Raw genomic sequence first — 57,671 nt, forward strand, 5'->3', positions numbered from 1 at the left:
TGACAATATTTGAGTCTTCTGCATTTCTTTTTTAGAACAAATGAAAGGAAGCAAACTGTTATTTGCCGAGGTAAGTTCTCCTTTAGAAATTCCCCACCTTTTTTATTTATGTGGGGAATTTTCCCCCTAATAGAGGGGAATAATCCCCATTGCAATGGGGAAAAACACCCACTCTTATGGGGAGAATGTTATAGTTCAGCTATTTCTATTGGCATAGATGATTGATAATTTTAAATCAAACACACTTCTTCTAACAAGCAAATCATTTATCTTTGTGCAACTTATTATAAAGAAAAGAGAGTTATGAAGAAAAGTTTTTTGTATTTGTTTACCGTGCTTTGTACGTTAAATATGTTTACCGCTTGTAGCGATGATGATGATTCGAAAGATCCGAATGGCTTGGAAGTAAATGCCACTTACTCCGGTGAAAATCTAGATTTGAAGTATAGCAATGTCGCTTTGTTGGGCAAGGAAATTTCTTTTGAGACAAAAGACGGTAAGACGGCTACACTCACGATGAAAGGTACTTTTGACATGAGTGTCATTAACGGACTTATCAATGGCGGATCGAAATCCGCATTAATTCCTAATCTGGTTCCCGGCGTAATTCCGGGAGAAATTACTACGACGATATCGAATGTACCCCTGACTTTATCCGGAGAAAAATATACGTTTGAAGGAACAGATTCAGGCAACGGACGTGAAGTAAAATACACCGGCAGTGTGGAAAAAGACAAGCTGGTCCTCTCCCTGAACGTAACCATGCCGAAGAATGACCTGACTGGTAACTGGAAACTGGCGGCACAGCCGTTGAACCTTGTCTGGTCGGCAGGTGACGCAACGATCGACCTGAGTGGTTTAGGTATCTCCGGAATCTCCGGCCCGATTCCTGTATCGATGGCCGCTCCTATGATTGGACAATTTGTAGGCCCTATGCTGCCTCAAGTACTTGAAAGCATTTCATACGGAGAAGACGGAAACATTACTGCCCGTTATATGAAAAAAGGAGCATCCGACTGGCAGTCTTCCCCGCTTAACCTGGCACAGTATTACATCAAAAATAATAAATTATATGTGCAATTAAATATTGCCCAGATCCTGGCAACTGTAGAGGCTAACAAGTCTAAAGCGGATATAGGTAGCAGTGAAATCTTGAAATTCCTGGAAGCGATTAAGCTGATCGCTCCTTACCTTTCGGACGGTGTTCCTTTGAGTTACAGCGTTTCCAACGGAACGGCGCAAGTCACTCTCGGATATGACGTATTGGGAAAACTGTTTGCTTTGCTGACCGATGAAGATTTGTCCGGTTTGATTTTGGGTAAATTACCTGATAATATCAAGGCTGTTATGGCACAAATTCCGGGTATCCTCGAAAAGACGGATGATGTACATGTCACTTTGATCCTGCAAAAGTAATGATAGCATCACGATTTTTTGAATGAAAAAAGGCAGTTGGTTTATTCCAGCTGCCTTTTCTTACTCAATCTCCGATCAATCGCAGCCACCTTCTTCAAGATATATGGCAGGTTTGTTGGTTAGTTTGACTTTCACTTTCTTGCCTACGCAGGGACATAGTGTTAAAAATCAATAGTGATTTCCTAAGTATGAATGGCATAATTATTATTACAGACCTTAACTTTGAAAAGGAATAATAACTATCTTTGCACCCAATTAATATTAAACTTAAAAAAATAATGAAGAAAAATTTATTGTACTTGTTTGCTCTGATCTGCTCTGTGAGCCTGTTTACGGCTTGTAGTGATGATGATGAAAAAACAGATGACAGTTGGAAAGCTGTTTCTGCTACATATTCTGCAGAGACACTTAAGTTAAGCTTGGATGGCACTGAAGTTTCAGATCAATCTGTAAAAGTAACTGCTAATTCTGCAGAGTCAGCAAGTGTCGTTTTAACAAAACTTATTCCAGGCGAAGCTGAAATTACAGTGGATGCTAAAATGCTTAAAACAGGAGAAAACTATGCTTTAGAAGGTGAAAATAAGACAGATTTACGTACTGTATCTGTGAAGGGGTCGGTAGAATCTGGAATTTTGACACTGGATGTTAAATTGAAAATAACAGCACCTATTGCTGGAACATGGAAATTAGCAGAAATAAAGAAAGACGAAAATGATAGTTTTGTTTCTGGGCCGCTATTCATGACTTGGGAAGCCGAGGATGGGACTTTGTTAGGAGGCTTTTTGCCGATAGAATCAATACCGGCTTTTGCTGGTCCTTTAGGAAGTTTAGTTTTAGGACAAGTACTTCAAAATGTTACATTTCAGGATAACGGACAAATTGTAGCATCTTATTCTAAAAGTGGAATTAGTCTGGATAAACCAGTGACTCCGTCTTGGGAGACTTCAGAAGAAGGTTACGCAGCTTATAATGTAACTGAGACTCAGATTCTCGTCTTTTTGAATTTGGAAAAGATCATAGCAGGATCAAAATCAGAACAATCATCATTTGATCCATTAATAGAATTAGTTAAGAATGGAATACCTGTAAATTATGAAATGGCTTCTGATGGAAATTCGGCAAGAGTATATATCGACAAAGAGCTTGTTGATAAAATCGTACCGTTGCTTCCAATGCTATCCGGTATGATTGAAGATAATGCTTTAGGTGGAATGGGAGCTTTTGTAAAAGGACTCTTGGATTCATTCCCCGAAGCAATGAATAAAACAACTAAATTAGAAATTGGTTTGAATTTAGTGAAATAAGTTTGAACTAAAATCCGATATAACTATAAGATCTCTATCAGGTTGTTGCAACTAGTTGCAGCAACCTGATATTTTTTTTAGCTATAAATAGCATTTTTGTGATTCTACACTACTTTATGGGAGATGTTATTAATAAAGAATGTTCTATTTTTAAGGACTTTTCAGGAGAGGTATGTTTACAAAAAAAATGTTCTTATCTTCGCACCCTATTAACATTAATAATAATATTAAACGTATTTACTATGAGTAAAAAATTAGTCTATTTATTTGCATTGATTTGTTCTATCGGCTTATTTACAGGATGTAGTGACGATGAGGAAGAAAAAGTTGACAACAGCTGGGAAGAGTTGGTAGGTGATTACAGTGGAGAAAATTTAGTGCTTTCATATGGTGATATGGCTCTGACCGGAAAGAAAGTTTCTTTCTCGGCTACCAGTGGTAACAATGGGAAACTTTTACTGAATAATATAATCCCGGGAGAAAATGAAACTACAATCTCTAATGTCGAGGTTAAAAACAGCGAATTTTCAGGAACAGCTACTACTACTTATGCTAATGTGGAGTATGCCGGTTCTGTAAAAGAGAAAGTAATGACATTGAAACTGACTGTCGTGATGAATGACCCGAACGGATGGGCGAAAACTTATAGTCTGGCAGATTATACAACCGGACCACTCGAATATAACGGATATGAGAATCCGAACGCTGTACTTGCGGGTGCTGGTTACGTCAACTATGTTTGTGTTACATCTTCTTCTGATTACGGTACATCTTACGGAGCCATATTCAGAGGTCTTTTCGGGATACTTCTTCCACAAGTATTAAATTCGGTAACTTTAGGTACAGATGGTACAATCACAGCTAGATATATAAAAGAGGGAAAAATTGAATTCGATACAAATTGGATTTTCCAGGCACCGGCAAAAGAGGTTGTAGAAGCACTTATCCCAACTTCCGATTGGTTAGATGCTCCTAAACACCTGGCCTATTGGTTCCATAAAGATGGTAAACTATATATGAAACTCGATTTAGGCAATATTATCGGGCAAGCGATGGGTAGCAATGCTGATGGAATGTCTGAGATCATAACAACAGTATTGACAAGTGAACCTGCCCAATTAAAACAGTTATTGGCTGGTCTACTCAAAGTAAGTGAAATTCCGGTTAGTGATGAAACGATTGCTTTATTACAGGATTGGGCTGTTAATGGAATACCCATGAGTACAAAAACAGAGAATGGACATACTTATATTTACCTTGACAAGAATGCATTCGACCCGATCATGAAAATGCGTGACGATTCTTCTGATTTCCTGAATCTATGGAATATGTTGAGTACAGCAGGTATTATTCCTCCAGATGCCGCCATGGCAGGTATGTTGTTACCAGCTATCAGTAATAATTGGGATGCTACAGAAGCGTTCGATTTAGGTTTAGATTTAAAAGCTAACTAATAAGCAAGAATAGTCATATTGTTTGAGAAAAGAGGATGCGTCAATGATGCATCCTCTTTTTGTCATATATTATTTCTTCTCTATCACAAACACCTCATGACTGGCGGTATTATTGGGGTTTGATATCTCCCAATCAATTTATCCGTCAATGCCTTTCCAGAACAAAACGTTTTATAAAAAATTATCCTTATCTTCGTACCGCTAAAAAACTTTATTTTACTAATTAAAAAGGTATTAGTTTACTAACAGATTTATGAAAACAAAATTAATGTATTTCTTCGGCCTGCTTTGCATGCTAGGCCTGTTTTCGGCTTGTAGTGATGACGATAAGGTAGAACCTATCGGAACAGAATTTGACGGTGTATACAAAGGAACACTGGACGTAGACCTGGACGGAACTAAAGTAGGTGCTGATCTTCCCCAAAAGGTGTATGTAACAAAGGTTGGCGACAACCAGATCAAGATGGAACTGAAGAACTTCAGCTTCGGTGCGATGGCGCTCGGAAACATTTCCGTAGACAAATGTAATGTAGAAAAACAGGGTGACAATGCTTGTAAGTTTGATGGCGAACAAAAACTGTCCTTGCCTGTAGTCGGCGATTGTGACGTGGTGATGAGCGGTACGATCACAGGTGAAAAGCTGGAAATGGTTATCAATGTAAAGGCAACTCAGGAAGGTGCTGCGATCAATGTGAAGGTAGACTTTACAGGAACGAAATTAGCAGCCGACCAGAGTTCGGAAGCTAAGATTACGGAGTTTACTTTTGATAGTAAAGAAGTGGTTTCACAGCCAGTTATTGATGGAACAAGCATTACTTTTATGGTAACAGATACGATCAAAGCGGAAGAATTGGCTGCTTTGGTTCCTACCATCAAGATTTCAGATAAAGCAACGATTACTCCGGCAAGCGGGGTAGCTCAAGATTTTTCTAAGCCGGTCACTTATACCGTCACTTCGGAAGATGGAATTGTAACAACGACTTATACGGTTGCTGTTGCTGGTAAGGTATTACAATATTCGTTAGACGAATGGCTGGATAAAGGTACCGGTAAAGCTGCATATAAGACTCCGTCTCCTGATGATAAATGGGCAACAAGTACTGCCGGAGCTAGCCTGTTGGCACTCTTAGGTTATACCGGTGAATTCCCGGTTGTTCCGACTGATGATGCAGTAAAAGGGACAGCTGCAAAACTGATAACAGTTTATACAGCTGATGTATCTATGGCACCAGCTCTTACTTCTGGTTCTTTATATACCGGACGTTTTGCAATTGATTTCTCAAATCAGTTAAACAGTACGAAGTTCGGAATCATGTGTGATAAAAAACCGTTATTTTTTAATGGATATTATAAATATACTCCAGGTGAATTGTTCTTGGATGGTTCTGTAAAAGATAAAATTGTAGAACATCCTGAGTTGACAGACGAATGTAGTATAAAAGGAGTTTTATATGAAGTTTCGAGCGAAAGTGAAACTTTGACAGGGGTGGATATCAGTGGTTCTAAAAAGATCGTTGCCATAGCACAATTGGCTGACGGATCAGCTAAATCGGAATATACTCCTTTTAGTCTTGAATTTAAGTATTTGGAAGGTAAAACATATGATGCTACAAAACTGTATAAGTTAGCTTTGATTTGTTCTTCCAGTGCAAAAGGAGATACATTTAATGGTGCTGCAGGAAGTACTTTATTTGTAGATGAACTCGAAGTCGTTTTTGAATAATAGAATATTCACAAGATTTATAGAAAGATGCTATCTGTTTTAGGTAGCATCTTTTGTTATATATTATATTTACTTTTCCGCCACCACAAACATCTCATGATTTGACGTGAAATTATTTGTATCCAGCATATTTTTATATACCGCGCAACTTTTAAATCCTACATTTTTCAATAATGTACAGATTTCCTCTTCATTATAATAACGGTCCCATACGATGAAATGCTTTATTTCATCATCTGTCAGCAGATTGTATTGGTACGTGAAGCACTTCTCTTTCGGATGATGGAATGTCTGGCTTAACAGAAGGTATTTGCTGTCATTCCAAAAGCCGCCGGATGGACTGCATTCCCAATTTCTTTCTTCCCGTTTGTCTTTGATAAGCTCTTCGGTAAAAACATCGAAGATAAGTTTCCCACCTTCGGTCAGTGAGTCGAAGATGTGGCGGAGCAACGTATCGCGTTCCTGGTCGGAATGGGTACCCATATCACAATAAATCATCATGACCGCATCATAATTACCCGCCGGATAATGGAGAATATAATCATCCTGGATATACCGGATATCTTTCCTTCGTTGGGAGGCGTAATCGATAGAGGCTTTGTTGAAGTCGATGCCTGTTATTTCGTGACCTTGGTAACGAAATAACTCAGCATATAATCCCGGTCCGCACCCGAGGTCAAGTATATGGGAGGTCGGCCGGATATGGCTATTTATGAAATCAACAATTTTCAGGATAGATGCCCAATTGCGGCTGGCACCGTCCGTTTCTGGATTCAGATGTTCCTGTAACATTTGCTTTTGTATGTAAGGATCAGTCCAAATGTTACAGGATGACCGCTGAAACGGCTTGGGTTTTGTATCTATTATTTTCATTTTAGTTTGAGATCCCGTATTACCTCGGTGCCTTCTGATATAGATAAATGGCGATAAACGTATAAAGGATATTGGGAATCCAGGCTGCCACCATCGGACTCACATATCCGTTGATTGCAAAGGTCGATGTCACCGTCGTAAACAGGATATAGGAGAAACTCAGCGCCAGTCCGATACCGATATTCAATCCCATTCCCCCTTTAATTTTGCGCGAAGAAAGAGACGCCCCGATGGAGGTCAGGATAAATGCCGCCATGATGGAGGCAAAGCGCTTATGATATTCTATCTGGAATGTCTGGATATTACCGATACCACGCGTTTTTTGACGTTCGATATAGGTTGCCAACTCCGGTGAAGTCATCGTTTCGCAGTCGGTGACGGAAATCAGGAAGTCGGAAGGAATAATCGTCAGCGTAGTGTCCTTGCGGGAACCTTCGGTGATATGTTCGCGCATTCCGTCGAAATCACGTATCATATAATCAATGACAGTCCATTTGTACAGAGAGTCGTATTTGATGGAGTTGGCAGTCAGTTTGGATACCAGCTTCTTGTTTTCGAAATGCTCCAGAGAGAAACGGTAACCCATATTCGGACGCGCATCGTAGCGGTCGAAATAGGCAATCACGCCCGGTTCCACTTCAATCTGGATATTGCGGGCATATTCTACCTTTTTATTTCGGATATACTTATTCTGGAAGTCAATACGTGTAATATTGGCGGGAGGGATAATGAACGCGCTCAATATAAAACTGGCTATCGCAATAATCCCCGCCGAAATAGCATACGGCAACATAAGCCGCCGGAAACTCATGCCGCTGGCAAGCATCGCAATAATCTCCGAATTGTCTGCCAGCTTGGAGGTGAAGAAGATAACCGCAATAAACGTGAACAGCGGACTGAACAGGTTGGCAAAGTACGGGATAAAGTTCATGTAATAATCCAGGATAATGGCCTGCAAGGGCACGTCCGGCTTCAGGAACTTGTCAATCTTCTCGTTTATATCGAAAACTACCGAGATAGAGATAATCAGTATAATCGCGAAAACATACGTCCCGAGAAATTGCTTGATGATATACCAGTCTATCCGTCTTAATTTGAATTTCATATAGATCGTTAATTAATTACGGCTGTTGTAAAAGACTGCGTGCCATCTACAGTCTTTTGTCAACAATCCCATTATAACCGATTATTTAGTTGTTGCACCATGCCGCTTTTCCAGGTAGAGAAATCGCCGGCAATGATGTGCCTGCGTGCTTCCTTCACCAGCCAAAGGTAAAAGGCGAGGTTATGGATGGAGGCGATTTGTAAGCCCAACAGTTCGTTTACTTTGACCAGATGATGCAGGTAGGCTTTGCTGTAAAGCGTATCCACATATGAGTTTCCGTCGGAGTCGATGGGAGAGAAGTCGTCTTCCCATTTCTTGTTACGGATATTGATGGTGCCGAAACGGGTGAAAAGCTGCCCGTTGCGTCCGTTGCGGGTCGGCATGATGCAGTCGAACATATCCACGCCGCGTTCGATAGCTTCCAGCAGGTTTATCGGCGTACCGACACCCATCAGGTAACGGGGCTTGTCTTTCGGCAATATTTCATTTACAACCTCGATCATTTCATACATCTTCTCGGTCGGTTCGCCGACAGCCAGTCCGCCGATGGCATTCCCGTCAGCTCCCTTCCTGGCAACGTTTTCAGCGGCGTGACGGCGCAGGTCCGGATATACGCAACCCTGTACAATCGGGAAAAGGCATTGCTGATATCCGTATTTCGGTTCCGTAGTGTTGAAACGGTCGAAACAACGGTCCAGCCAGCGTTCGGTCAGTCCCAGTGATTTCTTGGCATAGTCGTAATCGGCATCACCCGGACAGCATTCGTCGAAAGCCATAATGATATCGGCTCCGATGATACGTTGGATATCCATTACTTTCTCCGGTGTGAAGAGATGCTTCGAACCGTCGATATGCGAGCGGAATTCGGCACCTTCCTCATGTAGTTTACGGTTGTCGGAAAGCGAGAACACCTGGAATCCGCCGCTGTCGGTCAGGATAGGACGGTCCCATGTATTGAACTTATGAAGTCCGCCGGCCTTTTCCAGTATTTCAAGACCCGGCCGAAGATAAAGATGATAGGTGTTACCCAGGATAATCTGGGCGTCGATATCTTCTTTCAACTCGGTCATGTGGACTCCTTTCACTGTGCCTTGTGTTCCGACAGGCATAAAAATGGGCGTCTCGATTACCCCGTGGTCGGTTGTAATCAAGCCCGCCCTTGCATTTGTTTTAGTATCGTTGTGTTGTAATTCGAATTTCATTCTGCAAAATTTGCTTGCAAAGGTAGCATTTTTCCGTTAGAATCCGAAGTCATCGACTTCTACGTTTTTAACTTCTTCCTCTTCCGGCAAAACAATGGTCTGATGCACCGTATTTGCTTTTACAATAATGGCACGCATCGGACGTACCGGACAGATGGATTCGCAGCCGCCGCAACCGACACACAGGTCCGGATTTACTTCGGGAATAGTCAGCGTCCCTTCATAAGGAACCATATGTACCGCTTGTGTCGGACAGTGTTCGGAACAAGCACCGCAATCGGTCCCTTCCGTCTTCACTATACAACGGTTGATAAAGAAGGTGGCAATGCCGACTTGCAACGATTTCTTTTCTTCTACGGAAATCGGTTTGAGAGCCTCGGCCGGACAGACTTCCGAGCAAATGGTACATTCATAGTTACAATAACTGCTGATATAAGCCATGCGTGGTTTCAATAGATAGTCGAAACCATATTCAAGCCCTGCCGGACGTAATACCTGACTGGGACATTTCACGACACAGATATGGCATCCCGTACATTTGTCTTTAAACCGTTCCAGGTTCAGGGAACCGGGAGGGGTGATGGGCGGCCATTTCTTCCGGCCTTTTTTCTTTCCGTGACCGTTGCCTTGACCATGTCCTTTGGCTTGTCCGACGCCGTCTGCTATAGCCGAAACAACGGGCAATGTTGCAGCAACCGTTATTCCGGTTGCCAGGAAAGTACGGCGGCTGTTAGAAGCACTTACCTGTTCCCGTGTTTGATACGGGATCGCATTGGAACTGTCCGTATCGGCATTCTCTTTACGGAAAGCCGGTTTGAAACGGTATTGCAATCCGCCTTTGGAGCAGGAAGAAACGCAATTGAAGCAATCCACGCAACGCGAAGAGTCGACCGTCATCTCTTTTGCATTAATAGCTTCCGCCTTGCAGGTTCGTTCGCAGTTGCCGCAATGGTTGCAGGCTTCCTTGTCAAACGAGATACGCATTTGTGAATAACGTGATACCAGGCTGAGTAAAGCACCAACCGGACATAATGTATTGCAAAACAAACGCCCCCGGAAAATGACCATTACAATAAATACGACCAGTGCAACAATGGCAGATATTAATCCGGCAATACTAACCGTACTGATTGTAACATGGAATAAAGAATAGTTATCCATCTTCATCAGCCAGTCGGCTAATACATTATTTCCCCACATCACAGCAGGACGAAACAGATTTGCCGCTATACGACCGAAATTGCTATAAGGGTCGAGCAATAAGCATAACCCGGAAAATCCCAATGCGGTAGTCACCACTGTTAGGGCCAGTATTGAATACCGTAGCCAGTTCATTGGCTTATGATAACTGAAACGGCGAACACCTTTTTTCTTCTTTTTACCAATACAAAACAAACGGTTGATGATATCTTGCAGAATCCCGGCCGGACAAATGGCTGAACAGTATATACGTCCAAAAAGGTATGTCATAATAAGTAATATTGCAACAATACCAAACATACCGCCTAATACTGCGGGTAATAATTGGATATGCAGAAACTTATGTACATCCACCGGCATCTTGTTGGTGAAATCAAGAAAAAACAAGAGTATGGGTACAAAAAACAGGAGTGCGAGAAGTACTCTCACTCCTTTCTGATAATTTAATCGCTTCATTAAATCTTAATACGTTTGATATTGACTTTCTTCAAATCCGTTGTTCCCAGTTTCAATTCTTCGCCTTTGCTGATATGGCTTACGGCCTCCATATCCAGTTTCTTTACCTGGTTGAACAAAGCCAGGGCAGCCGTGTCGATAGCAATGATATTCGGGGAAACAATCATGGATTTCAATGTAGCTACGTCGGCAGCGCTTTTACCCTGCGGTCCGTTCTGATGCATCATACGGTAAGCATCCACAATGTTCAATACCGGTTTCTTCTGCCAGGTACAGATGTCGGCGATACATTGTTGCAGGTCGTTCTGATGGAAGAAACGGCGGTCCCACACGATACCCATATAGTTCTTCATGGCACACGACAGTTTCGCTCCGCCATGGTTCTTCAGGATAGGTACGTTAATCCACGCATCCGCTTCAATCAACGCTTCATGTATCTTTGCGGACTTTACTTTTACTCCGTTGGGGATGGATACTTCTTTGAAATACTTCTCATCGTTGGCAGGCATGATGATACCCCCGGCTTCTTTGACAGCAGCGGCGATGCCACTGCTTTCGTAACATTTCTGCCAGTTGTCGCAGGTATGGTCGAAAATAGTCACTTTTTCAGCTCCGGCTTCCAGACACTTCTTAACCAATGCCTTGATTAGTTCCGGATTGGTGTTTCCAGCCAGTTCCGGTGTACGGTCCCAGCCGATGTTCGGTTTGATAACGACTTTTTGCCCTTTCTTGATGTATTTACCGATTCCCCCCAGGGTCTCCAATGCTTTGTCAAGCATGACTTCGGGCTCGCCACCCATTACAGCGACCATTTCGGGAGCCTGTTCCACTGCCATCGTATTGCTGGATAACGCAGCTTGCAACCCGGTAAAGTCTATTGAGAGAGCGGCACCAGCTACTACACTGGTCTTTAAGAAATCACGACGTTTCATCTTCTTGTAATTGGTTATTAGAATTGTTTATAGTTGAAACAAAGGTAGTAATTCTCTGAATTATAGTGTATCTTTGCCCACAAAAAATATTAAATTAATGGAATTATCAGGCTATATATCATTGCAATCGTTCGTTGAAGGATGCACCGGACCGGCCGGTGAACCGGCACTTATTTTACAGGCTGAGAATTTATTATATACGGTTCCTGAAGAAGAATATCAATATGGATTATCACTGCTCCGGAAGGCTATCGGAGAATATGAGGTACAAAAAGGTATCCCTTTGGAAAGCAGTAAACAGGCTATTCCTTTTTTTCGTGAAAAGCGCCGGATGCTGATCGGGCCGGAGATGGAACTTTATAAGTTCTCCTTCTATGAGAATGAAACCGTTCTGCCTGAAAAGGTGTGGTCAACCCGACAGCCTTATCTGCGGTTATCCTTTGACTATGAGCAATTAGCCGAACATTGTCTTTTTGAAAACATATTCCTGGTACGTTGTAAATACGACGAAAAACAGATACTCGATAATTTCATTACTCAGATGGACCGCGAGTACGATAAATTCTTTTTCGATGAAGAACACAGCGGCTTTACTGCCGATTCGCGTTTCTTTTCCCTTTTATGCAATGCCTGCCTGGAAGTAGAGGAACCATTATCTGCTTCGGAAAAAGAATGGCGGCTGGCAGTCCTCCGCAGTCCGTCTGAAGCCGGTTACCGGTATGATAATGGACAATTGCTGCCTTCCGTTCCCATTTCTTTGCCGTTAAGTGTGATTCGCCGGGTTGCTTTGCTTAACAGTGAGAAAGAAGAATTGAATTTTAGTGCTCTTGCCGGATTCATGCAGCGCATCGGATTACCGCCCGAACGTTATCTGGAAGGTATGTTGGAACAATAAACAACAAACTATTGACGGAATTGATTTAGTTCAAAGGTTCTTATCTACAATATCTACAACTCCTGTTGTAATTTATTGTTTATTAGCGGACTATAATATGAATGTAGATATAAATGTATCTACAATAGTAGGGATATATCTACCATTATTGTTACTTTTCAAATACAACATGTAACCATCTTACACTTGTGGGGTATTACATTTATCTCTATGTCCATAATTGCTGTCAGGTATAGTTTATTTGTTTTTCTGCTGTCTAAACTTTTGTTTTGTGCTGAGAAAACAAAAGTTTCCACCGCACAAAACTTTTATTTCCTCCACAAGAAACTTTTATTCATCCCTCCTCCTTTCTCCATCGAAAAGCAAGATAGTGCATAAAGTGGTAGATAAAGGATGGTAGTTGTAGATATAAAATCATCTACAACTATTACATAAGATGTTTATTTATAAAAGATTTAAGATATAATTGTAGATGTTGTAGATGCTATTAACTATTTAAATTATCATCTAAGAAACTGTTTTTATTTTATGATATGAGTCACTATTTATCAAACTTGAATGTAGCGTCGTTGGTAGGGGGCGGTTCGCGAACCGCCCTTACGGTGTCAATGTAAGCCTGTAAGGCTTTAACAAACCAGCCCAGGATTAGAACCCTGGGTTTATGAAAACTCGCTTCTGCCTTTCCACCCTGTAAGGGCGTGACAAGCTAAATATCAACCCTTTTCGTCTTGTCGCACCCCTACAGGGTGCCTCAGAAAGAGAAGGATTCAAGGGAACCCAGGGTTCTAACCCTGGGCTAGTTTGTTACAGGCTTACAGCCTGAAGGCACCGTCACTAATTGGTTCATCCCATAATTAGCAGATAACTCAATTATTTCTAAAGATTGAACGTCTCTGAATCCGGATAACAAGTTAAATCATACGATAATTGGCGTGTCAGGGAGGTATATATAATGTATCAGTTGGGATGCCTGTATTCGTTGGGTGAACATCCGGCTATTTTGGTAAATAACCGGGTAAAATACTGGACTGAAGAATAGCCTAGTTCGTCAGCAATCTGGTTGACGGTTTTGTCGGTTGTCTGAAGCCGTTGCCGGGCGATTTCGATACGTTTGAACTGTATGTGTTCCTTTATGTTTTTCCCCGTTTCATATTTCAGCAAATCCGTGAAGTAGGAAGGTGACAGCTGAAGTAAATCCGCACAATATTCAGCCGAAGGCAAACCATTGCGTTTCACCCGGTCTGCTTCGAAATATTCATTCAGTATCTTCTCAAATTTGGTGAGAAGTTTCTTGTTGGCTTCGCAACGGGTGATAAACTGGCGTTCGTTGAAACGTGTACAATAATCCAGCAGCAACTCGATATATTTTGTTATCAGCGTTTTGCTGTGGCAATCTATGGCATGCTGTAACTCTTCACGGATATTATCGAAACATTCCGATACTTTCTGTTTCTCACGTGCCGAGATATGGAGGGCTTCATTTTTGTGATAAGAAAAGAATGAGTAATCCTGTATATTCTGTCCCAACGAAGTGCAACCGATAAGGTCCGGATGAAATGCCAGCATCCTGCCTTTCTGCGGTAATAAGCAGTTATCCATTGCAATGGTCTCTCCCGGTGTGAGGAACAGGAGCGTACCGTCAGAATAGTCATAATATTGACGTCCGTACAGGAAATCCCCGCACCGGCATTCCCTTAACAGGACGGCATAAAAGCCTAACTTGATGTTTTGCTGCGTCAGGTTGCTGTCGGATAAGTCGATGACGCTGACCAGAGGATGCAATGTCTTGCTGCCCATGTAGCAGTTACATTGGTGAACCGTTCCTATTTTTATCGTTTTACTTTCCAAAGTCGTAAGTATTTGAACAGTAACAAAGATACAAAGAGATTTATATCTAAAAACAGGGACATGTAATTAGGGTAACAATATCCGTAATATTGGTACAACTTTCATTCTGACGGCAAGTTTAGCTTAGTTTCCTGTTAATGCATATAACTTGTTTATCTCATTTTCTTCCCATAAATTGAATGGTTCGAAATTGCCGTCGGGATATACTAATAGGGTATGTGGAATGTGAGGTACATAATATTTGCCACGTACTCCGGCTATATCCTGGTAGGCTAGCAGGCTTCTCCAGGGTAATTCCTCTTTCTTCACAAATTCCTGCCATTGTTTGATTGTTTTCTTTTCATCTATAGATATGGTTACGAAATCTACTTTATCTTTCAATTTCTGATAAATTTCTTTCTGGACAGGAAGTTGCTTATGGCAAGGTTGGCACCAGGAAGCAGAAAAGATGATGACCGTACATCGTGTAGAGTCTTTTATGATTGGAGTGCTTTCTTCCGTTAAAGCATCGGGCAGACTGATGTTTTCGAATTTTGCAGTCAGATATTTCTCAACGGCTTCTCCCCAGATTGTACCTTTATATTTATCTGAGAAATTAGTATAAATGGTCTGAACATCTTTCTTGTCCTTATATTGACTCAGATGGTTGGCGAATTGGGAGATCAGGTATTTTGAATCTGGATATTGTTTGGCCAATAGGGTGTATCTGTTTACATATTCTTCATAGGTTGTATCGTTCTGACTCATGAAAAGGCTGTAAAAAGGGTCAATCAATCTGATATATGTTTCGGAATCTTCAACAGGTTCCACCGTAAATATCGTCTGGTTGATTTTTCCTATAACTGTGCTGTCTGTTCCTTCCGGAGTTTTGGCATTTAAGAAAATATTCTCTATTGTCTTGCAATCCTTATATGCCAGGGTGAAAAGGGATGATTCTTCATCGAGTGTCAGTTGATGCGTATAAAGGTCTTTTCCATTTATGGTTGCTATAAATGATGCTTTAAAGGTGGTATTTGTATTCCAGTCAAAAGGCTTGGGGAGTATCTCAAAAGACGCTGTCGTTTTATACAGGCTGTCCGGTATCTGAAATGTCCATGTAATGCTATCCGCTTTTTCCCCTTTTATAAAGAAAGGCTGAATCTCCGTGTTTCGGATGAACAAAGAATCATACTCTATACCTTTTGTTTGTATAGTCAATGACCTGTGCTTGTTATCGATGGTTCTATTGCATGATGCGGCGAACATTGTTACAAACAAAATCCCTAATAAATACTTTGTCTTCATGGTTTTACGTTTTATGATTGATATTCGTGGTTTTCAGTCAAACTGTACCACCCAGTCTTTATCCCGGTAGGCGGCAAAGCACATTTCTATCTGTTCCTTATTATTCTTTTCTTCGGCTAGCGGGGGAATTTCATTGAGGCTGAAATAACCGCTTTCTATCGTTTCTATGTTGGGCTGAAAATCTCCGCCTTTGGCTTCACAGAGGACAAAAACTTTGCAGACATTATAAGCATAGGGAGGCAGATTATGCAGGTTCCGGTCCTGTACCGCTATAATCCGGGTTGCTTCGACGTCTAAGCCGGCTTCTTCTTTTACCTCTTTTATCGTGTTCGACTTTATGGTCTGGTTAACGTCCACCCAACCTCCGGGTAACGACCAGGTACCGTTTTTTTCTTTGACCAGCAATATCCTGTTGTCTTTAAAGATGGCGGCTCTTGTGTCCAGCTTAGGTGTTTGGAAACCTTCTTCGTTGCAAAACAAGTCCTTTACTTTCTCCAGAGGCAAACCGGTTTGCCGGCTGACTATTTCGGCCGATATTTCCCTGATGCGTTCAAACCGTTCGATATCAAAAGCATCTTTTGAATATGTTAACCCCGCTTGTGCGATAAATTGTAGTTCCTTGGCCCATTCAAGCCATTCCGGTTGCTGATTTTTGTTCATAATTATTCTTTTACGTGTAAAAGTTTCTCCGTGTTCAGGCAGTCTGGGTATAGGCCTCTGTTACCGGTTCTTTGATTTCCAGCTGGTAAGCCCGTCCGCGGTCTGTCGTTATTTTGAGGTTGCTGTTTTCTTCGATAAGCGGGCGGAGGCGGCGTATCAGGGTGTTCAGCGTTTCGTCGGCATTCTCCTTGCCGGGCCATAGGGCTTCACAAATATCAGTGCGTGCTAATATATGGGAAGAGGTAAGATAGAACATTTCCATTATTTTATATTGCTGCGGGGTTAACCGTAGTTTTTCTTGGTCTTCTTTATAGAAACAAGCCTTGTCGCATGAGAAAGTAAGATTTCCGAAAGCGATAAGTTTTTCTTTTTGTGCAGGAGCTTCAGCCTGCTTGCGCCGCATTAAAAACCACGAAAAACAACCTGCCAGGAGGGCAAGCAACAGGAGCAGGAGGGGAACCTTCTTGTCTGTCAGCGCCAGGACGTCGGAGGCTGAATAGTTTACATATCCCTGAAAAGAGATTCCCAAATCTTCCTGGGATGATTCGGGGAGGTTCAGATTTGCACTTAACCAGATAACGGTATCGCTTGCCAGGTAATTCTTAGTCTGGTCTTTTCCCGGCGTTGCGTCTGTTACCGGTTTATCTATGGCTTTCTTGTTTTTTACATGTACGATGATGCCGCTTTTATCTTTTAATTGCTCGAACTTCAATGCTTCGGCAAAATCTTTGTTATAACTTTCGATGGAAACGGGATTTCCGAAAACGGCGGACAGGCGTGAATAGGTTTTGAGCGTATCCTGATTCATCCATAGCTCGGAATTTTGCATAATGGTCTGCTGCAATGCCTGGTTCAGGTCCGAAACGATTGCTTTCTGTGCCTCCGAGTAGTTGTGAAAGCCGAAACTGAATGATAGTACAAGCATACAAGCTGTAAAGAGTACCGATAGATTTGCTGCTAACCGTGTGTTCATCGTTTTTCTTTTATTAACGCCCGAAGGTAATAATTTATTGTAATCCTTGCTAACACAATCGTATCAATTTGCCTGAATCCTTTTAAATAACAGGATGTCATGGAAATGTCAGATAAATGTCAGACAGATGTAGGCTAATTATTTACGATGTCGTTCCGCCTCGCGTCTACTTTTGTCTTCCGGATAATTCAAACAATATAGTTATATGAAAAGAATAGTAAGTTTGGGTATGTTGATTTTGCTGGTCGGCTGTTTCAGGATGTATGGACAGGAGCAAAAAGAGGAAGTAAAGAGCAGTGCGACTGATTCGTTGGCTTACCAGCGGGAAATAGAACTTTCGGAAATAAGCGTTGTGGCCGTCAAGCCGCTGATAAAGGCGGAGGTGGACAAGATTGTCTATAATATAGCGGACGATGCGGATTCGAAAACAAATACATTGCTTGAAATGCTTCGTAAAGTCCCTTTTGTGACGGTCGACAGCGATGATAACATCAAAGTGAATGGTAGCAGCAGTTTTCGTATTTATATGAATGGCAAGCCTTCCGGCATACTGTCCAATAATCCGAAGGAAACATTGCGGAGCATTCCTGCCCATACCATCAAAAAAATAGAGGTGATAACCGACCCGGGAGCCAGATATGATGCGGAAGGCGTAAGCGGAATACTGAATGTGATAACCAAAGGCGCGGAGTTTGAAGGATACAGTGCAAATCTGAATACGACCTTAATGAGCCGGTTTCAGCTGGTCGGCGGATATACGACAATCAAGTATGGGAAATTCTCCCTTTCGGCCAATTATTCTTTCAGCCATTATATAAGCAAAATCAAGTCGGATTCGTATCGTGAGCAATTCAATAATCCGGATGAAACGTATTTAACCCAGCATTTTGACCTGCGCTCGAAAACCCCGGCACATTATGGCGGACTGGAAGCCAGCTTCGAAATCGATTCGTTGAATCTGATTACGCTTTCCGGCTTTCTGAACGACGGGCGTAACAAGACAACCTATTTCAATAGGTATGGAATGGAGAGCTCCGCGTATAATCCGGTTTATTCTTACGGAAACGATATCGATAACCACGACAATTGGGGATATAGTTCGGTTAAGGCAGACTATCAGCGGTCGTTTAAGCGGAATAAAAAAGAGATGCTGACCTTATCTTATCAATATGGATATTCTCCCAATAATATGAATAGTTTTTCAAAGATTACCGGTAAGGAGGGTGACTCGCCTTCGTTACAATACCTGGATAACTATAATCATCAATGGAATAAGGCCCGGGGGACCGAACATACGTTGCAACTGGATTATGTAAACCCGTTCACTCAAAAACATAGTGTGGAAGGTGGAATGAAATATATCCGCCGGAGTAATAGCAGCCGTGCAATCTCTGAAATAAAAAGCGGGGAGGAAGAAGCATGGCGGCCTTCCGGTTACCAGCCGTTTCTAACCTATGAACATCTGCAAAATATTATGGCAGCTTATGCCGGTTATACATTTAATAATAAGAAATGGGGATTGAACAGCGGTATCCGGATGGAACATACCTGGCAGGATGTCGATTATAAAGAGGGGCAAGGTCTTGATTTTGATTATCAGGCAACAGATTGGGTTCCTTCGCTTTCCGGTTCCTTTAAGATAAGCGACCATCAGAATTTGCGCCTGTCCTATAATCTCCGTTTACGGAGGCCGGGTATCAATTATCTGAATCCTTATGTCAAAATATCCGGAAGCAGCATCAGTTATGGCAATCCGGACCTGGAATCGGAAAAACATCATCGCATTACTTTGGCTTATAGTTATTTTGCATCCAAGTTTAACTTCCAGGCTTCTTTGCTTTATTCGACATCAAGCGGAGGCATTGGAAACTATCAGTTCCTGGATGAAAAGAATGTACTTAACTCTACTTATGGCAATATCGAAATGTCTAAAGGAGGAGGAATCAGTACTTACATCGGATATAATCCTTCTGCAAAAACAACGTTATCGGTTAATGCTTCCCTCTATTATCTGGATATGAGTCTGGCAAAGGAATATAAAGACTTGTTGCAGGGTTTGAGCAATAACGGGATTAACGGAGGGATATATACCAATTTCTCTCAAAAGTTCAATTACGGATGGCGGCTGGCCTTATCCGGAGGATGTGGAAAACAGGAGATTACGTTGGGATATTATCCGGAAATCTTTTATTATTATGGCACTTCCGTTTCCAAATCGTTTGGGGGAGAGAAGCTGACAGTTTCGCTTCGTGCCCAGAATTTCCTGCAACCTTATACAAAAACAACCAGTAAACAGGTTTATCCGGATTTTCATCTTAAACAAAATGTCCGTTATTATGATAATGCATTCGGTATAACAGTCAGTTACCGTTTCGGCGAACTGAAAGAGAGTGTCAGGAAAGCCTCCCGTAGTATAGCGAATGATGATTTAATGAAATCCGAATGAATAAAATTAGTACCTTTGTGTTCCTAAAAGAAAAGGTACGTGGAAGAATATCTGAATAAACTGAATGAAAGTCAGCGCGAAGCTGTGGAATATAACGAAGGTCCGTCATTGGTGATTGCCGGTGCCGGTTCGGGTAAGACCAGGGTGCTTACTTATAAGATTGCTTATCTGGTACATCTGGGGTTGGCACCTCAAAGTATCCTGGCACTGACTTTTACTAATAAGGCAGCCCGTGAAATGAAGGAACGTATCGCCGCCATTACTGGTGACCAGACGGCCCGCCGTCTGTGGATGGGGACGTTTCACTCTATCTTCTCACGTATCTTGCGTTATGAAGCGGAGCATATCGGGTATCCTTCCAACTTTACCATTTACGACACGACAGATTCGAAGAGCCTGCTGAAAGCTATCATTAAAGAGATGCAGCTGGACGATAAGGTATATCGTCTCGGCATGGTGCAAAGCCGTATCTCTAATGCCAAGAATGCGCTGGTTACCTGGAAAGCCTACGAACAAAGCAAGGAACTGATGCAGCATGACATAGATTCGAAAGTTCCTTTACTGCGTGAAATCTATAAACGGTATCAGAACCGTTGCCAGCAGGCCGGTGCCATGGACTTCGATGATTTGTTACTTCAGACAAATATCCTGTTCCGTGACCATCCGCAGGTGCTGGAGAAATACCGCAGTTTCTTCCAGTTCGTGTTGGTTGATGAGTATCAGGACACGAACTTTGCGCAGCACTTGATAGTCCAAAGACTTTGTGAGCAGCATCGCCGCATCTGTGTGGTAGGGGATGATGCACAAAGTATCTATTCTTTCCGTGGTGCCAATATTGACAATATCCTGCAATTCAAAAATCAGTATCCCGGATGCCGTATCTTTAAACTGGAGCGTAATTACCGTTCTACACAAAATATTGTAAATGCGGCAAATAGCTTGATTCATAAGAACAAGGAGCAGATTCATAAAAATGTCTATTCGGAAAAGGAGGAGGGTAGCAAAGTGCGTATCTCTGCTTCTTATTCGGATTATGAGGAAGGATATGCTGTTGCTTCTGCAATCAATGAGTTGCGGTTGCGCAAGGATTATGATTATGCGGACTTTGCCATCCTGTACCGGACGAATGCACAGTCGCGTATTCTGGAAGAGGCGCTCCGTAAAAGAGGTATTCCTTATAAAATATATGGCGGTTTGTCATTTTATCAGCGGAAGGAAATAAAAGATATCATTTCTTATCTGCGCCTGATTGTGAATCCTCATGACGAAGAAGCATTCAAGCGTGTTATCAATTATCCGTCGCGAGGCATCGGAGATACGACCGTCAATAAAGTGATAAGTGCAGCCACGGAAAATAACGTGAGTCTTTGGACGGTACTGAATGCTCCTATCGACTACGCCTTGCCTATCAATAGCGGGACAGCGAAGAAACTGACTGATTTCCGTGAGATGATTGAACGCTTCATAGAGCAGAACACCCGCTTGTCCGCCGAAGAAATGGCTGCAATAGTGGTCAAGGAGAGCGGGATTGTCAGTTCTCTTTTTCAGGACCGTTCGGTGGAAGGGATTAGTAAACAAGAGAACTTGCAGGAGTTATTGAAAGGTATTGCTGAGTTTTGTGAGTTGAGACGTGAAGAAGGAGTCGAGCAGGTCTCTCTGGCAGATTTCCTTTCGGAAGTATCCCTGCTGACCGACCAGGATAATGACAAAGACGAGCAGGCTAATAAAGTAACGATGATGACCGTACATGCCGCTAAGGGACTGGAATTTAAAAATGTGTTTGTTGTCGGTTTGGAAGAGGAGTTATTCCCATCATCTATGTCCAAGGATAATCCGCGTGCGGTAGAAGAGGAGCGTCGTTTGTTCTATGTAGCAATCACTCGTGCCGAAGAAAACTGTGTGCTGACTTATGCCAAAAGTCGTTTCCGGAACGGACAAAGCGCCATGTGTTCTCCCAGCCGTTTTCTGAAAGATATCGATGTGCGCTTCCTGGATGTTCCGGCGGATTCGTCGGCAGACACTTTTGCTGCTGCCCGCGAACGGTTCCAGCGTCCGGCATTTACTTCGCCTTTCCAGCAGCCACGTGTAGTGGAGAAGGAAGAACCTTCTTTTATCTCTCCTGTGGCACAGGCACTGCAACGTCAGCGTTTGACAAAAGTAGAAACAGCAACATCCATTCCGGCGTCGTCTTCTGCTCCTGCATCCGACCTTTCCGGTTTACGTGTCGGAGCAAAAGTACGTCACGACCGTTTTGGAGAAGGAGAAGTCATTGCTATCGAAGGCGATGGCGGAAATGCAAAAGCAACGGTAGCATTCACCCATTTCGGACAAAAACAGTTACTATTGAAGTTTGCCCGGTTGACGATTATCGGATAAACATTTACAATAAACTGTTTATTTTCTGTTTGGTTCGCGGATCACTGGGACGTACCACTGTCCCGTAATCCACAATGATCCCTTCCCGATTGAGTAACAGATAATGAGGGTAACCTTTTAATTCCAGTCGGTTCAATATTTTATAAAAAGAGTTCTCATCCGAAATGTCTGTTTGATACAGGCAATCGATACCTGGCTGTTGCAGATCCAGCCGTTTCACTAAATCTTCCCATGTCTTTTTGGGACCGCCGGCACAAATACTTACTATAACGACATCTTCCTGAGAATATTCTTTACGAAGTTTTTTAAGTGGTTCCATTTCTTTCAGGCAAGGGGGGCATGATGTAGTCCAAAAATCCAGGTAGATTACTTTTCCCTTATATTTGTCCAGTATTTCATAAATGGGTTTCATAAAATCTGTGTCGATCTTTGAGTTTGGCATATCAGAATAGTTCCCATAAAGCATATAATTGGATACGGTACGGGGATTTTTCAGAAAATCTTTTTTGTTTTGATAAGCCAGATGAAGCTCACAGTTTAAAACAGGAATATGCACAATTGAATCAAGCTGTTTTTGCCGACTGGAAAAAAGTGTTGTATCGTTACTTATTAACGATTGTGAGATTGATGCAGCATAAAGATATTGCCTGATATTCTTTCCAGTAGGGTAGGCTGCTATGATATCATCGAGGGTAGTCTTCTCTTTCTTCATCTTATATATTGGGTAAGAGATAAAAGAGTTAATGATCTCTGTCAGTTTGAATATATTTGACGGAATGATTTCCCCTTCGAAAAGAGAATCGGTCTTAACAAATATTTCCTGTTTGTTGTATCTGGAGATATCTTTATTTTGCCAGTTCCGGTTATTCAGGTAGCTTATTAGTGTGCAATAATAATCGATTTTCAGGAGTTTGTTTGTGTATTGCTGTATTTCTTCATCCGGTTTGTATTTTTCGAGAAACTCCTGTCTGCGTTCTTGTCGTAGTTGATATTCTTGTTGCAGTTCTGCATCAAAAGCCTCCGGTTCCAGATCTCCTCTGATCGAATAGTGTTCTATATAATAGCGTCCGCTCTGTACGAAAGTATTTATTTCCTGATTTCTTTTTTCTGCATCTCCAAAAATCTTCGGATTAAGTATATTTTTAAAGTCTATCTCCACATGCAAACTATCGCCTGGGCTGACTAATATATGGTCTGCAAACTTATTGATCTGTATATTCCGGAGTTTAGCGTAAGGAGAAAAATGAAATGAAAAACTACCGTCCTCTGCAATAGGAACAACATATTTCGTTTCCTGATCCCGGAAAAAAGGAACGATAAGTGTTAAGTCTTTTTCCTGCGGGTAAAAATCTCTGTTCAAAACTTTCCCGGTGATAAGAACTTCTTTCGAGTAATCTTCATATTCTTTGTCGGATGAATTACAACACAGACATAAAAAAGGAAGTAGAAGTAATAATAGTCGTTTCATGATATTCAGAATTACAGGATACTTATACAAGTAACAAATATACTATTTTATATCAAGTAAGAAAGTTTGAATCGAATAAAAAATCTATACCTTTGTAAGTATGAACAACTAATAAAAAAATATTCCCCTTTTTGAGAGGGCGGGGCATGTTATCTTTATTATCGCCTGGCAGCATTTTGAAGATTTCATGCCTTTTTTGTGTCTACTCAAAAAAGGGAATAAAATGTTAACTGGATGATTATTTCATTCTGAATGTTACCGGAACTGTATATTTGACTCTTACAATTTCCCCTTTGCTTTTTGCCGGTGTCCATTTAGGCATAGCTTTAACTATTCGTATAGCTTCTGCATCTAAAGAGGGAGATACACTACGTATTACTTCAACATTCGATATACTTCCGTCTTTTTCAACAATATAACTCAGTGTTACTCGTCCTTCTTCTTTCTTTTCAATAGCTTCAGCCGGATATTTTATACTACTGGCTAAATATTGCAATAGTTTATCCTGCCCACCTGGAAATTCAGGCATTACATCACAAACCGTATACACTTTGTCATCATCCGGAGGCAGTGGTGCTTCTTCTATCACTGTCGGGACAATTTCGGGAGTAGTTACAACAGCTGCAGCCTTAGGCTTTTCTGTTGTCTGGTTATTTACAATCCGGGCCATCACATCAATGTTATTGAACAATAACATAGCTGCTGCCATCGGAACAAGTGCCAGATACTTTACTTTTCCGACACCATTCGTTCTTTTTTTGTTTAACATAGTAATTCTCTTTTTTAATGGTAAGACACTGAAATTATTATATAGATTTGCTATAGCCGTATTGGAATGTTCCATCCCGATAAGATGATACTGGTATTCTTTTTTATTATAGCCTGCATACATAACTTCTTGATCTGCTAGATATTCCAGGTTTAATCCGATCTCTTTTTTAAAGAACCAGGCAAATGGATTGATCCAGCAGATAATAGAAACAAACTCCCCAACCAACACGTCAAAGGAATGTATTTGCCGAGCATGGGCAGTTTCATGCTGTAGAATTTCTGCCAGCATAAGTTTACTTTGTTTTTTGGCAGGAATAAATATCCATCTGAAGAAAGAATAGGGTTCCTCTGTTTCCGGAATTAGACAAACTTTAACACCGTTTATCCTGCTTTTCCGACTCTGCCGGTATGTTATGAATAAATTTGTTATTTCAGCAATGCTTCGGATGGTTAAAAGTAATACTCCCATTAAATAGACTATTATTAGTCCGGTCATTCCTGCCTTTCCCCAGTCCATATTAACTTCATAGGCTATTTTATCCGGGTTTGTAATCGCTTCAGTCGTCATCTCTTTGGGTAAGATCGTTGAATAGTAGGAGACCACTTCCGATATGGTCGGACGTGTCGATAGCCAACTACTGATGTCCGGCAGTTGATACAGAAAAGCGATCAGCAACATACCCAATAATGTTATCCGCCGTAGTCCGAAAAATGTGTCATTACGGAACAACAGCCGGTAACTGATATAAAGTAAAGCCAACGCCAGGTTTACTTTGATAAAATAGATAAATAGCGGCGTCATAACGGATCGGTTTTAATTATTCTTCATTTTCAATTAGATTCATCAGATCCTGAAGATCGTTTTTGGATAACTTACGGTCTTTTACAAAGAATGATACCATTTCTTTATAAGAACCTGTAAAGTAATTTCTAACAACGTTCGACATAAAAGTCCGTTTATATTCTGCTTCCTTTACCAATGGCGAAAACTCCGTGATCGTTCCGTACTTTTTGGGCCGTACATATTTTTTACGTTCCAGGTTACGCACAACGGATGCAACACTGGTATAAGGAGGGTGGGGTTCAGGTATTTCATTCAGGATATCCCGGATGAAACAGGGACCTAACTTCCATATATACAACATGATCTCTTCTTCTTGTGCTGTCAATCGTTCCATCTGTTTTTAATTTTCTGATTAATAGTCTACTATTTTTTAGCAAATCTACTTAATTTTAGTAGCAATCCTATGATAAGCCTTGTAAATATTGTTAAAGGGGGAAGAAAAACTATGTTGTAAATCTTCTTCAGGTCTATAAGGTGGGATATTATGAATATAAGATTATCTTTGTAGCTTGTTTAATAGAATAAAGAAACTAAATGATCGATTTCAACGTAATACCCTCTCCTTGTTATGTAATGGAAGAGAAGCTGCTTCGTAATAACCTGGCACTGATCAAAAGTGTGAAGGAGCGGGCAGGAGTGAATATAATCCTTGCATTTAAAGCATTTGCTTTATGGAAATCTTTTCCGATCGTTCGTGAGTATATACCTTATTCAACGGCCAGTTCGAAGTTTGAGGCACAATTGGCTTTTGAAGAAATGGGAAGTCCGGCACATACCTATTCGCCGGCTTATACGGAAGCGGATTTTCCTGCCATATTAAAATACAGCAGTCATGTAACCTTTAATTCCTTGTCTCAGTTCGAGCGTTTTTATCCGATGGTAAAGGCAGACGGGAATCGGGTATCGTGCGGTTTACGCATTAATCCGGAATATTCGGATGTGGAAACGGATTTGTACAATCCTTGTGCGCCCGGTTCGCGGATGGGCATTATAGCCGACCTGCTGGGTGAAAAGTTACCGGAAGGAGTGGAAGGATTGCATTTCCATACATTATGTGAATCGACTTCGTTCGATCTGGAAAAAACATTGGGAGAAGTGGAGAAGCGTTTCGGACGTTTTCTTCCGCATATAAAATGGTTGAATATGGGCGGCGGACATCTGATGACTCGCAAAGGATATGATACGGAGCATCTGATATCATTACTTCAGAGTTTTAAGGTTAAGCATCCTAATTTAGAGATTATTATGGAGCCAGGAAGTGCTTTTGCATGGCAAACGGGATTTCTCCTGACAACCGTTGTGGATATCGTTGAAAACCACGGAATAAAGACGGCTATAATTGACGCTTCGTTTACCTGCCACATGCCTGATTGCCTGGAGATGCCATATAAACCGGTTATCCGTAATGCAACAGATCCGGTAGAGGGAAAGCCTACTTACCGAATCGGCGGAAACAGTTGTCTGAGTGGTGATTATATGGGAGACTGGTCATTCGATGAACCGCTGAAGATAGGGGACAAGATCGTCTTTGAAGATATGATTCACTATACGATTGTCAAAACATCCATGTTCAACGGCATACCGCATCCGTCATTGGCTCTCTGGAGTAAGGATGATGAATTGGTGGTCTACAGAACATTCGGCTACGAAGACTATAAAGGAAGAAACGGTTAAGTTGCAACAAGCAAGTGACAGGGTTGTTTTTACGGAAAACAAATAACTTTCCACGGTCAACTGTCATCTGTCAACTAAAAAAGTTGTAACTTAGCAGCCTCATTCTAAGCAGAAATAAATTAAGCGAATTAATATATGGGTATTTTTAGCTTTTTCAGTAAAGAAAAAAAGGAAACTTTAGACAAAGGGTTATCTAAGACAAAAGAAAATGTTTTTTCTAAACTCACCAGGGCTATTGCCGGTAAGAGCAAGGTCGATGATGAAGTATTGGATAATCTGGAAGAGGTGCTTATAACTTCCGACGTCGGTGTAGATACGACGTTGAAGATCATTGAGCGTATCGAAAAGCGCGTAGCCCGGGATAAATATGTAACAACCCAGGAACTGACAACATTGTTGCGCGATGAAATCGCAACTCTGCTTACCGAAAACAATACGGAAGATGCCGAAAGCTTTACTGTGCCGGAAGATAAAAAGCCCTATGTAATTATGGTAGTCGGTGTGAACGGTGTCGGTAAGACTACTACGATCGGAAAGTTGGCTTACCAGTTCAAGAAAGCCGGAAAGAATGTCTATTTGGGAGCTGCCGATACATTCCGTGCCGCAGCGGTGGAACAGCTTGTCATCTGGAGTGAACGGGTAGGCGTGCCTATCGTAAAGCAAAAGATGGGTTCTGATCCGGCTTCCGTAGCGTTTGATACGCTTAGTTCAGCCAAGGCAAATGGAGCGGATGTCGTTATCATCGATACGGCCGGCCGTTTGCATAACAAGATAAACCTGATGAATGAGTTGACCAAGATTAAGAATGTGATGAAGAAGGTTATCCCTGATGCTCCTCACGAAGTTTTGTTGGTCCTGGACGGTTCGACAGGTCAGAATGCTTTTGAACAGGCAAAACAATTTACTGCTGCAACCGAAGTGAATGCCTTGGCTGTAACGAAACTGGACGGAACGGCTAAAGGTGGTGTAGTGATCGGTATTTCAGACCATTTTCGTATCCCGGTGAAGTATATCGGCCTGGGTGAAGGAATGGAAGATCTGCAGGTCTTTAATAAAAAGGAATTTGTCAATTCGCTATTTGGAGAATAATAATACCAGATAAGAGTAACTTTTCCCCTCTTGAGAGGGGGCAGGGGGTGTGTTAAAGCCTGTTTTTGGACAGAATTATAACATACCCCTTATCCCCTCTCAAGAGGGGAACTAGTTATTTCAGTCCGTAAAATAATATGAGGAAAAATAAAGTAGATATCATAACGCTTGGGTGTTCGAAGAATCTGGTTGATTCTGAACAGCTGATGCGTCAGTTTGTAGCTAACGGTTATACGGTGGAGCATGATCCGCATAAAATAAACGGGGAGATCGTTGTCGTTAATACTTGCGGTTTTATCGGTGATGCGCAGGAAGAATCGATAAACATGATTCTGGAACTGGGTGAAGCCAAGAAAAAAGGAAAGATCGGCCAGTTGTATGTAATGGGATGTCTCACCGAACGTTTTCTGGAGGAAATGAAACAGGAATTGCCGGAGGTAGACCGCTTTTACGGTAAATTCAACTGGAAGCAACTTCTTACTGATATCGGTAAATCGTATCATCGTGAACTGGCTTCCGACCGTGTATTGACCACCCCGAAACATTATGCCTTTCTGAAAATAGCGGAGGGGTGTAACCGAACTTGTTCCTATTGTGCCATTCCTATCAGTACCGGACATTACCAGTCCCTTCCGATGGAGCAGATAGAAGAAGAGGTCCGTTTGCTTGTGGCACAGGGTGTAAAAGAATTTCAGGTGATCGCCCAGGATTTGACTTATTACGGAAAAGATATATATAAAAGGTACGCGTTGCCGGAACTGGTCGAACGTATTTCTGATATCCCCGGAGTGGAATGGATTCGTTTGCATTATGCTTATCCTACCCATTTCCCTTATGATTTGTTGCGGGTGATGCGTGAACGTGCAAATGTCTGCAAATATCTGGATATCGCTTTACAACATATCAGCGATCCGATGCTTACAAAAATGCGCCGCAATATCACGAAGGAAGAAACGTATGCTTTGCTGGAACGCATCCGTGAAGAAGTTCCGGGTATCCATATCCGTACAACCTTGATGGTGGGCCATCCGGGTGAAACGGAGCAGGATTTTGAAGAACTGGTCGAGTTTGTCAAAAAGGCACGTTTCGAACGTATGGGTGCTTTTGCCTATAGCCATGAAGAGGGTACCTATTCATTCAAAAATTATACGGATGATGTGGCCGACGAAGTCAAACAGGAACGTCTGGATTATCTCATGCGGATACAGGAAAGAATATCTGCCGGGGTGAATGAGTCGAAAGTGGGTCAAACTTTTAAAGTAATAATCGACCGGGAAGAGGAAGACGGCTATATCGGTCGTACCGAATTCGATTCTCCGGAGGTAGATCCTGAAGTGATTGTTTTTAAAGAGCACTCATTGAAACCGGGAGAGTTTTACAACGTAAATATCGAAGAATCACAGGCTTTCGACCTTTACGGAAAAGTGTTGCTTTGATATAAAAAGCATTAAGAAGTTTGTCTGTTTACAAAAAAATTACTAATATCGTGGCTGAATCTATAGATGAAGCAAGTATGAAAAACAAGGAACTGATTACAGAATTATCTGTAAAACTGGGATGGACGTCGAAAGAGGTAACAGAAATGTTGGCCGCTTTTGGGGCTGTGGTCGGTTCGAAACTGGCGGATAATGATGCTGTCTATTTACAGGGATTCGGGCTGTTTGAAGTCAAGAAGAAAGCGGAACGTATCTCTGTTAATCCTGCAAGTGGAAAACGTTATCTGGTCCCACCCAAACTGGTTCCTGTCTTTAAGCCGGGGGCGACCCTGAAATCCAAACTAAAAGAACTGAGCGACAATGAATAGTCGGCTGACAATACAAGATCTGGCCGGTTTACTGGCCGAGCGTACCGGAAAGGATAGGAATAGCGCCGAGCAATTCCTGAGAGAGTTTATTGCCATTGTATCACAGGGAGTTTTTACCGATAAAGTTGCTAAAATAAAGGGACTTGGTAGTTTTAAAATCGTTTTGGTAGAAAAACGGGAGAGTATCCATGTGAATACCGGTGAGCGTTTCCTGATACCTGCACATTATAAGTTTTCCTTCCTCCCTGATAAAGAATTACGTGAACTGGTAAATAAACCATTTTCTTTTTTTGAAACTACGGAATTGAACGAAGATGTTGACTTTACCGACCTGGACGTATCCAATACGGTGGAAGACAAAGAAGCGGAAGATGAATCTGTCGAAGAAATCCTTCAGGAAAGTGAAGAAGTGATCGTTGAAACACCGGAGCCATTGCAGCCGGCAGATGATGTCTGTGTTTCTGAAGAACTTCCGGAGGTTGAGCTGCCAGTCGAAGAACCCGCAGAAAATGAACCGGAAGAAGTAATCGAAGAATCGATAGTCCCGGACGAGTCCTCTCCTGCAGAAAATGATATTCCTGAGCAAACCAAACCAGAAAATATATCTTCAAACCAGTTAGAAGAAGAGACGAAGCAAGAACCTTCAGTTGCCAATTTTCCAAGCATGGACGGGTTTCAGATTGAAGACGAGAAGCCGACGGCTTCTCCCTGGATCAAAATACTGGTATCCGTCGGTGTTGTTGCCATCGTTGCAATAGTATGTATCATCCTGTATCTTAACCGGAGTTTATTCTTGGGATCTGATACGTCGAGATCGACTGTCCTGACAGGTATGTCGTTGCCGGGAACAGCTGTTGTTCCTGAGGATACGACCCGTATGGAAGAACCCGAAGTAACAGAAGCGGAACCTGAAACGGTGGAGGAGAAGGATACGGTTTCCGTCGAGTCCGTAGCACCGATAGTCGAGTCTGCGGCACAAACACCTAAAATACTGGCAAAAGTAAAAATAGAACCGGGAAGTCGTCTGACCTTGATCTCTCTTGAATATTATGGGAGTAAAATATTCTGGGTTTACCTGTATGAATATAATAAATCAGTCATTAAGGACCCGAACAATGTCCCCGTAGGTACTGAGATACAGGTGCCTGTACCGGAACTGTACGGAATAGACAAACATAGCCGTGCTTCCGTAGAGAAAGCTGCTGCACGTCAGACAGAAATATTGTCCGGAAAATTGTAACTAAAATCCACGATTTTAAGTAAAATAAAACAAAATAGTTCTCGCTCCGGTTAGTATTATTTAACTGCAAAAGTGAAGGATACGAATTTAACATTTCTAATTTTGTGCAACTATAAAAACAAGCAGAAACAATAACAATATAAATAAGAAAAAAATCTATGAGTCAGACAGTAGACATTCGTGAGTTGAACGAACGGATTGAGAGTAAAAGTTCGTTTGTAAACATGATTACGATGGGCATGGACCAGGTAATTGTTGGACAGAAGCATTTGGTTGAATCGTTAATGATCGGTCTGCTTTCAGATGGGCATATCCTGCTGGAAGGTGTTCCCGGGTTGGCTAAAACACTTGCCATTAAAACATTGGCCTCACTGATCGATGCTAAATACAGCCGTATACAGTTTACGCCGGACTTGCTGCCGGCCGACGTGATCGGTACAATGATTTATAGTCAGAAAAGCGAAGAGTTTCAGGTAAAACAAGGCCCGGTCTTCGCTAATTTTGTGTTGGCGGATGAAATTAACCGTGCACCGGCCAAAGTACAGAGTGCACTGTTGGAAGCCATGCAGGAACGTCAGGTGACAATCAGCGAAAACACGTATAAGTTGCCGGAACCCTTCCTGGTAATGGCAACCCAGAACCCGATCGAGCAGGAAGGTACTTATCCGCTGCCCGAAGCGCAGGTAGACCGTTTCATGCTGAAAGTGATCATCAACTATCCGAAGAAAGAGGAAGAAAAATTGATCATCCGTCAGAACATCTCCGGCATCAAACCGGATATCAAACCGATCCTGACAAAGAACGAGATACTGGAAGCACGTAAAGTAGTGCGTGAAGTATATCTGGATGAAAAGATCGAACGTTACATCGTCGACATCGTGTTTGCAACCCGTTTCCCGCAGGAACATGGTCTGGCAAACCTTTCCAATATGATTGCATTCGGTGCGTCTCCCCGTGCTTCCATCAATTTGGCGCTGGCTGCCCGTGCTTATGCATTTATCAAACGCAGAGGCTATGTAATTCCGGAAGATATCCGTGCCGTATGCCACGACGTGATGCGTCACCGTATCGGTTTGAGCTACGAAGCGGAAGCGAATAACCTGACATCTGAAGAGGTGATCAGCGAAATCCTTAATAAGGTAGAGGTGCCTTAACCTTCGGTTCTGGCAATGCTTTTTTACTGGTGAAAAATGCCTTCCCGGTTTGGGAAACGACTTTGCACCCTTGTAAAATGCTTTCCCGGCGTGGGAAACGACTTTACACCTTTGCAAAATGCTTTCCCGGTTTGGGAAACAGTTTTTCACCCTTGTAAAATGCTTTCCCGACTTGGGAAACGGTTTTTCACCCTTGTAAAATGCTTTCCCAACTTGGGAAACGGTTTTACATCAGTTTTGAAAGCACAAATTGAAGAAAAATGGAAACAAGTGAACTATTAAAGAAGGTTCGGCGAATTGAAATAAAGACCCGCGGCTTGTCCCGCAATATTTTTGCAGGACAATACCACTCTGCCTTTAAAGGTCGTGGTATGGCGTTCAGCGAAGTACGCGAGTATCAATACGGCGACGATATCCGCGATATCGACTGGAACGTGACCGCCCGCTATGTGCGCCCTTATGTAAAGGTGTTCGAAGAAGAGCGCGAACTGACCGTGATGTTGCTGATCGATGTATCGGGTAGTAGAGACTTTGGTTCCGTGAACGTAATGAAGAAAGAAGTTATTACGGAGATCGCTGCGACACTGGCTTTTTCGGCTATACAAAATAACGATAAGATCGGTGTGGTGTTCTTCTCTGATAAGATCGAGAAATTTATTCCACCTCAGAAGGGGAAAAAACATATTCTTTATATCATTCGCGAACTGATCGACTTCAAGCCACAGGATACGAAGACGGATATCGGCCAGGTTTTGAAATTCCTGACCAACGCCATAAAGAAACGCTGTACGACTTTCCTGATATCCGACTTTATCGATAAGGATGGTTTTAAGGATGCCCTGACGATTGCCAACCGTAAACATGACGTAGTGGCTATCCAGGTGTACGACCGTCGCGAAACCGAACTTCCGTCTGTCGGATTGATGAAGATAAAAGATGCTGAAACCGGCGCAGAACGCTGGATCGACAGTTCTTCCGCCCGCGTCCGCGAAGCCTATAAGGAATGGTGGAACCGCCGGCAGACTATTATGAGCGATTCGTTCAAGAAATGCCGGGTGGATTCGGTTTCTATTCGTACGGAAGATGATTATGTGAAGGCATTGATTGCTCTTTTTGATAAACGTAGTTAAGCATGCAAAAGAAAATAATAAATAAAAGCTTTCTGTTCCTTCTTCTGTTCCTGCTGGCAGGAGGGAAGATGATGGCACAGCGGACATTGATCGATGTAAAGATCGATTCGGCTGCCATCCTGATCGGAGAACAGACTGTTTTACATTTGACGGTTACGACAGACAAGGACAAACCGGTTCAGATAGTGATCCCCAACGACACATTGATGCGTGGGGTAGAAGTGCTGAGCCTTTCCAAAGCGGATTCGTCGGTTATCGAGAACGACCGCCTGCTGATCAAGCAGGACATTCTGGTTACCTCTTTCGATTCATCATTGTATCTGTTGCCGCCACTTAAAGTAATCGACGGAGTCGATACTGTTTATTCAAACCAGGTGGCCCTGAAAGTTTCGACCATTCCTGTGAATGTGGATAAACCGGAAGAGTTTTATGATATAAAGGATATATGGAAACCGCCTTTCGTGCTGGCAGACTACTATCCGCTTATCTATGGCATATTACTGGCTCTGTTCCTGATTTGCGTGATTGCCTATATTATTAAACGTATACGCAACAAGCAATCCCTTATCCCGTTCAAGAAACCGGAACCGAAGCTCCCGCCTCACGAGCAGGCTATCAAGGAACTGGATGAGATCAAGCAGCAGAAACTCTGGCAGCAGGGTCGCAGCAAGGAGTATTATACGTTAATCACCGAGACATTGCGTCGCTATATCGTGGACCGCTTCGATATCAATGCGATGGAAATGACTTCCGGCGAGATTCTGGACATTATCCGCAAGCAGCACGAAGCTGATTCGGTTTACGAAAATCTGAAACAGATACTTAATTTGTCTGATTTCGTGAAATTCGCAAAAATGAATCCGCTGCCTGATGAGAATGATCTGAGTATGGTGAATGCATACTTATTTATTAATCAGACGAAGATTGAAGAAGTTGCCGTTCCCGAAGCAGAGACGGAAGGGAAAGCAACTGAAACAAACGATTCTAATATAACAAAAGAATAAAATGGTATTTGCAAATCCTACATATCTGTATTTGTTATTGCTGCTTATCCCGATGATAGGATGGTATATCTGGAAGCTCTGCAAAAGTCAGGCTAGTTTGCAGGTATCATCTTCGGAAGCATTCGATGCACCGGGAGCAACTTCATGGAAAGTATACCTGAGACATGTTCCTTTTATATTAAGGATGGCAGCAGTGGCGGTACTTATTATCATACTGGCTCGTCCGCAGTCGACGAATAGCTGGCAAAACACCTCGACAGAAGGTATCGATATTGTGCTGGCAATGGATATTTCCAGTAGTATGCTAGCACAGGACCTGAAACCGAACCGCCTGGAGGCCTCCAAAGATGTGGCGGCTTCCTTCATCAACGGTCGTCCGAACGATAATATCGGGTTGGTCGTTTTTGCAGCTGAAAGTTTCACACAGTGCCCGCTGACGACTGATCATACGGTGTTGTTAAACCTGTTCAAGGACATTCAACCGGGAATCATCCAGGATGGAACTGCCATCGGCCTGGGATTGGCTAATGCGGTAAGCCGTATTAAAGACAGTCAGGCTAAATCAAAAGTGATCATCCTCTTGACCGATGGTGTGAATAATGCGGGTGAGATTGCTCCGGTAACGGCTGCAGAGATTGCCAAGACATTCGGTATCCGGGTTTATTCGATCGGGGTAGGGACACAAGGTAAAGCACCGTATCCTTTCCAGACAGCTTTCGGCGTGCAGTATCAAGATATTGATGTCGAGATCGATGAAGCGACTTTGAAGCAGGTTGCGGCAACGACCGGCGGACAGTATTTCCGTGCAACGGATAATGCCAGTCTGAAAGAAATCTATTCGGAGATCGACAAGATGGAAAAGACCAAGATCAGCGTTCAGCAGTACAGCAAGAAACAGGAAGAATATAAGAACTGGGCCTTGTTGTTATTCGCTCTGCTTTTGGTTGAGATTTTATTGAGAAATACATTGTTAAGAAATATACCGTAAATATAAAGGCTTATGTTTCGTTTTGCACATCCGGACTTTTTGTACTTGCTTTTCATCCTTCCGGTGTTGATTGCATTCTATGTATATGCAATCATCCTGAAGAAAAAAGCAATAAAGAAATATGGTAATCCCGAATTGTTGGCAGAGTTGATGCCGGAGGTATCTCCCAAACGCCAGCATCTGAAGTTTTGGCTATTGTTCGGAGCCATCACGATGGTTATCTTTGTTATTGCGGGACCGCAGTTTGGTTCTAAACTGGAAACCGTAAAACGCCAGGGCGTCGAAATAATGGTTTGCCTGGACGTATCCAACTCCATGTTGGCCGAAGACGTATCACCTAACCGTCTGGAAAAGGCTAAACAGATGCTGTCGAAACTGACGGATGGTTTTAAAGATGACAAGATGGGGCTGATCGTTTTTGCTGGTGATGCTTTCACCCAGTTGCCGATCACTTCCGATTATATTTCGGCAAAGATGTTCCTGTCATCCATCAATCCGTCGATGGTATCGACACAAGGTACGGCTATTGGTTCGGCTATCAATCTGGCTATGCGTTCATTCACTCCCAGTGAAACATCCGATAAGACAATTATCCTGATCACGGACGGTGAGAACCATGAAGACGATGCCGTAAAAGCCGCCGCAGCTGCTGCCGAAAAAGGCATCCATGTGAATATTGTCGGTATGGGTGATCCGAAAGGTTCTCCGATTCCTGTCGCAGGAGCCAACAATTATATGAAGGATAAAGATGGAAACGTCGTTATCACGAAGTTGAGCGAACAAATGTGCCAGGAGATCGCAGCTGCAGGACATGGCATGTATGTCCGTGCCGACAATACCAACTCTGCATTGAAAGCATTGCAGAAAGAGATAGAGAAGATGAATAAATCGGAACTCGACAGCAAAGTCTATTCCGAATACAACGAACAATTTCAGACACTGGCATGGATCGCATTGATCCTGTTGATCGTAGACTTCCTTACCTTAGACAGGAAGAACCGAATTTTCAGAAAAGTAAAATTGTTCTCTTAATTCAATGGATAAGATGAGACGTATACGAAAATCAATGATATGGATGGGAGCGCTCCTGTTTTGCTCGGGAGCGGTGTTTGCCCAAAAGGCTGAACGTAAGAACGTACGTGAAGGGAACAAGTTGTATGGCAACGAAAAGTTTACCGAATCGGAAATTGCTTACCGTAAAAGTCTGGAAGTAAATCCCCGTTCAGTTGAAGGAACTTACAATCTGGGGAACGCCTTATACAAACAGAAAAAGTTTCCTGAAGCAGCTGAGCAATACCAGTTGCTGACCGGTATTGCTGAAAAGATGGCTGAAACTGAAGAAGGAAAAGCCCGTCTTGCAAATATATTCCATAATCTGGGCGACATCAGCATGCAGAATAAAGAGTATGACAAGAGTGTAGAAGCATTCAAACAGTCTTTGCGTTTGAATCCGGCCGATGACGAGACCCGCTACAATCTGGCACTAGCCCAGAAGTTGCTGGAAAATCAGCAAAATGAGAATCAGGATCAAAACCAGGATCAGCAGAACCAGGACAAGAAAGAAGATCAGGAAAATAAGGATGATCAACAGCAACAAGATCAGCAGCAGCAACAGCAAGACGACAAGAAAGAAAATAAGACTCAGCAAGAGCAACAGCAAAATGAACAGATGAGTCAGGACAATGCGCAGCAGATGCTCGATGCCTTCCTGCAAGATGAAAAGGATACGCAGGAGAAAGTGAAGAAAGCACAGGCACAACAGCAACAACGTCGCAAGACAGATAAAGAATGGTAATTGATACAGAAAACAGAAAAAACAACAATATAATGAGAAGATTAGCTTTCTTATTCGTTCTATTTCTAACAGCCGGGGTGATGGCAAAGGCCGCTGATGTGACCTTTAAGGCAGTCGCTCCGAATGCTGTTGTGATGGGGCAACAATTCAGATTGGCGTATACCGTAAATGCTGAAGCGAAGGCAAGCGATTTGCGGATACCCGAACTTACGGATTTCGAAGTACTGATGGGGCCGTCTCTTGCCACAAGTTCGAGTACTCAGATTATTAATGGAAATGTTTCTTCGGAGGTAGCTTACACATTTACTTATATCCTGATGCCGAAGAAAGAGGGTACGTTTAATATTGGGGCAGCTTCTATCAAGGTAAAAGGAGCGAATTACACATCCAATTCGTTAAGTGTAAAAGTACTTCCTCCGGACAAGGCTGCCGAAGCAAATGGCGGACAAGCCGGAACTGGTATAGGAAAGGATGATTATTTTGTAAGAATGGAAGTTTCAAACCGGAATGTATATGAACAGGAAGGTTTTCTGGTCACTTTCAAATTATATGCAGCACGCATGTGCGGACTGGAAGGAGTAAAATTTCCGGAGTTTGAAGGATTTCTTGCTCAGGAAATAGAGTTGCCGCAGGAAAAGCAATGGTCGCAGGAGCATTATAACGGTCGTAACTATTTCACCGTTGTTTTGAAACAAACAGTCCTTTATCCGCAACGTTCAGGAAAACTGACAATAGAAAGCGGTAAGTTCGACGCTATTATCAGTATTCCGACCCAACGGAAAATAAACAGCATCTTTGATAGTTTCGATGACATGTACGACAGAGTACGGAAAGCATTGGTATCGAGTCCTGCTACAATAGATGTGAAGCCGTTGCCTTCCGGTAAACCGGCATCGTTCTCCGGTGCGGTAGGTAATTTCACCATGACATCGGATATTAATTCCAATAATGTAAAGACAAATGATGCTGTCACTATTAAAGTGAAGATTTCCGGTAACGGAAATATCAAACTGATCAAGAACCCGGAAGTTGTTTTCCCGAATGATTTCGATACTTTCGACCCAAAACAGGAAACAGATGTCAGAACGACAACTGCCGGAGTAAGCGGAAGCAAAACGATCGAATACATGGCTATTCCCCGTTATGCCGGAGATTTTGAGATACCGGCTATCTCTTTCTCTTATTTTGATCCTAAATCAGGTGCTTATAAGACATTGAAGTCCGATCCTTACAAACTCCATGTAGAACAAGGCGAGGGGGGAAGCAGTAATTCTCCGGTCGTGTCTAATTTCAGCAATAAGGAGAGTGTGAAGTATCTGGGTAAAGATATCCGTTTCTTGAAAGTGAAAGATTTCAATTTCATTGCTAACAACGATATTTTCTTTGGATCGTTTATGTATTACATGTGCTATCTGGTACCGGCCATCCTGTTTATTGTCTTTTTCTTTATTTATCGCAAGCAAGTAAAGGAAAATGCCAATATAGCATTAGTTCGTACTAAAAAGGCAAATAAAATCGCAGTCAGGAGATTGAAGAATGCCGGCAAGCTGATGAAGGAAAACAAGAAAGAGGAGTTTTATGATGAAGTTCTCCGGGCTTTGTGGGGATATTTGAGTGATAAATTGAATATTCCTCAGGCAAGTCTGACCAAAGATAATGTGGAAACCGAATTGGCTAGATTTGGTGTGGATGATACCTTGACCAATGAGTTTATGGATATTTTGAACACCTGCGAATTTGCCCGTTATGCGCCGGCTCAGGCTTCGGATGCTATGGATAAGTTATATGAGTTAACCGTAGATGCCATTGGTAAGATGGAGAATACAATTAAAAAGCAATAAGATGAAGACGAATATAAAGATTAGAAATATATTGTTTTTTCTATTGATTCAGTGTCTGGCATGGACTGCTTATGCACAGGATGCAGCGATAAAGGAAGCTGAGACTGCGTATACCAAAGAAGATTATGGAAAAGCAATCGAGTTATATGAAGGAATACTGAAAAGTAATGGTGATTCACCGGAGATTTATTATAATCTGGGGAACGCTTATTACAAAGCAGGAAAGATTGCCTCTGCAATATTGAATTATGAACGGGCGCTGGTTCTTGATCCGGGTGACGCCGATGTCCGTTTCAACTTACAGATGGCACGTCAGAAGACTGTTGACAAGATTGAACCGGTAGACGGATTTTTCCTGAGCAGATGGTTCGAATCCATTCAGAATATGGGAGCAGCTGACTCCTGGGCTAAAATGGGAATCGTTTGTTTCATCTTATTCATCGGATGCCTGATCCTGTTTTTCTTTTCAAGGCAGATTCGCCTGAAGAAAGTCGGTTTCTATATCGGTGTGTTACTTTTGCTTTGCGTGATTATGACAAATATCTTTGCCGCAAATCAGAAGAGCGAACTGGTAAACCGTACACATGCTATTGTTTTTGCTCCGACAGTAACGGTGAAAAGTTCCCCGGATGCAAGTGGTACGGATTTGTTCGTTCTGCATGAAGGAACAAAAGTGTCTGTCAGAAGTACATTAGGCGACTGGAGTGAAATAGCACTGGAAGATGGCAATGTTGGCTGGATGCCGACAAAAGATATAGAAACAATCTGATGGTAGAAAAAATATTAGTTTACGAACGGGATTTGTTCTTCATGCTTAACGGCAGCGATTCTCCTTTCCTTGACCGCTTTATGTGGTTGTATTCGGGTAAGGCAGTGTGGCTGCCGTTAGCCTTTTTTATATTGGTCGTACTGCTGTATAAGAAGAAATGGCGGGAATCTATCCTGATATTACTGGCGATAGTGCTGGTAATAACTTTTTGCGACCAGTTTGCCTCACATGTATGCAAACCCATTTTTACCCGTTTCCGGCCGACACATCATCCGGATTTTATGGATCAGGTAAAAACTGTCTTTGATTACCGGGGTGGCCGATACGGTTTTATTTCCAGCCATGCTGCTAATGCTTTCGGTTTTGCGACCTTTATGTCATTGTTGTTCCGTTACCGGCTGTTTACATGGACGATCTTCCTTTGGGCTGCTCTTACCGCTTATACCCGTGTATATCTGGGGGTCCATTTCATTTCGGATATTGTTCCCGGAGCGATCGCAGGAGTATTCTTTGGCTGGTTGGTATATTGGCTATATGTCAAAGTCCGTCCGGTAGTTACCGGTACAAGCAGTAATGCCTGTGAGTTATATTCGACCGGGCAGAAGCGTCTGATCGTATATGCGATTTTTATAGCTGTTTTAATAATAGCAGTATTTAATGTTCAATTAGTTGCCTGTTTAAGATAAAATAAGCAGTTACAGTTAAATATAACACATGTCGTAAAGCATGTTTGCCAAAAGGTTTATTTTAACGAAATAATTTGTCCCTCTGATTTATATTGCTTAAGTTAGTGCCATTAATTAATAAACGAAGTATTAACCTTCAAAATAAGGAAACCATGACAAAGACAATCACTTTTAATGAATTGCGCAGAATTAAAGACCGTCTGCCTGACGGTAGCACTCATCGTATTGCAGATGAGTTAGGTTTATCAGTTGAAACTGTTCGTAATTATTTTGGTGGATATAATTATAAGGATGGTAAAAGCTGTGGGATACATATCGAACCCGGACCAGACGGCGGTTTGGTAGTATTAGATGATACAACAATATTTGAACGTGCTTTACAGATACTGGCAGAAGCAGAGGATGTATCTGAAGCACAACAGGCGTAGAGAAATTTACAGTACATAAAAAATCCCATAGCTGACTAAACAAAAACGCTGTGGGATTTTTTTTATTAGTGATATTAGCATTTTCCGATTGTTTAATCTATAAAAACACACGAGTATGGAAGATAAATTAGTAACATTAGCTATTCACACGTTTGAGAAAGCTCAGATTCTCAAAACAATACTTGAAACGGAAGGAATTGAAGTTTATATACATAATGTAAATCAGATTCAACCGGTCGTTTCGGCAGGAGTGCGTGTGAGAATTAAGGAAAGCGATCTGCCTCATGCCTTGCGCATTATAGAGGACAGTAAGTGGCTCAGTGAGGATACGCAGGAAGAAGTTGCAGCCCCGCAGGTGAAAAAGATCCTGATCCCGGTTGATTTTTCTGATTATTCCATTAAAGCTTGTGAACTGGGTATTAATTATGCCTATCATGCAGGTGCGGAAGTAATGATCATGCATGCTTATTTCAGCCCATATTTTCCTTCGGCAATTCCGATGGGAGATACGTTGGCTTATCAGGTAAATGAAGAAGAGTCTGTACAGAACGTATTAAAACGTGTACAAATCGATATGGAGAACATCTGTACATTGATCAACCGTAAGATACAGGCTGGCGAATTACCTAAGGTAAAATATAATTATGTATTACGGGAAGGTCTGCCTGAAGAAGAGATTCTCGCATATTGTAAGGAATATCATCCTACGCTTATTGTCATGGGTACGCGTGGAAAGAGTCAGAAAGATATGGATCTGATCGGTAGTGTCACCGGTGAAGTGATAGAAGTGAATAAAGTTCCTGTTCTGGCAATTCCGGAAAATATACGTTTCAATGATTTTAGCGAAGCCAAAAATATTGCATTCGCTACTTCCTTCAACCAGCGCGACCTGGTGGCTTTCGATGAATTTATGGACCTGGTGAAAGGATATGATATTCATATTCATCTGTTCAATATATCAACGAGTAAAGACGAATGGAACGAAATACGTTTGACTGGTGTCCGTGAGTATTTCCTGAAACAATATCCGGATGCAAACATTACCCATACGGTACTGGCTGACGGCGATTTGTTGCTGGCTATCGAAAAGTTTGTCCGCGATAAACAAATCGACATGATTGCATTAAGCACATATCGTCGCAATATTCTGGCACGTATGTTCAACCCGTCGATTGCACGCAAGATGCTATTTCACACCGATACGCCGTTATTGGTGATGCATGCTTAATACTTAAAAATAAGAGAATCGTAGCCCCGGTAGTTGTTTGCCGGGGCTTTTTTATACAATTCCTAGCCGGAGTTGTACAGCGCAGTTTCCTAAACTTCTCCTTTCAGGTTTCAGCAATATATATACCCTGAAAAATAATGGATTCAACTGAAGGGTAGCGTATTTAGGATTTAGACTCAGACTGGTAGGCATCCGTTCTCCAATGGATAATTATCCGTTTGTCCACCGATAGTTATCCGCTGGTAAAGCATAGGTGTTTCGAAATGTTAAGACATGGCTTTTGATGACAAAGCATATATGCTTTGAAGACAAAAGTCCTATGTTTTGCCGGAAGTTATTTTACGTTGTATTTTTATATACATTTTTTTACAGTTTCATTCCTTCAGCTAGGAGCATTGAAAAATATGCTATCCGGGTGTAGCTGAAAGCTGAAAGTAATAGTATGAAATGATATGGGGAACCACCTCAGCTAACAAACAAATTCACACTATATTATATTAACTCAGAAAACAATTGTATTTGATCCCGGAAATAGTTGTTTTCCAAATTAGAAAAAATTGAACTATCCCGTTCCCGTGCTTGACACGGGATCGCGGAGGCACAGAGCGCATCCTGATGTATTTTTTGATACCACCTGCCCTTTTGCGGCCAGTTACGCAGCACCTTGCCGGGTGTTGCGCTGCTTTTTGTGTGTCTGAACGTAATAGTTAATGTGCGTAAAAAAAGGAAAGAGAGTGTATGAAAAATACAGTAAAAATAGAAAACGAAGAGTTTGATCGGCAGTTTGAATCTCAAAGGGAAGAGAAAAAAGCAAAAATCTCTTTCTTTTATAAGAAAGAGAGTGGTGTCAAATTGCTTGATAATCGAGCGATAACGGCGGCTAAAGTAGCAACTTTTAACGACCGGGGCAAGGTTTTGAGGTACTATTTTGCTACAATTTGATAATATTGAAATAACGCCATCCTTTAGGGCACAAAAGTTTATTGATTTACTTCGTGTGTAATGCGTTGAAAAACAGCGATTACACAGATAGCGTCAGTCCCAACTCTCTTTCTTATAAAAGAAAGAGATTCTGACAAACTGTTAAAACGGCGCTTTTGATGTAGTAAATTAATGATAAAAGGATGGCAGGTATAGGACATAAATTAGAAACGAAAGGAGTTATTATGGCACTCTTATCACTGGTATTAATAAGCACAGGTTGCGAAGACAAAATCGACCCTTCGGCGGTGAATCCGTCGGAAGGAGAGACGGTGGAAGTAACGCTCAATCTCGGTATTGCCAACGAAGAAGATGGGGTAGGAACAACCGCTTCGCCAACCAGCAAAGCAAACGGTAATAGCAACAAAGCTGCTTTCGAGGTACTGCCTGTTGCCAACGTACAAACCAAAGCAGAAAATGGTAAACCCGATCAACTTTACAACCTGGAAATCATACAATATAATTCCACAGGCAGTAAACTCCAAAGCCAGATGTTGAGTAGTGCTGTAACCACCGGAACAACTATTACTGTAAGTCTGACAGCTGCAAGCAATTGCAAACTGCTTCTGATCGCTCATGGCAACAGTAATTACTTTAGCGGTTTTTCCGGTAAAGCAACCCTTGACGCAGTACGGTCCGCTACTGATATACTAGTGGAAGCAAAAACCAGCAGTATAAACGGGATAGCTACCGATGCTACCGGTTCCGCTTTAGCTGACATGCCTTATTATCTTCTGCTGGAAGATGTCAATATTATTTATGAAGAAGGTCGATATAAAATCCAAAGCACCGAAGGTTCCGACGTCCGCCTGTTGCTTAAACGTTTGGCTGCAAAAGTGCAGTTAGACTGGCACTTCGATCAAGCCATGACTAATGCCGGTTATACCTTGAAAGAAGTCAAACTCTGCCAGGTCCCTGCCCATTACCGTCTTATTCCTGAAACAGAGACAACCGACAAATGGGGTGAAGTTTATCCGACTTCAGTCGCTGAATTTACGGATGCTTACCGCCTGACCGGAACAGAACTTGCCAAAGGCACGAAAACCGTTTGGATCCCGGCAAACGCCCGAGGTATATCTTCTTATGCCACTTCACCGATCTATCGTAATAAAGAGAATGCCAATGCTTCTGCTACTTATGCTGAATTTGTGGTAGACAATAAAAATAAAGAAGAACGTCTCTATTACCGAGCCTACCTGGGAGGTAACGAGACAAACGATTTCAATCTGCTGGAAAATAAGAATTATGAATGGACGGTCAATATCAACCATGCCAATTACACCAGTGACCCGCGCATTCAGTTGCTCGACCAGACACCGGTAAAAAGTACTAACGAGCAACCGACCTCCAACTGCTTCATGATGAAACCAGGTACAAATATCTGTTTCAACCCTTATGAACACGAAGCAGGGACAGACGGCTGGAATACGGAACTAACAACCGCAGGTGCCATCCTGACAAACAAAACAATCGACAAAGTAGAAGTACTTTGGCAAACCAAGGATGCCGGAACCAGCGGCGACCTGGTGATGGGGTATATAGTAGACAACACAAACCATCAGAACCTGGTAAACCTGACCGATGGCAGCGACATCAAAAAGGCACGTATCCATATAAAAGTACCCGTTACCAACGGTGGAAATGCAGTGGTCGCAGCCAAAAACAGTAGCGGTATAATTGTATGGAGCTGGCATCTCTGGATATCCGACTATGTACCGGTTGGGTTGTCCGGCGATATTACAACCGTGAGCCGTAATGCAGCTATTCAGGCAGCACAAAAAGCTACCCAAAGCGGAATGGTGCAAGTGTACGGCGGTATCTCGTGGACTGATCCGGACGGTGCTTTTTACAAGAAAGTGATTATGGACCGTAACCTCGGAGCTACCCGTGCCGGTATCCAGAACAATCTGTTGGATGGCGTCCGCACTTTCGGTCTGCTCTATCAGGGCGGTCGTAAAGACCCGTTCTTCTGCTCGGCAGACGGAACAGCCAAAGAAATGAAAACGATTTATGATGGAGACGGCAAGGAAGTATCCATTGATAAGATCCGTAACAGCGATGTAACAGCCTATGACAATACGATACAAAATCCGTTGACATTCTATCTTGTCCAATCTGGCTCTGAGGAATATACAGCTTTCAGTAAAAAGCCGGATGCCTGGGGTTCCAATAGTGGTAAAACGATTTATGATCCCTGCCCGAAAGGCTGGCGGGTTCCGTCAAATAAGGGTGGCGGAGCAGATGCGAAACAATGTATGATGGCTGGCTTTGGGTCAACCAATCTTAGTTGGGTTCCGGAAAATAATTCTCCGGCAAGTAACAATACACTGAGGTTTTATGATGGAACAGCACTAAAAACATTTAATACGAGCAGTGTGGCATCTTCCACATTTGTTGGCTCAGGATTTGTCTACACGGAAGGTTCCGGCGAAACAATGGCTTTAGATCAGATAAGCAATAAATCGGCATTCTTTCCGGGAGTATCACTCCGGGAACATAATACAGGAGCATATCGGGATAAAGAAGGAAGTGTCGCCATTAAAAATAATACGGTGTATATATGGGCATCTTCCATGGATAATAATTCTTTATATATCTATCAGTTTCAAAGCAGTAAACTTTATTTCAAACACACTATATCGAGAGCTTTCGGCTTCTCTGTTCGTTGTGTACAGGAGTAAACTTTAGAGAGGTATAATTTGTAACAGCGCATGGATAAACGAACATTGTTAATGTGCGTAAAAAAAGGAAAGAGAGTGTATGAAAAATACGGTAAAAATAGAAAACGAAGAGTTTGAACGACAGTTTGAATCTCAAAGGGAAGAGAAAAAAGCAAAAATCTCTTTCTTTTATAAGAAAGAGAGAGGTGTCAAATTGCTTGATAATCGAGCGATAACGGCGGCTAAAGTAGCAACTTTTAACGACCGGGGCAAGGTTTCGGGGTACTATTTTGCTACAATTTGATAATATTGAAATAACGCGATCCTGAAAGGCGTAAAAGTTCATTGATTTACTTCGTGTGTAACGTGTTGAAAAACAGCGATTACACAAAGAGCGTCAGTCCCAACTCTCTTTCTTATAAAAGAAAGAGATTCTGACAAACTGTTAAAACGGCGCTTTTGATGTAGTAAATTAATGATAAAAGGATGGCGGATATAGGACAAAAATTAGAAACGAAAGGAGTCATTATGACACTCTTATCACTGGTATTAATAAGTACAGGTTGCGAAGACAAAATTGACTCTCCGGCGGTGAATCCGTCGGTAGGAGAGACGGTGGAAGTAACGCTCAATATCGGTTTGGCAGATGAAGTAGACGGATATACTTTGTCTGCACCATCGACAACCAAATCGAATGTAGCTGCTTTCAGTTACGCTCTCCAACCGGCAATGGCAACGAAAGGAGCGGAGAGTTCCCTGAAACCGGACAAACTCTATAAATTGGAAATACAACAGTACGATCAGAACGGCAATCACATAGGAGGAATGAATACAAGTGATGTTACTGATCACGAAATCGGTTCCACTTTTAATCAGACTTTGACAGCAAACTCCGACTGCCAACTGGTGATCGTGGCATGGGGTGACGGAAATTCAACTACGCTGGGAACCGATAAACTGGCTTCCGCCCAGGAAAAAAGCGTTGACGCTTCCGCTATATCTAAACTAAATCCTTCCACTCAATCCGATATGAATAAGATGCCATATATCTTGCATCTGGAACATGTCTGTGTGGAAAGCAACACCATCAAAAGCATCGAGGGTGAGAATAAAGATGTCCGTCTGCTGCTGCGTCGACTGGCAAGCCGGCTAACGCTAGACTGGACTTATTCATACAGCGGTTATCAGTTAAAACAGATTCTTTTGCAAAGTATCCCTACTAATTATAAGGTAGTGGCAGCCCCCGATAAAACCGACAAAACTTATCCTTCCTTATTGGACCAGTTCACTACTATACAGTTGACAGCAGACGAAATAGATACCCGGAGATACTCTTGCTGGGTTCCGGCTAACGTCCGCGGCTCAAACTCTGCGGCCACTTCTCAGAGATACCGTATCAAATCGAATGCCCCGACGGGTAGTTCATATGTCGATTTTATTGCAGCCAATACTATTGAACCAAAGAAGAAACTGAGTTACCGTGTCTATCTGGGTGGCTCTGAATCTTCGGACTTCAACCTGTATGGCAATACGGATTATAATTATAAGGTAACGATCGACCATGCTGATTATCCTGTCAACGACCGTCGTGTAACAATCATCGACCCGATACCGGCTTCTGAGAATAACAGCAACTTTGTACCGACAGCCAACTGTTTCATGGTAGCTCCCGGTGGAGCATTTTGTTTTAACCCTTATAAATATAATGTGGGCGGGATGGCAAAAAACAATACGACATTGGCAGGTTCTGATTGGTGTAATATTAACGGCTCATCCATCGGTACCCCCATCAAATATGTAAAAGTCTTGTGGCAAACGAAAGAGTACGGCGATATTGGTGATCCGATACTCGGAGTTGTCAACTCATCAACCGACCATGCCAATATTGTTGATATGACAAATGGAGAAAGTGTCGAGAATGCTCGTATCTATTGCCGCATTGCACCGAATACGATAGGAGGTAGCGGAGCCATAGCAGCTTATAATGAAAGTGATGAAATCCTTTGGAGTTGGCATATTTGGGTAACAGATTATAATCCGGATGCGACAGGAAATCAAGATATACAAACTCCGGTACATAAACGGAAACTGAAATTTGAATATGGCAGTTATATCGGCAATTTGCCTATGATGGATCGTAATTTGGGTGCAGCGGCAGGATATATAACACTACCTCCTGATGAACTGGAGAAATCGAAGACGAATGGTTTTTATTATCAATGGGGCAGAAAAGATCCTTTCAGAGGGAGTTACTCCAATATTAATATTTCGCAAGTCTTAAATACAGAAATAAAAGCAAATGCCCCTACAAAAGGACTTTTGAGCCTGTTTGGAGCGGACGGACTTACTTTCTATCCGATGTCGGTTATACAACGGCGGGTTTCTTTTCGGGAAGCGTATAAAGATCCGGGGAATATGTATAAAATACCTACAGGTGCCAGTCAATGGATTGATTCTGCTACAGAAGAATACAAAAATGCCTGGGGAGCTGGTAACAGCAAAGGTCTTCATGATCCTTGCCCGGCAGGATGGCGCATTGCAAACACAGCTAATTATCGACAATTATTCAATTCTAATGGTACGGGAGTTCTGAGGATTAAAGAGAAGGGATCCGGCGGATACGTAATCTATTATGATAGAGATGGTGTAAACACAACTTACTTCTATTTGGCAGGTTATTGGTCTCAGAATGGCCTGACTGGTATTAATGGCAATATGTACATGTGGTGTGGAGATGCGTTAAGCGGAACAAGTGGTCGTGGCGGATTCCATTTAATTATGGGAGGGGATAATACCGGTAAATTTCTTAATAATGGTAATGAACGTGAATCTTTACTTGTCCGCTGCATCCAGGAACGGGAGTAACCGTTGATGTATAAAAAGGTCCCTTCCCCGGACCTGCCATCAACCGGGGAAAACGAGTTCTTTGACATGATGAGATTGATAGGAAATGAATAATAGTTGGATGTGCCTGTAATAATAATTCCTATATTTGTATGCATGATAAAAACAGTGACATATGGATAGGAAAAAGTTACCGATAGGCATCAGCGATTATAGAAAACTGATAGAAGAAGATTATTATTACGTGGATAAGACTGACTTTATTCGTCAGGTAATAGAAGAAGGGAGTCTGATCACCCTGCTTCCGCGTCCGCGCCGTTTCGGTAAGACGCTGAATCTGTCTACGCTTCGGTATTTCTTTGAGAAGACGGAAGGTAATATTTTCCGTCCGCTATTCAATGGGAAAAGTATTGAAGGATGGAAAGACTTCGAAAAGTATCAGGGAAAGTATCCTGTGATAATGGTTACGTTGAAAGACTGCAAAGGTGATACCTTCGAAGAGATGCTTCTTTTGCTGGCTCGCGAACTGCAGTCGGAATTTATCCGTCATGATTATTTACGAGAACATATTCAACAGGCAGATTATCTGGACCAGTTTGTCCGGTTACAAAACCGCAAAGCTACTCCGGATGAAATAACAGGTTCGCTCAGATTATTGTCCGAACTGCTCACTGTTTACTGGGGTACGCCACCACTTGTGTTGCTTGATGAATACGACACGCCTATCCGTGTGGCTTTCGACAAGGGTTATTACGACCGGATGATTGGTTTCATGCGTAACTTTATGAGTCTGGTGTTTAAGGACAATACGGATATTTTCCGTGGGGTCATTACCGGGATTCTTCGGGTGAGCAAGGAGTCGATCTTTAGCGGGCTGAATAATATAGATGTAGATACCATTCTGGAACAGTCTATGTGTTCTTCTTTCGGTTTTACACAGGAGGAAACCGATCGGATGCTTTCAGATTACTCGATGGGCAATCAGAAAGAGGAGGTAAAGCAATGGTATGATGGCTATTTGTTCGGAGGGCAAACAATCTATAACCCCTGGTCTGTGTTATCTTTTATAAGCAAAGGAGGTGTCTTGGCCCCTTACTGGGTAAATACCGGTTCGGACGTCTTGTTGCGCCACCTGCTAGCCGACGGTCCATCGCAAATCCGTTCGGGAGTGGAGTCGTTGATACAAGGCGAACCGATCCGTAGCGTGATCAACGACAAACTGGCTTTTCCGGATTTGTTGGCTAACCCCATTAACATCTGGTCGTTTATGTTATTCAGCGGTTACCTGAAAGCATCCGATTCGCAACTGACCCCTGAAGATTTAATCGAATACGAGTTACAGATACCCAATCGTGAAGTAAAGACTGTTTATCGCACCATTATACGGAGTTGGATAGACAACGGTCCTGTAAAGAATGAGCGTCTGGAATTGATGTTGCAGGCGTTAAAGGAAAACAATGTGCCGATCTTTCAGCGAGTACTTAATGATTTTGTAGTCAATACGCTTTCTTACTACGATACCAGTGGTCGTGACCCGGAAAAGGTTTATCAGGCATTTTTGTTGGGCATGTTGGTCAACAGTGGGGCCTACGAAGTAAGCAGTAATCGTGAATCCGGTCTTGGACGTTATGATATTCTGCTCCGTCCGCGTGATCTTAGCAAACAGGGAGTAATCATGGAGTTGAAGCTCTACGACCCTATGTTTGATAAATCCGTCGACAGTGTTTTAGAATCGGCTCTTCAACAGATTGAAGACAAGCAATATGCAGCCACTCTTCGATCTGCCGGAGTAAAAGATATCCTGAAAATGGCTATCACCTTCGACGGAAAACAAGTCTGGGTAAAAACAGTCGAATAAATCAACACATTTCTTATCAATCGCATCTGTAAAAAATAACAGATGCACCTAAAAGTTACGCAGCATCCTGCCGGGTGTTGCGCAACTTTTTGTGTGTCTGAACGTGATTGTTAATGTGCGTAAAAAAAGGAAAGAGAGAGTATGAAAAAAATGGTAAAAATAGAAAACGAAGAGTTTGAACGACAGTTTGAATCTCAAAGGGAAGAGAAAAAAGCAAAACTCTCTTTCTTTTATAAGAAAGAGAGTTTGTATCAAATTGCTTGATAATCTAGTGTTATTGGCGGCTAAAGTAGCAACTTTTAACGACCGGGGCAAGGTTTCGGGATACTATTTTGCTACAATTTGATAATATTGAAATAACGTCATCCTTTAAGGCGTAAAAGTTTATTGATTTACTTCGTACGTAATGCATTGAAAAACAGCGTACACTGGAAAGCGTCAGTCCCAACTCTCTTTCTTATAAAAGAAAGAGATTCTGACAAACTGTTAAAACAGCGCTTTTGATGTAGTAAATTAATGATAAAAGGATGGCAGGTATAGGACACAAATTAGAAACGAAAGGAGTAATTATGACACTCTTATCACTGGTATTAATAAGCACAGGTTGCGAAGACAAAATCGACAATCCGGCGGTGAATCCGTCGGTAGGAAAGACGGTGGAAGTAACGCTTGATATCGGTTTGGCAGATGAAGCAGACGGATATACCTTGTCTGCACCATCGACAACAAAATCGAATGCAGCCGCTTTCAATTACGCACTTCAACCGGCAGTAACCACGAAAGGAGCGGAGAGTTCCCTGAAACCGGATCAACTCTACAATTTGGAAATACAACAGTACGATCAGAACGGCAATCACATAGGAGGAATGAATGCAAGTGATGTTACTGATCACGAAATCGGTTCCGCTTTTAGTCAAACTTTGACAGCAAACTCCGACTGCCAACTGGTGATCGTTGCATGGGGAAAAGGTAACACCAGTACTACATTGGGTACTGGTAGTCTGGCATCCTCCCAAACTAAAAGTATTAAAGCCTCTGTTATATCTAAATTTAATCCGTCCAATCAGGATCATATGAATCAGATGCCTTATGTTTTGCATCTGGAACGTGTCTGTGTGGAGAGCAATACGATTAAAAGTATTGGAGGTGAAGATGTCCGCCTGTTACTTCGTCGGCTGGCAACCCGTCTGACGTTGGACTGGACCTATTCATATACAGATTATGCCTTAAAACAAATCCTTTTGCAAAGTATCCCTCTTGATTATAAAGTAGTGGCTGCGCCTGATAAAAATGATAAGACATACCCTTCTTTACTGGACCAATACACAACCATACAATTAACGAGTACCGAAATAGGTATCAGGAAGTATTCCTGCTGGATACCGGCCAATGTGCGTGGAACAAATTCATCAGCCACCTCCCAGACGTACCGTATCAAATCGAATGCCCCGACAGGCAGTTCATATGTAGATTTTATTGCAGTCAATACTATCGACCCCAAGAAGAAGTTGAGTTACCGTGTCTATCTGGGTGGTTCTGAATCGACAGACTTCAATTTGTATGGTAATACGGACTATAATTATACGGTAAAAATCAGTCATACTGACCTACCTGTCAATGACCGCCGTGTAACGATTATTGATCCGATAGCGGCATCTAAGAATAATAACAATTTGGTTCCGACCGCCAACTGTTTCATGGTGGCTCCTGGTGGAGCTTTCTGTTTTGATCCATTTAGTTTTTCTGTAAACGGCAATGATAATGAAGAAAATTCCAAATTGAAAAACTGGGCTAATGAATCTGACGGTGGTATCGTATCCGTTAAAATATTGTGGCAAACAAAGGAGAATGGAGATGTTGGCGATCCTGTAATGGGAATTGTCAATGCAGAAAATGATCATACCAATATTGTAGATATCAAAAGAAATGATAATCTGGACTTAATGACCAATCCTTTGACAGGAAAAGATCAAGGTCGTATTTTTTGCCGTGTAGCTCCGAATACAACGGGAGGAAGCGGAGTCATATCAGCTTGTGATGCCAAAGATAATATCCTCTGGAGTTGGCATATTTGGATAACAGACTATAACCCTGACCGGACTGGTAATCTCAATGTATTGGAACCTGCCAACAAGCGAAAACAAAAATATATAGGAAATAGTGCACCGGATCAGCTACCGATGATGGACAGAAACCTGGGAGCTATTACCGGGTATGATACAATTCCACCTACTCCTCTGGAAAAATCAAAGACAAATGGTTTCCACTATCAATGGGGAAGAAAAGATTTGTTTCCAAGTAGTTATAGTTCATTGGACCTAAATACGATTTTAGGTGTGAATTCTACTGATCCGGTGAAAAATATGCTGAATCGTTACGGACCGGATGGATTGAAATATATTCCTTGTGATACAAGAGCTGAATCTGCAACATTAAGGAAGGCTTATCAAAATCCGACTATCTATTATTATAAAGGGATCGCATGGTGTTCTGACAGTGATTTTAGTACCTTTTGGAAGCCCGACCTCAAAACGGTGAATGATCCTTGTCCGGCATTATAAGTGCTTTTCTGTATCATCTGATTGGTACACTTCAGATGCACATACACTCCGCTGCATTCAGGAACGGTAATAACCTATAAAAAGGTCCTTTCCCCGGACCTGCCAGCAACCGGGGAAAACGAGTTCTTTGACATGATGAGATTGATAAGAGTGATAGGAGGATAATGCACCAATTCGGAAATGCTATATTATAATGTATTCAAATTGGCATATTGATACATTATTCCTATATTTGCCATCAACATTATAAAAACTAAGTAAGTCATGAAATCAACAAAAGAATATATAGATCTTCTTCGTCAGTTCATGCAACAGAAAGGTCAAAAATATGGAATTTCCAAAATGGGGATTTTTGGCTCGGTTGCACGGGGAGAACAAAATGAGAATAGTGACGTAGATATTTTGTTTGAAGGAAAAGCAAATCTTTTGCTCCATGTTCGCATAAAAAATGAGTTGGAAGAATTGTTGGGGAGTCCCGTTGATTTGGTTCGTATGAGAAATCAATTGAATGGAACAACACTAAAGCAATCAATATTAAATGATGTGATCTTCGTATAATCATGACACTACGCATATTAGATTTGCTCATGCAGATAGAAGATTCCTGCCGTACCATTCAACAAAGAACATCAGGAATAAAGACTTATCAGGATTTTCTTTTAAGTCCTGATGGTATGTTTATTCTTGACGGAGTTTGCATGAAACTTATTTTTATTGGTGAAAGCGTTAAGAACATAGATAAACTAACTAATCATACCTTATTTGTAAATTATCCGGAAGTTCCCTGGAAAGATTTGATGGGGTTACGAGATATCATAGTTCATCAATATCATAGAATAGATGCCGAAGCGATATTTGATACGCTTCAAAATGATATACCTAATCTTCTGACAACTATAAATAAGATGAAATCTACTTTATCTTTTTAGTTCAAATAATAAACTTATAATTCTTATCAATCGCATCTGTAAAAAATAACAGATGCACCTAAAAGTTACGCAGCATCCTGCCGGGTGTTGCGCAACTTTTTGTGTGTCTGAACGTGATTGTTAATGTGCGTAAAAAAAGGAAAGAGAGAGTATGAAAAAAATGGTAAAAATAGAAAACGAAGAGTTTGAACGACAGTTTGAATCTCAAAGGGAAGAGAAAAAAGCAAAACTCTCTTTCTTTTATAAGAAAGAGAGTTTGTATCAAATTGCTTGATAATCTAGTGTTATTGGCGGCTAAAGTAGCAACTTTTAACGACCGGGGCAAGGTTTCGGGATACTATTTTGCTACAATTTGATAATATTGAAATAACGTCATCCTGAAAGGCGTAAAAGTTCATTGATTTACTTCGTGTGTAATGCGCTGAAAAACAGCGGTTATACAAAAAGCGTCAGTCCCAACTCTCTTTCTTATAAAAGAAAGAGATTCTGACAAACTGTTAAAACAGCGCTTTTGATGTAGTAAATTAATGATAAAAGGATGGCAAGTATAGGACATAAATTAGAAACGAAAGGAGTTATTATGACACTCTTATCACTGGTATTAATAAGCACAGGTTGCGAGGAAAAAATTGACAGTCCGGCGGTGAATCCGTCGGAAGGAAAGACGGTGGAAGTAACGCTCGATCTCGGCTTTGCCGACGAAGCAGACGGATATACCGTTACCACAAAATCCAGTGCATCAACTGACCAAGGTGCGTTCTGCTACGAGTTGCAACCTTCTGCTATAACCAAAGGAGATGCTTCCATGAAACCGGATAAACTCTATAATCTGGAAATACAACAGTACGATCGCTCCGGCAAACGTATTGGAGGAATGGATAATGTAGTTACACAGGCAACCGGCTCCGCTATTACCCTTACTATGGCCGAAAGTACCGACTGCCAACTGGTCATCGTAGCCTGGGGCGACGGCAATACAAGTTCTCGTCTGGGAACCAACACACTGGAAAACGTCCAAAAGCTATCCATAGATGCCTCTGTCATTAATACTATTCCTGTTAATGATATGAACAAAATGCCTTACGTCCTTCATCTCGAGCATGTCTGTGTGCAAGGCAATACCATTAAAAGCATCGAAGGTGAAGACGTTCGCCTGCTCCTCAAACGGTTGGCGGCACGGTTGACGTTGAACTGGTCATATTCATATACTGGTTATACATTAAATCAAATCCTGTTGGAAAGTATCCCTACTAATTATAATGTGATAGCCAAGCCCGATGAATCAGATAAAACATACCCGTCGCTGCTCGATCAGTTTACGACGATAAAGATCGATCCGACTATCACTTCCGGTAAATCCCCATATTCCTGTTGGATCCCGGCCAATGTGCGTGGAACCAATCCGGCAGCCACTTCGCAAACCTACCGTATCAAGTCGAATGCCCCCACAGGCAGTTCGTATGCCAGTTTTATTGCGGGCAACAGCACTGACCCCAAGAAGAAGCTCAACTACCGTGTCTATCTGGGTGGTTCCTCGACGTTCGATTATAATATTTATAGCAATACAAACTACAACTATACTGTTAAATTCATTCATACAGGTCTGCCCGTCAACGATCGTCGGGTAACGATCGTTGACCCTGTGCCGGCATCTGTCAATAATAATAACTTGGTGCCTACGGCCAACTGCTTTATGGTGGCTCCCGGCGGAGCATTCTGTTTCAATCCGTATAAATTCTATCAAAAGGGGGTATCGATTGATAACAGTACGTTACAAGGTAGTGACTGGTGTGATGTTGAAGGGGGAACGATTAACACTCCGATCAAATCCGTTAAAGTTCTTTGGCAAACTAAAGAGAATGGCGATATAGGCGACCCGGTATTAGGAGTTGTTACTTCCGATATCGATCATACGAATATTGTCGATCTTGAATATGGAGATAGCTGGGAAAATGCCCGCATCTACTGCCGCGTTGCCCCGAATACGACAGGTGGCAGCGGAGCCATAGCCGCTTATAATGCAAGCGGTGAAATTCTTTGGAGCTGGCATATTTGGGTAACAGATTATAATCCCGATGCAAGAGGCAATGAGGATGTACAAACTCCGGTAAACAAGCGAAAACTGAAGTTTGAATATGGCAGTTATACCAACATCCTTCCCATGATGGATCGCAATATGGGTGCGGTAGCCGGATATATAGATTTTCCCCCCAATGAACTTGAGAAATCAAAGACGAACGGTTTTTACTATCAATGGGGAAGGAAAGATCCTTTTATCGGTAGTTATTCGAATACAAAGATCGAAAGAATCCCGTATACTACCATAAAAAGTAATGCTCCTACAAAAGGACTTTTGAGTCTGTTTAAAGGAGATGGAATCACGTTTCATCCGACTGGACTTGTGAAATAATGCTTCTTATCGGGATGCTTACAAAGATCCCGGGAATATGTATAAAACAGGTCGCGAAGCTGACGTATCCTGGATCAATAGCCAAACGGATGAATACAAAAATGCCTGGGGAGCCGGAACCGTTAAAGGTCTTCATGACCCATGTCCGGCGGGCTGGCGTGTTGCAAACAAAGATTATTACAGGCCATTACTCACCGGTTCTATCAGTGGTGGATATTCTTATACAAGGCTTAAAAACGGGACTACGGCTAAAGATGGTGGTTACGTGGTCTACTATGATAAAGAAGGGAAAAACACGACTTACTTTTATATGGCAGGGTATTGGGATTTGACCGGGATGGTAGGTATCAATACTGCGATGCACTTTTGGGGAGGAGGTGCATTGGATGGTAATAATTCTAACAGGGGAGAATATATCTATACGAACTCGTCAGCAATGTGGCGATTTTCCGGAGGTAATCCTCGCGAATCCTTACTTGTCCGCTGCATCCAGGAACTGGAATAGCCGACAGTTGAAAAAGGTCCTTTCCTCTGACCTGCCAGCAACCGGGGAAAAACGAGTTCTTTGACATGATGAGATTGATAAGATAGAAAGGGGAGTGAGGCCCTTTTGTAGACTGAAAAAGGATCATATATAATGTATAGCAGTTCGTATGTTTTTAGTGCAGATATCTTGCATCTTATGAAAATAAATGCATATATTTGTCGCACGCTCACTATGGGCGCAACTAAAACATATAGCTATGAGCAAATTTATTAATCCTTTCTCGGATTACGGGTTTAAACTCATTTTCGGGAGTGAAGTCAGTAAAGACTTAATCATCAGTTTTCTAAATGGAGTCCTCCATGACGAAGTAATCATCAACATCACTTTTCGCAATGTCGAAATGCTGGGCATGAAGCAGGATCAGCGTCGTGCAGTATTTGATATTTTTTGTGAGAATGAGAAGGGTGAATTCTTTATTGTGGAGATGCAGAAGACCCGTCAGAAATACTTTTCCGACCGTATCCTGTATTATGCTTCGTTTGCTATCCAGCAACAGTCTATTGTAGGCCGTGAAAAACTGTCACATTTGACGGAAGAAGAGCGTAAGAAACATTGGGATTACAATATAAATAAGGTATATATTGTCTGTATCCTTAATTATGTGATGTCTCCCGGGTATCCGGATAAATACCGCTGGGATGTGGTGCGGATGGATCGTGAACTGAAGATACCTTTCAGCGAAACGCTGAACGAAGTGTATTTAGAAATACCGAAATTTGTATTACCTTTGTCGGAGTGCAAAACCATTTACTTAAAATGGTTGTATGTCTTAAATAATATCGAAATAATGGAACGTTTACCGGATGAACTCAACAACCAAC

48 protein-coding genes (1 of these 48 only partly in view) are annotated in these 57,671 nt (G+C 42.1%); 36 read left to right on the forward strand and 12 right to left on the reverse strand.

Annotated elements, in window-relative coordinates; translation table 11 throughout:
• Nucleotides 1-303 precede the first annotated feature (303 nt).
• The 4 genes from NBH14_RS15465 (at nt 304) to NBH14_RS15480 (ending at nt 5,897) form a co-directional block, all read left to right on the forward strand.
• Nucleotides 304-1,416, forward strand: a complete 1,113-nt coding sequence (locus tag NBH14_RS15465; RefSeq protein ID WP_186960519.1) for a DUF4925 domain-containing protein — start codon at nt 304-306, stop codon at nt 1,414-1,416.
• Nucleotides 1,417-1,694: 278 nt separating this feature from the next.
• The gene (locus tag NBH14_RS15470; RefSeq protein WP_186960518.1) at nt 1,695-2,720 is read left to right on the forward strand and encodes a DUF4925 domain-containing protein; all 1,026 of its coding nucleotides are present in this window, start codon (nt 1,695-1,697) and stop codon (nt 2,718-2,720) included.
• A gap of 242 nt (nt 2,721-2,962) precedes the next feature.
• On the forward strand, nt 2,963-4,174 hold the full coding sequence (locus NBH14_RS15475; RefSeq protein WP_186960517.1) for a DUF4925 domain-containing protein: 1,212 nt from the start codon (nt 2,963-2,965) through the stop codon (nt 4,172-4,174).
• Between the two features lie 253 nt (nt 4,175-4,427).
• Nucleotides 4,428-5,897: a PCMD domain-containing protein gene (locus NBH14_RS15480; RefSeq protein WP_250817628.1), complete on the forward strand. Its 1,470-nt coding sequence runs from the start codon at nt 4,428-4,430 to the stop codon at nt 5,895-5,897.
• Nucleotides 5,898-5,966: 69 nt separating this feature from the next.
• Here NBH14_RS15480 and NBH14_RS15485 read toward each other — a convergent pair whose 3' ends face one another.
• The 5 genes from NBH14_RS15485 to NBH14_RS15505 form a co-directional block, all read right to left on the reverse strand.
• Nucleotides 5,967-6,770 (reverse strand): class I SAM-dependent methyltransferase, encoded by an 804-nt coding sequence (locus NBH14_RS15485; RefSeq protein WP_186960516.1) that lies wholly within the window; start codon nt 6,768-6,770, stop codon nt 5,967-5,969.
• 19 nt (nt 6,771-6,789) lie between these two features.
• Nucleotides 6,790-7,875 carry an LptF/LptG family permease gene (locus tag NBH14_RS15490; RefSeq protein WP_007656526.1) on the reverse strand — a complete coding sequence of 362 codons (1,086 nt, stop codon included), beginning with the start codon at nt 7,873-7,875 and terminating at the stop codon, nt 6,790-6,792.
• Nucleotides 7,876-7,946: 71 nt separating this feature from the next.
• The gene (gene tgt / locus NBH14_RS15495) at nt 7,947-9,077 is read right to left on the reverse strand and encodes a tRNA guanosine(34) transglycosylase Tgt (RefSeq protein WP_186960515.1); all 1,131 of its coding nucleotides are present in this window, start codon (nt 9,075-9,077) and stop codon (nt 7,947-7,949) included.
• A 36-nt stretch (nt 9,078-9,113) separates the two neighbouring features.
• On the reverse strand, nt 9,114-10,733 hold the full coding sequence (locus NBH14_RS15500; protein WP_186960514.1) for a 4Fe-4S dicluster domain-containing protein: 1,620 nt from the start codon (nt 10,731-10,733) through the stop codon (nt 9,114-9,116).
• The gene (locus NBH14_RS15505; protein WP_186960513.1) at nt 10,733-11,665 is read right to left on the reverse strand and encodes a DUF362 domain-containing protein; all 933 of its coding nucleotides are present in this window, start codon (nt 11,663-11,665) and stop codon (nt 10,733-10,735) included. Before NBH14_RS15505 ends, NBH14_RS15500 begins: the two co-directional genes overlap by 1 nt.
• A gap of 97 nt (nt 11,666-11,762) precedes the next feature.
• On the opposite strand from NBH14_RS15505, the gene NBH14_RS15510 reads away from it, so the two are divergent.
• Nucleotides 11,763-12,560, forward strand: a complete 798-nt coding sequence (locus NBH14_RS15510; protein WP_186960512.1) for a hypothetical protein — start codon at nt 11,763-11,765, stop codon at nt 12,558-12,560.
• 957 nt (nt 12,561-13,517) lie between these two features.
• Here NBH14_RS15510 and NBH14_RS15515 read toward each other — a convergent pair.
• From NBH14_RS15515 to NBH14_RS15530, 4 genes are all read right to left on the reverse strand, one after another.
• On the reverse strand, nt 13,518-14,408 hold the full coding sequence (locus tag NBH14_RS15515) for a helix-turn-helix domain-containing protein (protein ID WP_186960511.1): 891 nt from the start codon (nt 14,406-14,408) through the stop codon (nt 13,518-13,520).
• 123 nt (nt 14,409-14,531) lie between these two features.
• Entirely contained in the window at nt 14,532-15,692 is a 1,161-nt protein-coding gene (locus NBH14_RS15520; RefSeq protein WP_186960510.1) for a thioredoxin-like domain-containing protein, read from the reverse strand.
• A gap of 33 nt (nt 15,693-15,725) precedes the next feature.
• On the reverse strand, nt 15,726-16,352 hold the full coding sequence (locus tag NBH14_RS15525) for an NUDIX hydrolase N-terminal domain-containing protein (protein ID WP_186960509.1): 627 nt from the start codon (nt 16,350-16,352) through the stop codon (nt 15,726-15,728).
• Nucleotides 16,353-16,386: 34 nt separating this feature from the next.
• The gene (locus NBH14_RS15530; protein WP_186960508.1) at nt 16,387-17,325 is read right to left on the reverse strand and encodes a helix-turn-helix domain-containing protein; all 939 of its coding nucleotides are present in this window, start codon (nt 17,323-17,325) and stop codon (nt 16,387-16,389) included.
• Between the two features lie 205 nt (nt 17,326-17,530).
• Here NBH14_RS15530 and NBH14_RS15535 point away from each other — a divergent pair, with 205 nt between their 5' ends.
• Together NBH14_RS15535 and NBH14_RS15540 are read left to right on the forward strand one after the other, a co-directional pair.
• Nucleotides 17,531-19,771: a TonB-dependent receptor domain-containing protein gene (locus tag NBH14_RS15535; RefSeq protein WP_186960507.1), complete on the forward strand. Its 2,241-nt coding sequence runs from the start codon at nt 17,531-17,533 to the stop codon at nt 19,769-19,771.
• 39 nt (nt 19,772-19,810) lie between these two features.
• Complete coding sequence (locus NBH14_RS15540; protein WP_186960506.1) at nt 19,811-22,147, forward strand: ATP-dependent helicase; 2,337 nt, start codon at nt 19,811-19,813, stop codon at nt 22,145-22,147.
• A gap of 4 nt (nt 22,148-22,151) precedes the next feature.
• On the opposite strand, the gene NBH14_RS15545 is transcribed toward NBH14_RS15540, so the two are convergent.
• From NBH14_RS15545 to NBH14_RS15555, 3 genes are all read right to left on the reverse strand, one after another.
• Nucleotides 22,152-23,615, reverse strand: coding sequence for a TlpA family protein disulfide reductase (locus NBH14_RS15545; RefSeq protein WP_186960505.1), 1,464 nt, complete (start codon nt 23,613-23,615; stop codon nt 22,152-22,154).
• Nucleotides 23,616-23,853: 238 nt separating this feature from the next.
• Nucleotides 23,854-25,188, reverse strand: a complete 1,335-nt coding sequence (locus NBH14_RS15550) for a M56 family metallopeptidase (protein ID WP_186960504.1) — start codon at nt 25,186-25,188, stop codon at nt 23,854-23,856.
• Nucleotides 25,189-25,204: 16 nt separating this feature from the next.
• The gene (locus NBH14_RS15555; RefSeq protein ID WP_186960503.1) at nt 25,205-25,564 is read right to left on the reverse strand and encodes a BlaI/MecI/CopY family transcriptional regulator; all 360 of its coding nucleotides are present in this window, start codon (nt 25,562-25,564) and stop codon (nt 25,205-25,207) included.
• Between the two features lie 200 nt (nt 25,565-25,764).
• Here NBH14_RS15555 and nspC point away from each other — a divergent pair, with 200 nt between their 5' ends.
• From nspC to NBH14_RS15690, 29 genes are all read left to right on the forward strand, one after another.
• Entirely contained in the window at nt 25,765-26,904 is a 1,140-nt protein-coding gene (nspC, locus tag NBH14_RS15560; protein WP_186960502.1) for a carboxynorspermidine decarboxylase, read from the forward strand.
• Nucleotides 26,905-27,039: 135 nt separating this feature from the next.
• Nucleotides 27,040-27,993: a signal recognition particle-docking protein FtsY gene (gene ftsY / locus NBH14_RS15565; RefSeq protein WP_007656544.1), complete on the forward strand. Its 954-nt coding sequence runs from the start codon at nt 27,040-27,042 to the stop codon at nt 27,991-27,993.
• 137 nt (nt 27,994-28,130) lie between these two features.
• The gene (gene rimO, locus NBH14_RS15570; protein WP_186960501.1) at nt 28,131-29,429 is read left to right on the forward strand and encodes a 30S ribosomal protein S12 methylthiotransferase RimO; all 1,299 of its coding nucleotides are present in this window, start codon (nt 28,131-28,133) and stop codon (nt 29,427-29,429) included.
• A gap of 20 nt (nt 29,430-29,449) precedes the next feature.
• Nucleotides 29,450-29,797, forward strand: coding sequence for an HU family DNA-binding protein (locus tag NBH14_RS15575; protein ID WP_007656546.1), 348 nt, complete (start codon nt 29,450-29,452; stop codon nt 29,795-29,797).
• On the forward strand, nt 29,790-31,037 hold the full coding sequence (locus NBH14_RS15580) for an HU family DNA-binding protein (protein ID WP_186960500.1): 1,248 nt from the start codon (nt 29,790-29,792) through the stop codon (nt 31,035-31,037). The genes NBH14_RS15575 and NBH14_RS15580 overlap by 8 nt, the downstream gene beginning before the upstream one ends.
• 158 nt (nt 31,038-31,195) lie before the next feature.
• On the forward strand, nt 31,196-32,191 hold the full coding sequence (locus NBH14_RS15585; protein ID WP_007656548.1) for an AAA family ATPase: 996 nt from the start codon (nt 31,196-31,198) through the stop codon (nt 32,189-32,191).
• A 260-nt stretch (nt 32,192-32,451) separates the two neighbouring features.
• Nucleotides 32,452-33,321, forward strand: a complete 870-nt coding sequence (locus NBH14_RS15590; RefSeq protein ID WP_186960499.1) for a DUF58 domain-containing protein — start codon at nt 32,452-32,454, stop codon at nt 33,319-33,321.
• A 2-nt stretch (nt 33,322-33,323) separates the two neighbouring features.
• A complete protein-coding gene (locus NBH14_RS15595; RefSeq protein WP_186960498.1) occupies nt 33,324-34,325 on the forward strand; it encodes a hypothetical protein in 1,002 nt (333 codons plus the stop codon).
• Nucleotide 34,326: 1 nt separating this feature from the next.
• Nucleotides 34,327-35,313 carry a vWA domain-containing protein gene (locus tag NBH14_RS15600; RefSeq protein WP_186960497.1) on the forward strand — a complete coding sequence of 329 codons (987 nt, stop codon included), beginning with the start codon at nt 34,327-34,329 and terminating at the stop codon, nt 35,311-35,313.
• A 12-nt stretch (nt 35,314-35,325) separates the two neighbouring features.
• A complete protein-coding gene (locus tag NBH14_RS15605; protein WP_186960496.1) occupies nt 35,326-36,345 on the forward strand; it encodes a vWA domain-containing protein in 1,020 nt (339 codons plus the stop codon).
• A gap of 13 nt (nt 36,346-36,358) precedes the next feature.
• Entirely contained in the window at nt 36,359-37,108 is a 750-nt protein-coding gene (locus NBH14_RS15610; RefSeq protein ID WP_186960495.1) for a tetratricopeptide repeat protein, read from the forward strand.
• A gap of 32 nt (nt 37,109-37,140) precedes the next feature.
• Nucleotides 37,141-38,949, forward strand: coding sequence for a BatD family protein (locus tag NBH14_RS15615; protein ID WP_186960494.1), 1,809 nt, complete (start codon nt 37,141-37,143; stop codon nt 38,947-38,949).
• A gap of 1 nt (nt 38,950) precedes the next feature.
• Nucleotides 38,951-39,718, forward strand: a complete 768-nt coding sequence (locus NBH14_RS15620; protein WP_007656555.1) for a tetratricopeptide repeat protein — start codon at nt 38,951-38,953, stop codon at nt 39,716-39,718.
• Nucleotides 39,718-40,404, forward strand: coding sequence for a phosphatase PAP2 family protein (locus tag NBH14_RS15625; RefSeq protein WP_186960493.1), 687 nt, complete (start codon nt 39,718-39,720; stop codon nt 40,402-40,404). The genes NBH14_RS15620 and NBH14_RS15625 overlap by 1 nt, the downstream gene beginning before the upstream one ends.
• 152 nt (nt 40,405-40,556) lie before the next feature.
• Nucleotides 40,557-40,832 carry a DNA-binding protein gene (locus NBH14_RS15630; protein ID WP_186960492.1) on the forward strand — a complete coding sequence of 92 codons (276 nt, stop codon included), beginning with the start codon at nt 40,557-40,559 and terminating at the stop codon, nt 40,830-40,832.
• Nucleotides 40,833-40,947: 115 nt separating this feature from the next.
• Nucleotides 40,948-42,060 (forward strand): universal stress protein, encoded by a 1,113-nt coding sequence (locus NBH14_RS15635; protein ID WP_186960491.1) that lies wholly within the window; start codon nt 40,948-40,950, stop codon nt 42,058-42,060.
• Nucleotides 42,061-42,798: 738 nt separating this feature from the next.
• Nucleotides 42,799-43,002, forward strand: coding sequence for a hypothetical protein (locus tag NBH14_RS15640; protein WP_186960490.1), 204 nt, complete (start codon nt 42,799-42,801; stop codon nt 43,000-43,002).
• A gap of 182 nt (nt 43,003-43,184) precedes the next feature.
• Complete coding sequence (locus tag NBH14_RS15645) at nt 43,185-45,722, forward strand: DUF4906 domain-containing protein (protein ID WP_186960489.1); 2,538 nt, start codon at nt 43,185-43,187, stop codon at nt 45,720-45,722.
• A gap of 79 nt (nt 45,723-45,801) precedes the next feature.
• Nucleotides 45,802-46,005, forward strand: a complete 204-nt coding sequence (locus NBH14_RS15650) for a hypothetical protein (protein WP_186960488.1) — start codon at nt 45,802-45,804, stop codon at nt 46,003-46,005.
• Nucleotides 46,006-46,187: 182 nt separating this feature from the next.
• Nucleotides 46,188-48,566: a DUF4906 domain-containing protein gene (locus NBH14_RS15655; RefSeq protein ID WP_186960487.1), complete on the forward strand. Its 2,379-nt coding sequence runs from the start codon at nt 46,188-46,190 to the stop codon at nt 48,564-48,566.
• Nucleotides 48,567-48,720: 154 nt separating this feature from the next.
• Nucleotides 48,721-50,403: an AAA family ATPase gene (locus tag NBH14_RS15660; RefSeq protein WP_186960486.1), complete on the forward strand. Its 1,683-nt coding sequence runs from the start codon at nt 48,721-48,723 to the stop codon at nt 50,401-50,403.
• A gap of 141 nt (nt 50,404-50,544) precedes the next feature.
• Complete coding sequence (locus NBH14_RS28675) at nt 50,545-50,667, forward strand: hypothetical protein (protein WP_255502333.1); 123 nt, start codon at nt 50,545-50,547, stop codon at nt 50,665-50,667.
• 263 nt (nt 50,668-50,930) lie between these two features.
• On the forward strand, nt 50,931-52,964 hold the full coding sequence (locus tag NBH14_RS15665) for a DUF4906 domain-containing protein (RefSeq protein WP_186962098.1): 2,034 nt from the start codon (nt 50,931-50,933) through the stop codon (nt 52,962-52,964).
• 264 nt (nt 52,965-53,228) lie between these two features.
• The gene (locus tag NBH14_RS15670; protein WP_186962097.1) at nt 53,229-53,522 is read left to right on the forward strand and encodes a nucleotidyltransferase family protein; all 294 of its coding nucleotides are present in this window, start codon (nt 53,229-53,231) and stop codon (nt 53,520-53,522) included.
• A 29-nt stretch (nt 53,523-53,551) separates the two neighbouring features.
• Entirely contained in the window at nt 53,552-53,893 is a 342-nt protein-coding gene (locus NBH14_RS15675) for a HepT-like ribonuclease domain-containing protein (protein ID WP_250817632.1), read from the forward strand.
• A gap of 151 nt (nt 53,894-54,044) precedes the next feature.
• Entirely contained in the window at nt 54,045-54,167 is a 123-nt protein-coding gene (locus NBH14_RS28680) for a hypothetical protein (protein WP_255502333.1), read from the forward strand.
• A 264-nt stretch (nt 54,168-54,431) separates the two neighbouring features.
• On the forward strand, nt 54,432-56,303 hold the full coding sequence (locus NBH14_RS15680; protein ID WP_250817634.1) for a DUF4906 domain-containing protein: 1,872 nt from the start codon (nt 54,432-54,434) through the stop codon (nt 56,301-56,303).
• Nucleotides 56,304-56,340: 37 nt separating this feature from the next.
• Nucleotides 56,341-56,808 carry a hypothetical protein gene (locus NBH14_RS15685; protein ID WP_250817636.1) on the forward strand — a complete coding sequence of 156 codons (468 nt, stop codon included), beginning with the start codon at nt 56,341-56,343 and terminating at the stop codon, nt 56,806-56,808.
• 238 nt (nt 56,809-57,046) lie between these two features.
• Nucleotides 57,047-57,671, forward strand: partial view of an Rpn family recombination-promoting nuclease/putative transposase gene (locus NBH14_RS15690; protein ID WP_186960485.1) — the 5' portion only. Its footprint extends 311 nt past the window's final position; only the first 625 of its 936 coding nucleotides appear in the window; the start codon lies at nt 57,047-57,049; its stop codon lies off the right edge, out of view.

This window comes from Parabacteroides caecihominis (assembly GCF_023656785.1).
Classification (GTDB): Bacteria; Bacteroidota; Bacteroidia; order Bacteroidales; family Tannerellaceae; genus Parabacteroides; species Parabacteroides segnis.

Excerpts from the sequence above, each read along its gene's own strand:
- NBH14_RS15465 (WP_186960519.1), top strand. The coding sequence starts at position 304 with ATGAAGAAAAGTTTTTTGTATTTGTTTACCGTGCTTTGTACGTTAAAT.
- NBH14_RS15470 (WP_186960518.1), top strand. The coding sequence starts at position 1,695 with ATGAAGAAAAATTTATTGTACTTGTTTGCTCTGATCTGCTCTGTGAGC.
- NBH14_RS15475 (WP_186960517.1), top strand. The coding sequence starts at position 2,963 with ATGAGTAAAAAATTAGTCTATTTATTTGCATTGATTTGTTCTATCGGC.
- NBH14_RS15480 (WP_250817628.1), top strand. The coding sequence starts at position 4,428 with ATGAAAACAAAATTAATGTATTTCTTCGGCCTGCTTTGCATGCTAGGC.
- NBH14_RS15485 (WP_186960516.1), bottom strand. The coding sequence starts at position 6,770 with ATGAAAATAATAGATACAAAACCCAAGCCGTTTCAGCGGTCATCCTGT.
- NBH14_RS15490 (WP_007656526.1), bottom strand. The coding sequence starts at position 7,875 with ATGAAATTCAAATTAAGACGGATAGACTGGTATATCATCAAGCAATTT.
- tgt (WP_186960515.1), bottom strand. The coding sequence starts at position 9,077 with ATGAAATTCGAATTACAACACAACGATACTAAAACAAATGCAAGGGCG.
- NBH14_RS15500 (WP_186960514.1), bottom strand. The coding sequence starts at position 10,733 with ATGAAGCGATTAAATTATCAGAAAGGAGTGAGAGTACTTCTCGCACTC.
- NBH14_RS15505 (WP_186960513.1), bottom strand. The coding sequence starts at position 11,665 with ATGAAACGTCGTGATTTCTTAAAGACCAGTGTAGTAGCTGGTGCCGCT.
- NBH14_RS15510 (WP_186960512.1), top strand. The coding sequence starts at position 11,763 with ATGGAATTATCAGGCTATATATCATTGCAATCGTTCGTTGAAGGATGC.
- NBH14_RS15520 (WP_186960510.1), bottom strand. The coding sequence starts at position 15,692 with ATGAAGACAAAGTATTTATTAGGGATTTTGTTTGTAACAATGTTCGCC.
- NBH14_RS15525 (WP_186960509.1), bottom strand. The coding sequence starts at position 16,352 with ATGAACAAAAATCAGCAACCGGAATGGCTTGAATGGGCCAAGGAACTA.
- NBH14_RS15530 (WP_186960508.1), bottom strand. The coding sequence starts at position 17,325 with ATGAACACACGGTTAGCAGCAAATCTATCGGTACTCTTTACAGCTTGT.
- NBH14_RS15535 (WP_186960507.1), top strand. The coding sequence starts at position 17,531 with ATGAAAAGAATAGTAAGTTTGGGTATGTTGATTTTGCTGGTCGGCTGT.
- NBH14_RS15545 (WP_186960505.1), bottom strand. The coding sequence starts at position 23,615 with ATGAAACGACTATTATTACTTCTACTTCCTTTTTTATGTCTGTGTTGT.
- NBH14_RS15550 (WP_186960504.1), bottom strand. The coding sequence starts at position 25,188 with ATGACGCCGCTATTTATCTATTTTATCAAAGTAAACCTGGCGTTGGCT.
- NBH14_RS15555 (WP_186960503.1), bottom strand. The coding sequence starts at position 25,564 with ATGGAACGATTGACAGCACAAGAAGAAGAGATCATGTTGTATATATGG.
- nspC (WP_186960502.1), top strand. The coding sequence starts at position 25,765 with ATGATCGATTTCAACGTAATACCCTCTCCTTGTTATGTAATGGAAGAG.
- ftsY (WP_007656544.1), top strand. The coding sequence starts at position 27,040 with ATGGGTATTTTTAGCTTTTTCAGTAAAGAAAAAAAGGAAACTTTAGAC.
- rimO (WP_186960501.1), top strand. The coding sequence starts at position 28,131 with ATGAGGAAAAATAAAGTAGATATCATAACGCTTGGGTGTTCGAAGAAT.
- NBH14_RS15580 (WP_186960500.1), top strand. The coding sequence starts at position 29,790 with ATGAATAGTCGGCTGACAATACAAGATCTGGCCGGTTTACTGGCCGAG.
- NBH14_RS15585 (WP_007656548.1), top strand. The coding sequence starts at position 31,196 with ATGAGTCAGACAGTAGACATTCGTGAGTTGAACGAACGGATTGAGAGT.
- NBH14_RS15590 (WP_186960499.1), top strand. The coding sequence starts at position 32,452 with ATGGAAACAAGTGAACTATTAAAGAAGGTTCGGCGAATTGAAATAAAG.
- NBH14_RS15595 (WP_186960498.1), top strand. The coding sequence starts at position 33,324 with ATGCAAAAGAAAATAATAAATAAAAGCTTTCTGTTCCTTCTTCTGTTC.
- NBH14_RS15600 (WP_186960497.1), top strand. The coding sequence starts at position 34,327 with ATGGTATTTGCAAATCCTACATATCTGTATTTGTTATTGCTGCTTATC.
- NBH14_RS15605 (WP_186960496.1), top strand. The coding sequence starts at position 35,326 with ATGTTTCGTTTTGCACATCCGGACTTTTTGTACTTGCTTTTCATCCTT.
- NBH14_RS15610 (WP_186960495.1), top strand. The coding sequence starts at position 36,359 with ATGAGACGTATACGAAAATCAATGATATGGATGGGAGCGCTCCTGTTT.
- NBH14_RS15615 (WP_186960494.1), top strand. The coding sequence starts at position 37,141 with ATGAGAAGATTAGCTTTCTTATTCGTTCTATTTCTAACAGCCGGGGTG.
- NBH14_RS15620 (WP_007656555.1), top strand. The coding sequence starts at position 38,951 with ATGAAGACGAATATAAAGATTAGAAATATATTGTTTTTTCTATTGATT.
- NBH14_RS15625 (WP_186960493.1), top strand. The coding sequence starts at position 39,718 with ATGGTAGAAAAAATATTAGTTTACGAACGGGATTTGTTCTTCATGCTT.
- NBH14_RS15630 (WP_186960492.1), top strand. The coding sequence starts at position 40,557 with ATGACAAAGACAATCACTTTTAATGAATTGCGCAGAATTAAAGACCGT.
- NBH14_RS15635 (WP_186960491.1), top strand. The coding sequence starts at position 40,948 with ATGGAAGATAAATTAGTAACATTAGCTATTCACACGTTTGAGAAAGCT.
- NBH14_RS15640 (WP_186960490.1), top strand. The coding sequence starts at position 42,799 with ATGAAAAATACAGTAAAAATAGAAAACGAAGAGTTTGATCGGCAGTTT.
- NBH14_RS15645 (WP_186960489.1), top strand. The coding sequence starts at position 43,185 with ATGGCAGGTATAGGACATAAATTAGAAACGAAAGGAGTTATTATGGCA.
- NBH14_RS15650 (WP_186960488.1), top strand. The coding sequence starts at position 45,802 with ATGAAAAATACGGTAAAAATAGAAAACGAAGAGTTTGAACGACAGTTT.
- NBH14_RS15655 (WP_186960487.1), top strand. The coding sequence starts at position 46,188 with ATGGCGGATATAGGACAAAAATTAGAAACGAAAGGAGTCATTATGACA.
- NBH14_RS15660 (WP_186960486.1), top strand. The coding sequence starts at position 48,721 with ATGGATAGGAAAAAGTTACCGATAGGCATCAGCGATTATAGAAAACTG.
- NBH14_RS28675 (WP_255502333.1), top strand. The coding sequence starts at position 50,545 with ATGAAAAAAATGGTAAAAATAGAAAACGAAGAGTTTGAACGACAGTTT.
- NBH14_RS15665 (WP_186962098.1), top strand. The coding sequence starts at position 50,931 with ATGGCAGGTATAGGACACAAATTAGAAACGAAAGGAGTAATTATGACA.
- NBH14_RS15670 (WP_186962097.1), top strand. The coding sequence starts at position 53,229 with ATGAAATCAACAAAAGAATATATAGATCTTCTTCGTCAGTTCATGCAA.
- NBH14_RS15675 (WP_250817632.1), top strand. The coding sequence starts at position 53,552 with ATGCAGATAGAAGATTCCTGCCGTACCATTCAACAAAGAACATCAGGA.
- NBH14_RS28680 (WP_255502333.1), top strand. The coding sequence starts at position 54,045 with ATGAAAAAAATGGTAAAAATAGAAAACGAAGAGTTTGAACGACAGTTT.
- NBH14_RS15680 (WP_250817634.1), top strand. The coding sequence starts at position 54,432 with ATGGCAAGTATAGGACATAAATTAGAAACGAAAGGAGTTATTATGACA.
- NBH14_RS15685 (WP_250817636.1), top strand. The coding sequence starts at position 56,341 with ATGTATAAAACAGGTCGCGAAGCTGACGTATCCTGGATCAATAGCCAA.